This is a genomic window from Aurantimonas sp. A2-1-M11 (assembly GCF_036549475.1).
In the GTDB taxonomy this organism is placed as follows: domain Bacteria; phylum Pseudomonadota; class Alphaproteobacteria; order Rhizobiales; family Rhizobiaceae; genus Aurantimonas.
In genome coordinates this window covers 1-43,438 of the sequence record NZ_JAZHLI010000038.1, presented here as the reverse complement: position 1 = coordinate 43,438, position 43,438 = coordinate 1, and the positions used below count along the sequence as shown (strand labels likewise).

The 43,438-nt window shown below is 68.5% G+C and carries 42 protein-coding genes and 1 pseudogene; 16 read left to right on the top strand and 27 right to left on the bottom strand.

From position 1 onward, the window contains the following. Positions 1-164: 164 nt before the first annotated feature. Both VQ042_RS16455 and VQ042_RS16450 read right to left on the bottom strand, forming a co-directional pair. A complete protein-coding gene (locus VQ042_RS16455) occupies positions 165-1,058 on the bottom strand; it encodes an alpha/beta fold hydrolase (protein WP_331821215.1) in 894 nt (297 codons plus the stop codon). Positions 1,059-1,143: 85 nt separating this feature from the next. Continuing rightward, positions 1,144-2,598 (bottom strand): L,D-transpeptidase family protein, encoded by a 1,455-nt coding sequence (locus VQ042_RS16450; protein WP_331821213.1) that lies wholly within the window; start codon positions 2,596-2,598, stop codon positions 1,144-1,146. A gap of 333 nt (positions 2,599-2,931) precedes the next feature. Between VQ042_RS16450 and VQ042_RS16445 the strand changes: the two genes are divergently transcribed. Beyond that, on the top strand, positions 2,932-3,174 hold the full coding sequence (locus VQ042_RS16445; RefSeq protein WP_331821211.1) for a DUF3297 family protein: 243 nt from the start codon (positions 2,932-2,934) through the stop codon (positions 3,172-3,174). Positions 3,175-3,222: 48 nt separating this feature from the next. On the opposite strand, the gene VQ042_RS16440 is transcribed toward VQ042_RS16445, so the two are convergent. The 3 genes from VQ042_RS16440 to VQ042_RS16430 form a co-directional block, all read right to left on the bottom strand. Further along, positions 3,223-3,663: a hypothetical protein gene (locus tag VQ042_RS16440; protein WP_331821209.1), complete on the bottom strand. Its 441-nt coding sequence runs from the start codon at positions 3,661-3,663 to the stop codon at positions 3,223-3,225. An 80-nt stretch (positions 3,664-3,743) separates the two neighbouring features. Then, a complete protein-coding gene (locus VQ042_RS16435) occupies positions 3,744-4,103 on the bottom strand; it encodes a hypothetical protein (protein ID WP_331821206.1) in 360 nt (119 codons plus the stop codon). A 23-nt stretch (positions 4,104-4,126) separates the two neighbouring features. Beyond that, entirely contained in the window at positions 4,127-4,465 is a 339-nt protein-coding gene (locus VQ042_RS16430) for a hypothetical protein (protein WP_331821205.1), read from the bottom strand. Positions 4,466-4,719: 254 nt separating this feature from the next. Between VQ042_RS16430 and VQ042_RS16425 the strand changes: the two genes are divergently transcribed. After that, entirely contained in the window at positions 4,720-5,091 is a 372-nt protein-coding gene (locus VQ042_RS16425; protein WP_331821219.1) for a PRC-barrel domain-containing protein, read from the top strand. A 121-nt stretch (positions 5,092-5,212) separates the two neighbouring features. Here VQ042_RS16425 and clpB read toward each other — a convergent pair whose 3' ends face one another. From clpB to VQ042_RS16395, 6 genes are all read right to left on the bottom strand, one after another. Continuing rightward, on the bottom strand, positions 5,213-7,837 hold the full coding sequence (clpB, locus tag VQ042_RS16420; protein ID WP_331821204.1) for an ATP-dependent chaperone ClpB: 2,625 nt from the start codon (positions 7,835-7,837) through the stop codon (positions 5,213-5,215). Between the two features lie 271 nt (positions 7,838-8,108). Then, positions 8,109-9,137: a DUF4167 domain-containing protein gene (locus tag VQ042_RS16415; protein WP_331821202.1), complete on the bottom strand. Its 1,029-nt coding sequence runs from the start codon at positions 9,135-9,137 to the stop codon at positions 8,109-8,111. A 356-nt stretch (positions 9,138-9,493) separates the two neighbouring features. Further along, positions 9,494-10,390 carry a peptide chain release factor N(5)-glutamine methyltransferase gene (gene prmC, locus VQ042_RS16410; protein WP_331821201.1) on the bottom strand — a complete coding sequence of 299 codons (897 nt, stop codon included), beginning with the start codon at positions 10,388-10,390 and terminating at the stop codon, positions 9,494-9,496. Next, positions 10,383-11,462: a peptide chain release factor 1 gene (gene prfA, locus VQ042_RS16405; protein ID WP_331821199.1), complete on the bottom strand. Its 1,080-nt coding sequence runs from the start codon at positions 11,460-11,462 to the stop codon at positions 10,383-10,385. Before prfA ends, prmC begins: the two co-directional genes overlap by 8 nt. A gap of 97 nt (positions 11,463-11,559) precedes the next feature. Continuing rightward, positions 11,560-13,761, bottom strand: a complete 2,202-nt coding sequence (gene ptsP / locus VQ042_RS16400; protein WP_331821197.1) for a phosphoenolpyruvate--protein phosphotransferase — start codon at positions 13,759-13,761, stop codon at positions 11,560-11,562. A 251-nt stretch (positions 13,762-14,012) separates the two neighbouring features. After that, a complete protein-coding gene (locus tag VQ042_RS16395) occupies positions 14,013-15,266 on the bottom strand; it encodes an aspartate kinase (protein ID WP_331821195.1) in 1,254 nt (417 codons plus the stop codon). 257 nt (positions 15,267-15,523) lie between these two features. Here VQ042_RS16395 and ubiG point away from each other — a divergent pair, with 257 nt between their 5' ends. Then, positions 15,524-16,273, top strand: a complete 750-nt coding sequence (ubiG, locus tag VQ042_RS16390; RefSeq protein ID WP_331821194.1) for a bifunctional 2-polyprenyl-6-hydroxyphenol methylase/3-demethylubiquinol 3-O-methyltransferase UbiG — start codon at positions 15,524-15,526, stop codon at positions 16,271-16,273. Between the two features lie 135 nt (positions 16,274-16,408). Further along, positions 16,409-16,753, top strand: coding sequence for a hypothetical protein (locus tag VQ042_RS16385; protein WP_331821192.1), 345 nt, complete (start codon positions 16,409-16,411; stop codon positions 16,751-16,753). A 121-nt stretch (positions 16,754-16,874) separates the two neighbouring features. On the opposite strand, the gene VQ042_RS16380 is transcribed toward VQ042_RS16385, so the two are convergent. From VQ042_RS16380 to VQ042_RS16365, 4 genes are read right to left on the bottom strand one after another with little or no spacing between them, the layout of a single operon-like run. Next, on the bottom strand, positions 16,875-17,345 hold the full coding sequence (locus tag VQ042_RS16380; RefSeq protein WP_331821190.1) for a DUF1178 family protein: 471 nt from the start codon (positions 17,343-17,345) through the stop codon (positions 16,875-16,877). Then, the gene (locus tag VQ042_RS16375) at positions 17,342-18,220 is read right to left on the bottom strand and encodes a carbon-nitrogen hydrolase family protein (protein ID WP_331821188.1); all 879 of its coding nucleotides are present in this window, start codon (positions 18,218-18,220) and stop codon (positions 17,342-17,344) included. The genes VQ042_RS16380 and VQ042_RS16375 overlap by 4 nt, the downstream gene beginning before the upstream one ends. Before the next feature lie 55 nt (positions 18,221-18,275). After that, positions 18,276-18,533 (bottom strand): glutaredoxin 3, encoded by a 258-nt coding sequence (grxC, locus tag VQ042_RS16370; protein ID WP_331821186.1) that lies wholly within the window; start codon positions 18,531-18,533, stop codon positions 18,276-18,278. A gap of 40 nt (positions 18,534-18,573) precedes the next feature. Continuing rightward, positions 18,574-19,350 (bottom strand): ComF family protein, encoded by a 777-nt coding sequence (locus VQ042_RS16365; protein WP_442880103.1) that lies wholly within the window; start codon positions 19,348-19,350, stop codon positions 18,574-18,576. A 135-nt stretch (positions 19,351-19,485) separates the two neighbouring features. On the opposite strand from VQ042_RS16365, the gene VQ042_RS16360 reads away from it, so the two are divergent. Further along, positions 19,486-20,382: a class I SAM-dependent methyltransferase gene (locus tag VQ042_RS16360; protein ID WP_331821181.1), complete on the top strand. Its 897-nt coding sequence runs from the start codon at positions 19,486-19,488 to the stop codon at positions 20,380-20,382. 86 nt (positions 20,383-20,468) lie between these two features. Continuing rightward, positions 20,469-20,633 (top strand): hypothetical protein, encoded by a 165-nt coding sequence (locus tag VQ042_RS16355; protein WP_331821179.1) that lies wholly within the window; start codon positions 20,469-20,471, stop codon positions 20,631-20,633. Positions 20,634-20,705: 72 nt separating this feature from the next. Here the strand turns inward: VQ042_RS16355 and VQ042_RS16350 are convergent, their stop codons facing one another. The 5 genes from VQ042_RS16350 to VQ042_RS16330 all read right to left on the bottom strand — a co-directional run bounded on the left by VQ042_RS16350 (position 20,706) and on the right by VQ042_RS16330 (position 24,437). Then, entirely contained in the window at positions 20,706-21,005 is a 300-nt protein-coding gene (locus VQ042_RS16350; RefSeq protein WP_331821177.1) for a hypothetical protein, read from the bottom strand. A gap of 117 nt (positions 21,006-21,122) precedes the next feature. After that, positions 21,123-21,536 (bottom strand): (deoxy)nucleoside triphosphate pyrophosphohydrolase, encoded by a 414-nt coding sequence (locus tag VQ042_RS16345; protein WP_331821175.1) that lies wholly within the window; start codon positions 21,534-21,536, stop codon positions 21,123-21,125. Beyond that, complete coding sequence (locus VQ042_RS16340; RefSeq protein WP_331821174.1) at positions 21,533-22,321, bottom strand: GNAT family N-acetyltransferase; 789 nt, start codon at positions 22,319-22,321, stop codon at positions 21,533-21,535. The genes VQ042_RS16345 and VQ042_RS16340 overlap by 4 nt, the downstream gene beginning before the upstream one ends. After that, entirely contained in the window at positions 22,302-23,543 is a 1,242-nt protein-coding gene (gene argJ, locus VQ042_RS16335; RefSeq protein ID WP_331821172.1) for a bifunctional glutamate N-acetyltransferase/amino-acid acetyltransferase ArgJ, read from the bottom strand. Before argJ ends, VQ042_RS16340 begins: the two co-directional genes overlap by 20 nt. A gap of 15 nt (positions 23,544-23,558) precedes the next feature. Beyond that, complete coding sequence (locus VQ042_RS16330) at positions 23,559-24,437, bottom strand: peptidylprolyl isomerase (protein ID WP_331821170.1); 879 nt, start codon at positions 24,435-24,437, stop codon at positions 23,559-23,561. A gap of 298 nt (positions 24,438-24,735) precedes the next feature. On the opposite strand from VQ042_RS16330, the gene secA reads away from it, so the two are divergent. Next, on the top strand, positions 24,736-27,462 hold the full coding sequence (secA, locus tag VQ042_RS16325; RefSeq protein ID WP_331821168.1) for a preprotein translocase subunit SecA: 2,727 nt from the start codon (positions 24,736-24,738) through the stop codon (positions 27,460-27,462). Between the two features lie 373 nt (positions 27,463-27,835). Here secA and VQ042_RS16320 read toward each other — a convergent pair whose 3' ends face one another. The 4 genes from VQ042_RS16320 to VQ042_RS16305 form a co-directional block, all read right to left on the bottom strand. Next, positions 27,836-28,831 (bottom strand): murein L,D-transpeptidase family protein, encoded by a 996-nt coding sequence (locus VQ042_RS16320; RefSeq protein WP_331821166.1) that lies wholly within the window; start codon positions 28,829-28,831, stop codon positions 27,836-27,838. Positions 28,832-29,133: 302 nt separating this feature from the next. Continuing rightward, positions 29,134-30,084: an acetyl-CoA carboxylase carboxyltransferase subunit alpha gene (locus VQ042_RS16315; protein ID WP_331821164.1), complete on the bottom strand. Its 951-nt coding sequence runs from the start codon at positions 30,082-30,084 to the stop codon at positions 29,134-29,136. A gap of 180 nt (positions 30,085-30,264) precedes the next feature. Next, complete coding sequence (locus tag VQ042_RS16310; RefSeq protein ID WP_331821162.1) at positions 30,265-31,251, bottom strand: site-specific tyrosine recombinase XerD; 987 nt, start codon at positions 31,249-31,251, stop codon at positions 30,265-30,267. After that, complete coding sequence (locus VQ042_RS16305) at positions 31,248-31,418, bottom strand: hypothetical protein (protein WP_331821160.1); 171 nt, start codon at positions 31,416-31,418, stop codon at positions 31,248-31,250. Before VQ042_RS16305 ends, VQ042_RS16310 begins: the two co-directional genes overlap by 4 nt. 171 nt (positions 31,419-31,589) lie before the next feature. On the opposite strand from VQ042_RS16305, the gene VQ042_RS16300 reads away from it, so the two are divergent. From VQ042_RS16300 to VQ042_RS16290, 3 genes and pseudogenes are all read left to right on the top strand, one after another. Further along, on the top strand, positions 31,590-32,171 hold the full coding sequence (locus VQ042_RS16300) for a shikimate kinase (RefSeq protein ID WP_331821158.1): 582 nt from the start codon (positions 31,590-31,592) through the stop codon (positions 32,169-32,171). Continuing rightward, entirely contained in the window at positions 32,168-33,325 is a 1,158-nt protein-coding gene (gene aroB / locus VQ042_RS16295; RefSeq protein ID WP_331821156.1) for a 3-dehydroquinate synthase, read from the top strand. The genes VQ042_RS16300 and aroB overlap by 4 nt, the downstream gene beginning before the upstream one ends. After that, positions 33,322-34,581 (top strand): annotated as a pseudogene (locus VQ042_RS16290) (HlyC/CorC family transporter); the annotation flags it as partial. The gene aroB and the pseudogene VQ042_RS16290, both read left to right, overlap by 4 nt. Before the next feature lie 318 nt (positions 34,582-34,899). Here VQ042_RS16290 and VQ042_RS16285 read toward each other — a convergent pair. Beyond that, the gene (locus VQ042_RS16285) at positions 34,900-35,202 is read right to left on the bottom strand and encodes a BolA family protein (RefSeq protein WP_331821154.1); all 303 of its coding nucleotides are present in this window, start codon (positions 35,200-35,202) and stop codon (positions 34,900-34,902) included. Between the two features lie 142 nt (positions 35,203-35,344). Here VQ042_RS16285 and VQ042_RS16280 point away from each other — a divergent pair, with 142 nt between their 5' ends. The 4 genes from VQ042_RS16280 to VQ042_RS16265 all read left to right on the top strand — a co-directional run bounded on the left by VQ042_RS16280 (position 35,345) and on the right by VQ042_RS16265 (position 40,056). Then, the gene (locus VQ042_RS16280; RefSeq protein WP_331821152.1) at positions 35,345-35,974 is read left to right on the top strand and encodes a J domain-containing protein; all 630 of its coding nucleotides are present in this window, start codon (positions 35,345-35,347) and stop codon (positions 35,972-35,974) included. Between the two features lie 144 nt (positions 35,975-36,118). Further along, a complete protein-coding gene (cobS, locus tag VQ042_RS16275; RefSeq protein ID WP_331821150.1) occupies positions 36,119-37,105 on the top strand; it encodes a cobaltochelatase subunit CobS in 987 nt (328 codons plus the stop codon). 6 nt (positions 37,106-37,111) lie between these two features. Further along, positions 37,112-39,022 carry a cobaltochelatase subunit CobT gene (gene cobT / locus VQ042_RS16270; RefSeq protein ID WP_331821148.1) on the top strand — a complete coding sequence of 637 codons (1,911 nt, stop codon included), beginning with the start codon at positions 37,112-37,114 and terminating at the stop codon, positions 39,020-39,022. Further along, positions 39,022-40,056: an esterase-like activity of phytase family protein gene (locus tag VQ042_RS16265; RefSeq protein WP_331821217.1), complete on the top strand. Its 1,035-nt coding sequence runs from the start codon at positions 39,022-39,024 to the stop codon at positions 40,054-40,056. Before cobT ends, VQ042_RS16265 begins: the two co-directional genes overlap by 1 nt. A 109-nt stretch (positions 40,057-40,165) precedes the next feature. Here VQ042_RS16265 and VQ042_RS16260 read toward each other — a convergent pair whose 3' ends face one another. Beyond that, positions 40,166-40,858 (bottom strand): queuosine precursor transporter, encoded by a 693-nt coding sequence (locus VQ042_RS16260; protein WP_331821146.1) that lies wholly within the window; start codon positions 40,856-40,858, stop codon positions 40,166-40,168. Positions 40,859-40,961: 103 nt separating this feature from the next. After that, positions 40,962-41,258 (bottom strand): 50S ribosomal protein L28, encoded by a 297-nt coding sequence (rpmB, locus tag VQ042_RS16255; RefSeq protein WP_331821144.1) that lies wholly within the window; start codon positions 41,256-41,258, stop codon positions 40,962-40,964. Between the two features lie 231 nt (positions 41,259-41,489). Here rpmB and VQ042_RS16250 point away from each other — a divergent pair, with 231 nt between their 5' ends. Next, the gene (locus VQ042_RS16250) at positions 41,490-42,278 is read left to right on the top strand and encodes a DUF3108 domain-containing protein (protein WP_331821142.1); all 789 of its coding nucleotides are present in this window, start codon (positions 41,490-41,492) and stop codon (positions 42,276-42,278) included. Between the two features lie 128 nt (positions 42,279-42,406). Beyond that, complete coding sequence (yddG, locus tag VQ042_RS16245) at positions 42,407-43,291, top strand: aromatic amino acid exporter YddG (protein WP_331821140.1); 885 nt, start codon at positions 42,407-42,409, stop codon at positions 43,289-43,291. Positions 43,292-43,438: the final 147 nt, after the last annotated feature.

The window sequence follows — 43,438 nt, the reverse complement described above, 5'->3', positions numbered from 1 at the left end:
GAAGGAGCCAGGATCGTCCGCCCGCACCGGGCAACGCTCAATCAGCGCAAGGCGCTCGCGTCAGTCCGCCAACAACGAAGCCGCCGCCCATCCCGCGGAAGCGGGTTCGTTCTTCGGCGCCCTGTCAGCGGGGGCGTATCCCCGTCGTGGGCATCATGTCGGCGTTACTTCCAGCGCCCCGGCGCCTCGATAAAGTCGGCCAGCACCCGGTTGAAGACGGCCGGATTGTCGAGATTGGCGACATGCCCCCCCTCCAGGACGACGCTTCGGGCGTTCGGGGCTTCGGCGACGATATCGGCGGCCTGCTCGCGGATCGTCGTCGCGTCGTGCAGCGTGTCGACGACGAGACAGGGGCAGCCGATCCGGTCGAGATCCAGCGGCCGGCTCTCGACGAGGGCCCGATAGGTCGCCACGATCGCCTCGGGCGACATCGTGGCGAAGCCGGCGATGAAGTGCCGGCGCGCGGCGCGCCCCACCCAGAACGGCCCGACGAGGGTTGCTGCGAGCGCCAGGCCGATCCGCGCGGTCCGGGCCTGGCCGAGGATGCGGAAGGCGGGGTGCAACAGCCGTTGCGGATCGAGGCGGTCGATGAGCCGGCGAACCCGGCGGCTACCCGACAGGGACCGCGGCGTGTTCGACAGGACGAGGGCGGTGACCGTCTCGGGGGCGCGGGCCGCCATCTCCAGCGCCACCATGCCGCCCAGCGACACGCCGCAGACCGCCACCCGATCGATGCCGAGGCGGTCCAGCAGAACCAGGCAATCCTGCGCCATGCGCTCGATGGTCAGCCGTTCGTGCCCCAGGGGCGTGGCGCCGTGGCCGCGCAGGTCCGGCACGATGACGCGATGTCTTGCGGCCAGCGCCGCCATCTGCCCGGCCCAGACGGCGCGCGTCTGGACGGCGCCGTGCAGGAGCAGCAGCGGCACCCCGCCGCCCGGCCCGGTCGGCGGCTGGTCGTCATGGGCCATGACGATGTCGCCGATATCGGTGGCCGTGTGGGGGACGCCGTCGGTCCGCGAAGGCCCTGCCTCCGCCGCACACACGGACCGCGCCGTCACGTGCCGCTGCGGCCGGCGGACGGCCGGAGCGGCGGCGCGGATGACGCAGCCACCGCCGGTGGCCCCGGTGTCATCGCGGCCATCCCTATTCGGCGAACTCCACCGTGACGCCGGCCTTGACCATCTTGGCAAGTTCGGTCGCGTCCCAGTTGGTCAGGCGGACGCAGCCATGGCTGTTGGTCTTGCCGATCTTGGAGGGCTCGGGCGTGCCGTGGATACCGTAGGTGGGCTTGGACAGCGCGATCCAGACCGTGCCGACCGGGCCGTTCGGGCCCGGCGGAATGGTCAGGACCTTGTCGTTGGAGCCCTGCTTGAAATTGACCTTCGGATTGTAGGTGTAGTTCGGGTCGAAGGCGATGCGGTTGACCTGCACGACGCCCGACGGGGACGGCGTGTCGGACGAGCCGATGGTCGAGGGATAGGCGGCGATCAGGCTGCCGTCGGCGGCGTAGGCCCGCACCTGCTCGCGACCCTTGTCGGCGACGATCCTGGCGACCTCGCCCGTCACGTTCTCGCCGACTGCGGCGACCTTGATGCGGGTGCCCTGGCGATCGAAGTCGACGCCCGGATTGATCTTGCGCAGATAGTCCTCGTCCATGTGGAATTTTTCCGCCAGACGCTCGGAGACCCGCTCGAAGCTCATCGCCGGAAGCTGTGCCTTCTCGCCATAGTCGGACGGAATGGACGCCACATAGGGACCCGCCACGTCCTCCGCGGTGATCTCGTAGGTGGTGATCGCCGGGCCGCCGGTGGCGTCGAGTTCCTCGGCCAGCGCCTGGGCATCGCCGGTCGGCAGGCTGCGTCCAAACTTCTCCTCATAGGCGGCGACGCCCTTGTTGACGTTGGAGCCCATGCGCCCGTCGATGACGCCCGGCGACATGCCGGCGCGGTCGAGCAGGATCTGCAGCGCAGCGATCTCCGCCTCGGCGTTCTTGCCCTGCGGCGCCTCGACCGGCGGAGCGGGATCGGTTTCCGTGATGGTGCGCCCTTCCTCCGGCCCGCCCGTGCCGACAGCACCCGGATCGCTCAGCAGTTCGTCGACGCTGGTCGGGTTTCCGGACGTCGTCGGGTAGTCCGGCAACTCGGCCTCGCGGCGGTCCGGTGCCGCGCCGGCGTCCGGCAGCGGCGCGGCCTGCACCGGATCGTCGTAGCGGGGCTCTTCGGGATACAGCGGCCCGGGGCCAAAGCCGTCGTCATAGGAGCCGTCGGAATAGGGATCGGCGGAACGCGGGCCGAAATCGACGCGGCCCTCCAGCGTGACGCCGGGCGGCGGCGGCGCGTCGATGATCGCGCCCCCACCTTCGCGGAAGCGCTCGCGGCGCTCGCGGAAGCGTTCGCGGCGCGGCTCCTCAATGGCGATGATCCGGCCGGTGGAATCGATCACGACGCGGCGGCCGCTCTCGTCGATATAGACCTCGGCCACATCGCCATACTGGTCGTAAAACTGCGCCAGCCGGACGCCGTCCGACTGGGCGTGCGCCGCCGTGCCCGCGGCGGTCAGCGCCAGCGTCGACAGGCAGAGTGCCACGATAGGCTTCATCTTGTTCTCTCCAGCGCGGCCTGGTTCCGCCGGCACCCCATGTACCGCCGCAACGCCCCGACACCCTCGTCGCCGCACATCCATACGAATCCGGACGCGGTTTCCGCTATCAGGCCTGTGTCACCGCACTATCCGACATGGCCGATGAACCGGACATGAAAATGGCAGAACGTCACCCAAAGCAAAGAATGGCTGACGAAAGATCCCGGTTTCCGCGATGATCGCGCCGGTATCGGCCGGCGATTTGGCGGTTCCCTCTTGGCATGGAGCGCCAAGCGTTTATGTCCGGGCAACGAACAGAGTGCCAGTGACCGGCAACATCAGGATACGGACATGAGCGAAACCACCCTCCCCGACCGACTGTCTTCCGATCCGTCCAGCGAGTTCCACGACGCGGATCTGCTCACCAGGGGCGTCGGCGTGCGGTTCAAGGGCGAGGAACGCACCAATGTCGAGGAATACTGCATCAGCGAAGGCTGGATCCGCGTCCAGGCCGGCAAGGCCAAGGACCGCCGCGGCCAGCCGCTGACCATCAAGCTGAAGGGCCCGGTGGAAGTCTACCTCAAGGAAGACTGACCGCCGGATCGCCCGGGGCCGGCTCCTCGCCGGCCCGTCGGATCGCCGTCAGTTGTTGATCGCGATGATCCCCCAATGGGTGCCGCTGCAGGCATCGTCGTCGCAGATCGACGCCATCCACAGGGCGCCGTCGGCGAACATCACGCCTTGCGCATTGACGAAGAGTTCGTCGAATTCCTGGTCCGCCACCATCTGCTGCGTGTCGGCCATGACCAGCCGGTCATAATTGTCGACCAGGTCCTGGGCCTCGAGGAGCTCGTATTCCTCGCCATTCGCCCGGACCGTCAGCGGGTAGTCCGCCAGTTGCGAGACGGTGACGGGATCGCCGTATCGCATCGCCTCGGTCAACAGGTCGAAAGCCTCCGCAAAACCCTGCGGATCGCCCTGCAGGGCTTCGATCCGCTCGTTGACCTCCTCGCGCGATTGCGCGGCGAGCGGCGTGGCAAGCAGCACGCCGGCCATCAACAGCGGCAGGAACAGCTTCGTCATGGTCGGTTCCTTCACGTCATCCCGGCGTGCCGTGACGCTCACACCCTGCCGGGCGAGACGTCACGGCGAACCATGGGCCGCTATTGCGGCTTCCATTCCTCGGTGCCGAGGGTCTTCGACCCGATATAGCTCCAGACACCGAGCCATTTCTGGTTTTCGCGATACATCAGCGCGACGCCGCTCTCGCCATCCTGCAGATAGCCGATGGCCAGCACGTCGTCGTCTCCGATCCCCGTGCCCTGCAGCTTGGTGCCGTCTGCCAGCGTGTAGGTCAGGGTGAAGGTGTCACCCACCTTTGCCACCAGCACGCTGGCATCATAGGTCGTCCCGTCGGGATTGGTCCCGGCGATGCTGTAAGTGCCGGACGGGTCGGCAAGCGCCGGGACGGCGCTTCCGATCAGGGCGGCGGCGACGGCGAGGATGCGAACGGATTTCCACATGGTGTTTCCCTCCCTGACAGTGATCAATCGGTGAAGTCGAACTCCGAGACCTCGCACACATTGACGTCCGTCTTGGTCGCCGATGCGCCATCGCTGAACGTCGCCCGGAAATCGAACATGCAGTAGCCCGTGCCGTCATCGACGGTGACGAGGACCGATTCACCGATCTCCAGAACGTCCTCGCCGAGGATATCTTCTTCCCAGTCGTTCGTCCCGGTGTTGGATGCGTAGAACTCGATCATCGCCGTGCTGGTGGCATTGGTGACGGTCACGTCACGGTTCTGGGCCAGGGCGGGCGCGGCGACGAGGCAGAGAGCGCCGATGGCGGCAGGCAGGATGCGGCGGAAGACGACATGCGACACGGCAATATCCTCACAGGATGATGCGCATGCGCCGTTCTGGCGCACACGGGCGCACGCAGCGCCGCAACGCCTATACGCCTGCCCAGATCCCGCCACAATCTCCCCTCGCGCCGATTTCTCGGCCGCCGATCCTGTCGCCGCGCGCCCCCGCAGGACGGCGCATGCCGGCCGGAACCGCCCGCATGGCGAAGTCGTTGGGTAACCAAATGTTTTCGCAGGAGGCGATCATGTCATCGACTGAGGGCAGCCATCTCATGGCCAGCGACGAGGCCGGCAAAGACGTCGGCATCAACAACATCGAGGCGAGCCGCGTCTCGGGCACGGCGGTCTACAACACCGACGGCGACCATCTCGGCCACATCCACGACCTCGTCATCGGCAAGCAGGACGGCCAGGTGAAATACGCCATCATGTCGTTCGGCGGGTTCCTCGGCATCGGCGAGGAATATCACCCGCTGCCGTGGCACGTGCTGAAATACGACGAGCGCCAGGGCGGCTACGTGGTCGGCATCACGCTGGATCAGCTCCAGGGCGCGCCGCGCTACGCGGCTGGCGCGGAGCCGGGCTGGAACGACCCCGATTACGGGCGCCGCATCGACGATTACTACCGTCCCGCCTACATCTGACGGGGCCTGGAGCGCCATGCGACCGGCAGGACGGCAAGTTACGCTCGCCGAAGCGACCGCATGAACGAATGAAGGGGCGGCTTGCGGGCCGCCCCTTCATCATGCGCCATGGCTGCCTGCGTCAGGCCGCGACCCGGTCGCCCGCGGCGCCGGCCTTGGAGCCGACGACGTGGAAGACCAGATGGTCGCCGCCGCCTGAGATCTTCACGACGCTTTCGTCGCGGACCTCGCCGAGCAGGATCTTCTCGGCCAGCGTGTCCTGCACCTCGCGCTGGATCACCCGCTTCAGCGGCCGCGCGCCGTAGGCCGGATCGTAGCCGCGCTCGGCCAGCCATTCGCGCCCGGTCGCGTCCAGCTCGATGCGGATCTTGCGATCCGCCAGCAGCTGGTCCAGCCGCTTCATCTGGATGTCGACGATCGCGCCCATCTCCGAGCGATGCAGCCGGTGGAACAGGATGGTGTCGTCCACCCGGTTGAGGAATTCCGGCCGGAAGGCGCGGCGGACCACCTCCATCACCTCGTCCCGGGCGGCTTCCGCGTCCTCGTCGTCGCGCAGGGCCGTCAGGAATTCGGCCCCCAGGTTGGAGGTCATGATGATGATGGTGTTGCGGAAGTCGACCGTGCGTCCCTGCCCGTCCGTCAGCCGCCCGTCGTCGAGCACCTGCAGGAGGACGTTGAAGACGTCCGGATGGGCCTTCTCGATCTCGTCGAACAGCACCACCTGGTAGGGCCGCCGCCGCACCGCCTCGGTCAGGCTGCCGCCCTCCTCGTAGCCGACATAGCCCGGAGGCGCGCCGATCAGCCGCGAGACCGAGTGCTTCTCCATGAACTCCGACATGTCGAGGCGCACCATCGCCGTCTCGTCGTCGAACAGGAAGGCCGCCAGCGACTTGGTCAGCTCGGTCTTGCCGACGCCCGTGGGGCCGAGGAAGATGAACGAGCCGATCGGCCGGTTCGGGTCCTGCAGGCCGGCGCGCGCCCGGCGCACGGCCTTGGAGACCGCCTGCACCGCCTCGCCCTGGCCGACGACACGCTTCTGCAGCGCGTCTTCCATGCGCAGCAGCTTGTCGCGCTCGCCCTCGAGCATCCGGTCCACCGGAATGCCGGACCAGCGCGAGACCACCTGGGCGATATGGTCCGCCGTCACCGTCTCCTCGACCATGGAACCGGCCGCGCCGGTGCCGTCCTGGGCCTCGGCCTCCTTCAGCTCGGCCTCGAGCCGCGGGATCTCGCCATAGGCCAGTTCGCCGGCGCGCTGGAACTCGCCCTTGCGCTGGGCGATCGCCAGTTCGTTGCGCACCTCGTCCAGCCGCTTCTTCAGGTCGGCGGCCAGGCCCAGCTTGGACTTCTCGGCCTGCCAGGTCGCGGTGATCTGGTCGGATTCCTCCTCCAGGTTCGCCAGTTCGCCTTCCAGCCGCTCGAGCCGGTCACGCGACGCGTCGTCGTCTTCGCGGCGCAGCGCCTCGCGCTCGATCTTCAGCTGCATGATGCGGCGGTCGATCTCGTCCAGCGCCTCGGGCTTGGAATCCACCTGCATGCGCAGACGCGCCGCGCCCTCGTCGACGAGGTCGATGGCCTTGTCGGGCAGGAAGCGGTCGGTGATGTAGCGGTTGGACAGCTGCGCCGCCGCCACCAGCGCGGAATCGGAGATCCGCACCTGGTGGTGCTGCTCGTACTTTTCCTTCAGGCCGCGCAGGATCGAGATCGTGTCCTCGACCGTGGGCTCGGACACGAAGACCGGCTGGAACCGGCGGGCGAGCGCGGCGTCCTTCTCGACATGCTTGCGGTATTCGTCGAGGGTCGTCGCGCCGACGCAGTGCAGTTCGCCGCGGGCCAAAGCCGGCTTCAAAAGGTTCGACGCGTCCATCGCGCCGTCCGCCTTGCCGGCCCCGACCAGCGTGTGCATCTCGTCGATGAACAGGACAATGCCACCGGCGGCCGAAGTGACCTCCGACAGGACGGCCTTCAGCCGCTCCTCGAACTCGCCGCGATATTTCGCGCCGGCGATGAGCGAGCCCATGTCGAGCGCCATCAGCTGCTTGTCGCGCAGGGATTCCGGTACGTCGCCATTGACGATGCGCAGCGCCAGCCCTTCGGCGATGGCGGTCTTGCCGACGCCCGGCTCGCCGATCAGCACCGGGTTGTTCTTGGTGCGCCGGGACAGGACCTGGATCGTGCGGCGGATCTCGTCGTCGCGGCCGATCACCGGGTCGAGCTTGCCCTCGCGCGCCGCCGCGGTCAGGTCGCGGGCGTATTTCTTCAGGGCGTCGTAGCCGCTCTCGGCAGAGGCGGTGTCGGCGGTGCGGCCCTTGCGCAGGTTCTCGATCGCCGTGTTGAGCCCGTTCGGCGTGACGCCGGCATTGGCCAGGATCGCCGCCGTCTTGGCCGCCTTCTCGATGGTCATGGCCAGGAGCAGGCGCTCGACGCTGACATAGCTGTCGCCGGCCTTCTTGGCGATCTCCTCGGCGGTGGCGAAGATCTTCGCCAGCGGCTGGGCGAGATACATCTGCGAGCCGCCGCCGGATACCTTCGGCATGGCGTCGAGGGCCGCCTCGACGGCGAGCCGTACCTCCTGGGGCCGCCCGCCGGCCTTCTCGATCAGGCCAGCCGCCATGCCTTCCTCGTCGTCGATCAGGACCTTGAGCAGGTGCTCGGGCGTGAATTGCTGATGGTCGCGCGAGACCGCCAGGGTCTGTGCGGACTGGATGAAGCCGCGGACGCGCTCGGTGTATTTCTCGATGTTCATGGATCGCTTCTCCTATCGGCGAACCACCCCGCAGGCATCGTTCGCGCGTTCCTGGAGTCCGGCCCCCGTCTTGGCAGGCCGCCCGCTGAACATATGGGTGAGGCGCAACTCACCCGGAAGGGCCAGACGCACGACTGTTGCAAAAATGTTTCGCTGCCCGCCATGCGCCAGATCAAGGCGCGACGCGTTCCTGCCGGAATCCGCCACGAAAAAGGGCGCCGCGATGGCCGCGGCGCCCTGATCCCGTCTCGTCTCGTTGGCTCGCCGGCCGTCAGCCGTTGGAGGCCAGCAGGAAGTCCGGCAGACCGTCATTGTCGACGTCGGCCTTCGGCTCGTCCTGCGCGCCGTCTTCCGGCTTCTTCTTGCGCGGCCGTCCGGGACGACGCTTCGCCGGTGCGGCATCCGCCTCGGGTGCGTCGGCCGCGGGGGCCTTTGCAGCGACGTCCGGCTGCTCGCCGGCATCGGCCGTCTGGCCGGCCGGTGCCGTCTCGCCCGTCACCGCATCCTCGTCGCGCGGGCGACGGGCGCGGGCACGCCGGCGCGGCCGCTCGGTCTGCTCGTCGGCAGTGGCGGTTTCGGTCCGCCGATCCTCGCCGTCGTTGCCATTGGCCTCGTGACGTGCGGTGCGTTCGCGCCGATCGTCGCCGCGGGGCGACTGATTGTCCGAATCGTCCGCCATGACCGGCTGCGGGCCGGTGCCGTTCGGCTCGACGCGATCGCGCCGGTCGCGGTTGTCGCGATTGCCGTCCTGGTTGCGGTTGCCGCGGTCGTCACGATTGCCGCGATTGTCGTCGCGGTTGCCGCGATTGTTGTCGTCACGGTTGCGGTTGCCGCGATTGTCGTCGCGGTTGCTGCGATTGCCGTCACCACGATTGCCATCGCGCGCCCGATTGCCATCGCGGTTGCCGTCGCGATTGCCGTCCCGGTTGTCCCGAGTGTCACGATTGCCGCGGTTGCGCTCGCCGTCGCTGTCGCGATCGTCCCGGTCATCGCGATCGTCGCGATAGCTGGCATTGTCCTGCTGATCGTCGTCGTCGTCGTCGTTGGCGTCGTCGCGCTGGTCGCGGTCGTCACGCGGCTGGAACTGCGCCTGGGCGGCGGCCACGATGCGGTTGTAATGCTCCGCGTGCTGCAGATAGTTCTCGGCCATCACGCGGTCGCCGGCGCCCGAGGCGTCGCGTGCCAGGGTCGAGTATTTCTCGGCGATATGCTGGGCGGTGCCCCTGATCTTCACGTCCGGGCCGTTCGACTCGTAGCCGCGCGAAAGCGGGTTCGGGCCCTTGCGTCCGCGTCCGCGCATACGGTTTTTCTGCTGCTGTCCTGGCCTCATGAAATTCCTGTCTTTTTGATGCACCGGTCGCGCCGGTATGGCTGTTGCCGGAAGACGCGGGTCACGCGCCTGCTCGAGGTGCAGCCTGCCGCAGCAATGCCGCCAACTAGAGGTGTTTTTCGGTTATGGCTGGCGATACCCTCGCGCCGGCTATTACGGACGACCGACCGGTCACCTCGAGCATTCCTCGGGTCGCCTGGTGGCGCTGCCTGAGGGATGTCCCCCTCGGATGTTCCGTATTCGTTAGACCCTAGAGGGGAAACCGCACTGCCACAAGTGTTTTTTGTCAGCGTCCCCTGCGATTGCCGCGCCGTCACACGGCCTTGTCACCCCGGATGCGCGCCGGAATCGCCCCGCCGGAAGCTGAGGACACGGATCCTGTCGCCAAGGTCGCGCGTCGCCGCAATCCGGGAAAAGCCTTCCGCGGCGAAGATCGCCGTGACGTCGTCGGCCTGCCCTTCGCCGATCTCGACGATGGCCGGCGCTCCGGGCGTCAGGATGCCCCGGGCGCCCGCCGACAGGGCACGATAGGCGTCCAGGCCATCCGGGCCGCCGTCCAGGGCCGGCCAGGGATCGTGGTCGCGCACCTCGCGCGCCAGCGCGGCGATGTCGCGATGCGAAATATAGGGCGGGTTGGAGACGACCAGGTCCAGCGGCCCGCCGATCCCGTCGAGATAGTTTGCGCGCAGGGCCAGCATGCGGTCGGCAACGCCTGCCGCCTCGGCGTTGCGTCGGGCGGTCTCCAGCGCCCCTTCGGAAATGTCGATGGCGAAGGCGGTCGCCGTGTCGAAGAGCGCCAGCAGCGAGACCGCGATGGCGCCGGTCCCCGTCCCCACATCGGCCAGGCGGCAGGCACCGGTGCGGGCGACGATCTCCGCCATCGCCTTGCGGGCCTCCTCGACCAGGATCTCGGTGTCGGGGCGCGGCTCCAGCGTGTCCGGCGACAACAGGAATTCGTGCTCGTAGAAGGCCCGCCGGCCGATGATGCGGTGGACCGGCTCGCCGGCCGCGCGGCGCGCCAGCAGCGCCGCGAAGCGTTCGGCGTCGGCGGCCGGGACGATGGCGCCGGAGGCCGAATGGATCTCGCCGGGCCGCAGGCCGCAGATCTCGGCGAGCAGCAGGCGCGAATCGAGATCGGGCGTGTCGCAGCCGGCGGCGCGCAGCTGCCGCGCCCCGGCCCGCAGGGTGTCGCCGCGCGTCAGCCCCGCCGGAACGTCAGGCATCGACGCCGACGGCCGCGAGCAAATGGGCCTGGTGGTCGGCAACCAGCGCATCGACCAGCTCGTCCATCTCGCCCTCGATCACCCGGTCGAGCTTGTAGAGCGTCAGGTTGATGCGGTGGTCGGTCACGCGCCCCTGGGGGAAATTGTAGGTGCGGATGCGCTCCGAGCGGTCACCGGACCCGACCTGGCTCTTGCGCGCCGCCGAGCGTTCGTCGTCGGCCCGCTGGCGCTCCATGTCGTACAGCTTGGCCTTCAGCACCTGCATGGCGCGGGCGCGGTTCTGGTGCTGCGACTTTTCCGACGAGGTCACGACGATGCCGCTCGGGATGTGGGTGATGCGCACCGCCGAATCGGTGGTGTTGACGTGCTGGCCGCCGGCGCCGGAGGCGCGCATCGTGTCGATGCGGATGTCGTCGGCCTTCACCTCGACGTCGATGTCCTCGGCTTCCGGCAGGACGGCGACGGTCGCCGCCGAGGTGTGGATGCGGCCGCCCGATTCGGTCTCGGGCACGCGCTGGACCCGGTGGACGCCGGATTCGAATTTCAGCCGGGAGAACACCCCGACGCCGCGGATCGCGGCGATCACTTCGCGGAAGCCGCCGACCTCGCCCTCGCTGGCCGAGATGATCTCGACCTTCCAGCGGTTCATCTCGGCATAGCGCTGGTACATGCGGAAGAGGTCGCCGGCGAACAGGCCGGCCTCCGAGCCTCCCGTGCCGGCGCGAATCTCCAGGATCGCGCCCTTCTCATCGGCCGAATCCTTGGGCAGCAGCAGGATGCGGATCTGGGCGGTCAGCGACTCCATCTGCTCCTTCAGCTCGTCGATCTCGATCTCTGCCAGTTCGCGCATGTCGCGCCCGGCCGCCGGTTCCTCGAGGATCGCCCGCGCCTCGGCCAGTTCCTGCTCGGTCTTGCGGTAGGTCCGGATGGCCGCCACCACGTCCTCGAGCCCGGAATATTCGGCGGCCAGCTTGGTGTAGACCTCGTGCTCGGGCCCCTTCGACATCTCGCGTTCGAGAAGCGCGAAGCGGTTGAGGATCTCGTCGAGGCTGGAATTCGGCAGGGTCGCCATGTCGTCCTGAACAGATGCGGGGAAAAGAAGCGGCCCTCGCTGGAAAGGCCGCGACGAGAGGTCCGGTTCGGCAGGCCGGACCGGCTAGTACGGCCGGCTAATACGGGATTCCGTTCGCCTTGGCGAAGTCGGCGAGCGCGCGCCGCGGTGCGTCGGACGGATGACTGCCGTCGAGATAGACCTTCACCAGCTGCGTCACCTTGCCCACGTCCATCTCCACGATCGCGGCCTTCACCGGGCCGATGGAGGGCGGTGCCATGGATATGGAGCGGAAGCCCAAGCCGATCAACGCCATCGCCGACAGGGGGCGCCCGGCCATCTCGCCGCACAGGGTCACCGGCACGGAATGGCGCAGGCCCGCATCCACGATCATCTTCAGCGCCCGCAGGAAGGCGGGCGACAGGTCGTCGAAGCGGTCGGCGACGCGGGCATTGCCGCGATCGACGGCATTGAAGAACTGGAACAGGTCGTTGGAGCCGACGGAGACGAAATCCAGCAGCTGCATGACCTCGTCGAGCTGGAACAGGATGCCCGGCACCTCGATCATCGCGCCGATCTTCAGCCGCTCGGGCATGACGTGGCCGAAGCGGGTCAGGTGCTTGTATTCGCGGCTGATCAGGTCGCGGGCCCGATGCAGCTCCGACACGTCGGTCACCATCGGGAACATGACGCGCAGCTCCCGGCCGGCCGCCGCCTTCAGCAGCGCCCGCAACTGGGTGCGCATCAGCCCCGGCCGGTCCAGCGCCAGGCGCAGGGCCCGGTAGCCCAGCGCCGGATTGTCCTCGGGGAACTGGTTCAGATAGGGCAGCACCTTGTCGCCGCCGACATCGAGGGTCCGGAAGGTCACCGGCCGGCCTTCGGCCGCGTCCAGCACCGCCGAATAGAGCCGCTCCTGGTCGCTGGCGCGCGGCATGGTGGAGGCGACCATGAACTGCAGCTCGGTGCGGAACAGGCCGATCCCCTCGGCCTTCGCCTCGTTGAGCTGCGGCAGGTCGACCAGCAGCCCGGCATTCATCTGCAGGTCGATCCGGACGCCGTCGCGGGACACGGACGCCACGTCGCGCAGCGAGCGGTAGCGTTCCTGGCGCTTCTCGCGGAACTTGACCTTGTCGGAGAACAGCGCCTCCACCTCGGGCGGCGGGCGCAGATGCACGCCGCCATCCTCGCCGTCGACGATGATCGAGTCGCGGCTCTCCGACATGGAGACCGCGCCCTTGACCTGGCCGACGACGGGAATGCCGAGGGCGCGCGCCACGATGACGACGTGGCTGGTCGCCGCCCCCTCCTCCAGGACGAGGCCGCGGATCTGCTCGCGGCGATAGTCCAGCAGTTCCGCCGCGCCCATGGAGCGGGCGACGATGACCGCGTCGTCGGGCGTCGCCTGGCCGTCATGGCCGATCAGCTGGCGCAGCAGGCGGTTGGCCAGGTCGTCGAAATCATGCAGCCGCTCGCGGATATAGGCATCGGTCATGTGCATCATGCGCGCGCGCATGTCGCTCTGGACCTTTTCCACCGCCGCTTCCGCGGTCAGGCCGTTGCGCACCGCCTCTTCCAGCCGGCGCACCCAGCCGCGGTCGTGGGCGAACATGCGATAGGCCTCGAGCACCGCCCGGTGCTCGCCCTCGCCGGCGACCTCGCGGCGCGACAGCATGTCCTCGATCGACAGGCGCAGGACGGCGAGCGCCTTTGTCAGCCGGTCGACCTCGATCTCCATGTCCTCGTTGAAGAGGTTGGTCACGACGACGCGTGGCTCGTGCAGGATCACCCGGCCGAGCCCGATCCCGTCCGACAGCGGCACGCCGGTGAAGCTCACCGACCGCGACAGGTCGAGCGCGACGCCGGGCCGCGAGAGGCCTTCCAGGCTGCCCGCGGCGATCATCTCGGCCACGACCATGGCGACGGTCTCGAGCGCCTCCGATTCCTCCTCGCGATACACCCGCGCCGCCTTGTTCTGGACGACGAGGACGCCGAGCGTGCGGCCGGCGCGAAGGATCGGCACGCCCAGGAAGGAGTGGTAGATCTCCTCGCCGGTCTCCGGCAGGTAGGTGAAGGCAGGGTGCTTCTGCGCCTCGGGCAGGTTCAGCGGGCGCGCCGTCGCGGCGATCGTTCCGACGAGCCCCTCGCCGAGCTTCAGCTGGGCCAGGTGGACGGAGCCCGGGTTCAGGCCCTCGGTGGCGTAGAGTTCGAGCACGCCGTCGGCCCGCAGCACGTAGAGCGAGCAGACCTCGGCCACCATGTTCTGGGCGATCAGGCGGGAAATCTGGTCGAGACGCGCCTGCGGGTCGAGAGGCTCGACCATGAGCTCCCGGATACGGCGCATGAGAACGCGCGGCCCTGACATGTCGCTTCTGTTCAACGCGGTGTCCCGTTCCAGGTGGCCGACGCCCGACCGATGATTCCGGCCGGGCGAACGATCCCCCCTACCCGTATCAGATCACATAAAGGTGCGCCGACAGAACCCGATGGGAAGGCAGCAACAGGTTTTCCCTCGCGGACCGGTTGCAGGCCTGTCCCGGCGACCCGGCGCCGGCGGCTTTCGCCGCCTCGCCGTCAGGCCTTGTCCAGGCCGTAGACCGAGTGCAGCGCCCGCACGGCCAGCTCGGTGTAGTCGCCGTCGATCAGGATCGAGATCTTGATCTCCGACGTGGTGATGGCGCGGATGTTGACGCCGCGGTCGGCGAGCGCCTTGAAGGCGGTGGCCGCGACGCCGGTATGGCTGCGCATGCCGACGCCGATCACCGAGACCTTGGTCAGGCCCTGCTCGCTCTGGATCGCGTCGTAGCGCATCTCCGTCTTGGCCTTCTCCAGGACGGCGGTCGCCTTGGCCAGGTCGCCGGCCGGGACCGTGAAGGTCATGTCGGTCGAGGTGCCGGCCTCGGAGATGTTCTGGACGATCATGTCGACATTGACGCCGGCGGCGGCGAGCGGCCCGAAGATCGCCGCGGCGACGCCCGGCTGGTCCTCGACCCGCCGCAGCGAGATCTGCGCCTCGTCCTTGGCGTAGGCGATGCCTGTGACGACCTGCTGTTCCACGATTTCATCCTCGTCGCAAATGAGCGTTCCCGGCGGGTTGTCGAAGTCGCCCATGCCGGGCGCGTCCGGGTCCTCGAAAGAAGAACGCACGAAGGTCCGCACCTTGTGGACCATGGCCAGTTCCACCGAACGCACCTGCAGCACCTTGGCCCCGAGCGAGGCCATCTCCAGCATTTCCTCGAAGGAGATGCGGGCTAGGCGCCGGGCCTTGGGCTCGACGCGCGGGTCCGTGGTGTAGACGCCGTCGACGTCGGTATAGATGTCGCAGCGATCGGCCTTGATGGCCGCAGCCACCGCCACCGCCGAGGTGTCCGACCCGCCGCGCCCCAGCGTCGCGATGCGGTTGTCGGGGGCGATGCCCTGGAAGCCGGCGAGCACGGCGACCTGTCCCTCGCCGAAGCGCCTGACGATCTCGGACGAATCGATTTCCTGGATGCGGGCCGCGCCATGGGCGCCGTCCGTGCGGATCGGCACCTGCCAGCCCTGCCAGGACCGCGCATTGATGCCCATGGACTGCAGCGTGATCGCCAGGACACCGGCGGTCACCTGCTCGCCGGACGCGACCACCGCGTCGTATTCGCGCGCGTCGTGGATCGGCGAGGCCTCGCGGCACCAGCCGACGAGCTCGTTCGTCTTGCCGGCCATGGCGGATACGACGACGGCGACGTCGTGGCCGGCATCGACCTCGCGCTTCACATGCCGCGCGACGTTGCGGATGCGGTTGAGGTCGGCGACGGAGGTGCCGCCGAATTTGAGGACGAGTCGGGCCATGGGATGGGCATTCGGTGGTGCGACGGGACGTCGGGTGGACTGACCCCGAACCAGAGCCGGTCGCGCGCGACGGCCAGACCTGTCCGGAGGGGCCCGCACTCTGCGGGCGGGGGTTCCCTAGCCGATGCGACCTCAAACCGCAATGTCGCGACGCCGTGCGGACCGTCGCCTGCCTCGCCTTCGCCGGGCCGCCATGCTTGACTTTGGCCGGCCGGAGCGAACATGCCCGAACCACCATGACAGGCAACGAGGACGAGATGAGCGCATCCGACGGAACGACGATCGACGCGGCCGAGGTCGAGCGGTTCTCGCGCCTGGCACAAGAATGGTGGAATCCGGTCGGCAAGTTCAAGCCGCTGCACAAGTTCAACCCGGTGCGGCTGGAATACATCCGCGAGCAGCTGGCGATGATCTTCGCCCTCGACCTGTCCACCGACAAGCCCTTCGCCGGCCTCTCGGTGCTCGACATCGGTTGCGGCGGCGGGCTGATCTGCGAGCCGATGGCCCGGCTCGGGGCGCAGGTCGTCGGCGCCGACGCGTCGCAGACCAACATCGAGGTGGCCCGGCTGCACGCGGCCGAGAGCGGCCTCGACATCGACTACCGCGCCACCACGGCCGAGGCGATCGCCGAGGGCGGCGAGACCTTCGACGTTGTGCTGGCGCTGGAGGTCGTCGAGCACGTCTCCGACGTCGACCTGTTCCTCACCTCCTGCGCGTCCATGGTGAAGCCCGGGGGGCTGCTGTTCGTCGCCACGATCAACCGCACCTTCAAGGCGCTGACCTTCGCCATCATCGGCGCGGAATACGTGCTGGGCTGGCTGCCCAAGGGCACGCATCAGTACGAGCGGCTGGTCCGTCCGAAGGAGATCGCCGATCCGGTCGAGGCCGCGGGGCTGTCGATGATCGACGAGGTCGGCGTGGTCTATCACCCGCTGGCCGACGCCTGGAAACGCTCGCGCGACACCGACGTCAACTACATGGTCCTGGCGCGTCGTCCGACAGCCTGACGGCAGCCTCGCGGATCCGTGTGCAAGCTGCGGGCAAGCCTGCGATGCGAGGCTCGTGCTGCGGGCGCCGTGGGCGTACCCGGACATGCATCATGGAGCTGAGAACCAGCACGTGTAAACATCCAAGAGGACGTCATGGTATCGCCGCGATCAGACAGCATCCCCAATGAGGCCAACTGTCCTGTCCATCTGGAGATCCTCGCGCTTCTCCTGCGATCCGACGACGCCACGAAGCAGGCGCTGATCCGCGAGATCCCGGGCCCGACCCGGGCCCGCCTCGCCTTCTTCTGCTACAACCGGGTGCATCTGCGCGGCCTGGCCTTCCAGATCGCCACCCTGTGCGACCTCTCCGACCTCAGGGTCATCGCCGGTGCCAAGGGCGATCTCCTTTATACCCAGGCGACCGAGCAGGGATTGTTCGAAGACGGCGCCTCGCGGCGGCACAAGGGCGTGACCCTGGCGCGGACCGCCCGCGGCTGAAATCCCTGCGTCCCCCCGGGACGCAAAACGACCCCAGCAGGACGCTCTGCCGGATTGAACCCACGCGGCGTGCGACCCGACCAGCGCGTAAAACGTTCCAACTGACCCGATCGGCTTTCCGTCAGTTCTTGTCCTCGGGCAGCGGCGGCAGCGGCAAGGCCGCGATCCCTTCCTCGCCGAGGCTCTTGACCTCCTGGGGCGAGGCTTCCCCGTAGATCTGGCGCTGCTCGCTCTCGCCGTAATGGATGCGGCGCGCCTCCTCGGCGAATTTCGGCCCGACATAATCGGACTTGGCGCGCAGCTCGCGGGCGATCGCCTGCAGCTTGGCATAGGCCGCCGCCGCCTCGCCCCCGGCATAGCGCGCCGCGCCATCCGGAGCCGCGGACGGTGCGTTGTCGCCAGCCTGCGCCGGCGCCCGGCGCCCGGCCTTCGCCAGGGCCGGCTTCATCAGGGCCTTGGAAACGTCCGTCGTGCCGCAGACCGGACAGGTCACGAGACCGCCGGCGACCTGGCGCTCGAAATCGTCGCCCGATCGGAACCAGCCGTCGAATGCGTGGGAGGCGGGCTGGCAGCGCAGCGCAAAACTGATCACTCGGCCGCCTCGCGCGCGCCGGTCACGGCGACAGTGGCGTCTCCAACGGTGAAGCGGCGCGCATTCCTCAGATTGGGCACCTTGCCGCGGGCGGCGGCGGCGACGGCCGTGTCGATCTCGGCCACGGCGACACCCGGCTCGTTGCCGTCGACTTCGGCGATCACCCGGCCCCACGGATCGACGATCAGCGAATGGCCATAGGTCTCGCGCCCGTCCTCGTGCACCCCGCCCTGGGCGGCGGCGATCATGAAGGCGCCGTTCTCGATCGCCCGCGCCCGCAACAGCACGTGCCAATGGGCCTCGCCGGTCTGGCGGGTGAAGGCGGCCGGCGCGGTCAGGATCTCGGCACCGTTCAGCGCCTCCTCGCGGAACAGATGCGGGAAGCGCATGTCGTAGCAGATCGCGAAGCCGAGCCGGGCGGTCCCGCCGGCCAGCGCCAGATCGGCCAGCACCGCCTCGCCGCCCGGGCGATAGGTGCGCGATTCCCGCCAGCTCTCGCCATTGTCGAGATCGACGTCGAACATGTGGATCTTGTCGTAGCGGGCAGTCCGCGTGCCATCCGGCGCAAACAGCAGCGCCCGGTTGGCGACGCGCCCGTCGGCCAGCGCCACCGCGATCGACCCCAGATGCAGATGGATCCCGTGGCGGCTGGCCAGGCGTGCCGCGGTCGCAACCAGGAGGTCGTCGTCCTCGGCGCGCAGCCGCTCCATCAGGGCGGCCCGGTCGCGCTGCAGCATGCCGGTCATCTCCGGCGACTGGACGTAGTTCGCCCCGCGCGCGACGGCCTCGTCCACGAGAGCTTCGAGCGCTTCGGCATTCGCTTCGGGCTCGCGGCCGGACCGCATCTGCAGGACGGCGGCGCGAAAGATCGTCATGGCGTTTCCTTCAGGAGGTTGCCCGTCAGGAGGCTAGCGCCGGATGGCCGGCGCGTCACCCGGCCAGCAGCGGATCGAGCTTGCCGGCGCGCTCCAGCGCATAGAGCTCGTCGCAGCCGCCCACATGGGTCTCGCCGATGAAGATCTGCGGGAAGGTCGCGGCGCCCTTGCCGCGCTCGCGCATTTCCTGACGCAGCTGGGGCGAGGACGATGCGTCCTTCTCTTCATACGCCACGTTCTTCTGGTCGAGAAGCTGCTTGGCGCGCGCGCAGAATCCGCAGAGCTGGCGCGTGTAGATCGTCACATTCGGCATGAAACATCGGTCCCGGCTTGTTGTGGAGCCGCATATGGCTTCACTCGGTACCGGTCGCAACCCTTGCGAAGGTGAGGACGTCGACGTCGATGGCCCCGGCCCGCCGCAGCGCCCGCGTGGCGCTCGCGACGGTGGCGCCGGTCGTATAGACGTCGTCGACCAGCAGCACCCGGCGCCCCTCCAGCTCGGCGCGGCGCGCAGCCGCGACCTGGAAGGCGCCCCGCACGTTCTCCCGGCGCTGGGCCGCCCCGAGCCCGACCTGCGTGCGCGTCGTCTTCACGCGCTTCAGCGACAGGGGCGAGTAGGACAGCCGGGCGCCGCGCGCCACCAGCCGGGCGATCTCCGCCGACTGGTTGAACCGCCGGCGCCAGAGCCGGCCGGGATGCAGCGGCACCGGCACCACGACGTCCGCGTCGGCGATCAGGTCGGCCCCGGCCCGCGCCATCCATCCGGCCATCAGCGGCACCAGATCGGTGCGGTCGGCATATTTCAGCGAGGTGACGAGCTGGGCAGCGAGATCCTCGTAGAGCACGGCCGCGCGCAGCCGCGCGAAGGGCGGCGGCTCGGCGATGGCCTCGGCGGACAGGAAGCCCTTGCCCAGATCGTAGGCGAAGGGTAGCCCTAGCACTTCGCAATAGGGACGCTCGATGAAGCGCAGTTTCGGCCAGCATTCGCAGCACACCGTGCCCGCGCCGGTTACCGCCGCGCGGCACCCCGGGCACACGGGCGGGAACAGGAGCCGGCCGATGGAGCCGGTGATCGCCGCCGAACCGCGCCTGAATAAGCTCATCCTTCCAGCCCGTCCCTGGTGCGCAATGCCCGCAGGGCCGATCGGCTTCCTCCCCGAACCGCGAAGCCGGTCGCGCCTCCTCGCCTTGACGATACTCCACCTGCGACAAGCTACAAGCGCCAGTCGCCGCGCCCGACCAGATTGACCGAAACCGAGACCATCATGCCCGACGCTCCCGACCATATCGTCTTCGACCGGGCGCTCCTCGACCGCCGGCGCCGGCGCTGGCACCGGGCCGCGACCTCCGACAGCCCGCACTTCCTGCTGCGCGCGATCGCCGCCGAGCTCGCCGACCGGCTGTCGCTGGTCGACCGGCATTTCGACGTCGCGGTCGATCTGGGCGGCCACACCGGCGAGATGGCGGACCTTCTGTCGAAGAGCGGCCAGGCGGGCCGCGTCCTGCGCATCGAACGCCTGCCCGACCTCATCGGCGACGACACCATGGCCTGCGTCGGCGACGAGGAGATGCTGCCGCTGGCCGCCGAGAGCGTCGACCTGATCGTCTCGACCCTGTCGCTGCACCTGACCAACGACACGCCGGGCGCGCTGGTGCAGATCCGGCGTGCGCTGCGGCCCGACGGGCTGTTCCTCTGCGCGCTCCTGGGCGGCGCCACCCTCAACGAACTGCGCGCGTCGCTGTTTGCCGCCGAGGCCGAGCTTCTGGGCGGCGTCTCGCCGCGCGTCGCTCCCTTCGCCGATGTCCGCGATGCCGGCAGCCTCTTGCAGCGCGCCGGCTTCGCCTTGCCGGTGACCGACCAGGACCGCCTGACCGTGCGCTACGATTCTCTGTTCGAGCTGATGGGCGACCTGCGCGCCATGGGCATGGCCAACATGCTGGTCGAGCGCTCCCGCCGTCCCGCCTCGCGCCGGCTGTTCCTGCGCGCCGCGGAAATCTACGCCGAACGCTTCTGCGACCCCGACGGCCGCATCCGCGCGACCTTCGACGTCATCTACCTGTCGGGCTGGCGGCCCCACGAGAGCCAGCAGAAACCCCTCAAGCCCGGCAGCGCGCGCGCCAGCCTCGCCGACGCCCTGAAGGACCGCTCGGGGGAGCTGTGAGGTGGGGGCGCCTGTGCGCCTGTGCGCCTGTTCACCCGACGCTGCCATCGGCAGGCGAACGATGTTTTGAGAAGGGACAAGACCCAATGGCGTCAGAGAACGATACGCAGAATGAGCGCCACGGCAGGCCGTGGCCACGCTTCATGGACTACGTGTTCGACGCCAACATGATCGACGGCACGGTGCGCATGGTCGGGTTGATCCTGGTGTTCGCAATCGTCTTCGGCACGCTCTTCTGGTTGCTGCAGTGACGGCGTAGGTTACCCGTTCCCCATCGAGCCAGCCGCCGGAACCCGCGCCTGCGCGGTGCCGCGTCACCGCCCTCAGCAGCCGCCATGGCGCCGGCCGTCGGCGTAGATCACGCAAGGGGCGGCATTGGCGGGCTGCAGCACGCTGCGGCGCAGGGTGTATTCGCTCGGCCGGGCGATCGAGCCGGTGGCCATCATGTCGAGTTGCGGGCCGTCGACGCCGGCGACATAGCGCACGCCGCGCTCGGCGATCGGCGGCACCAGCAGCGACAGGACCAGTGCCAGCGCGCCGAAGGCGAGCGTGGCGCGGAACAGGCCCGTGCCGGTGGCCGGAATGTCCGCGATCCGATCCTCGTCCAGGTAGATATTGCGCATGATCCCCTCGCAAGGCAGATGGCCTGAGGTGGAATCATGCCTGCGGATGGTGAAGGAGCCCTTAAGACGGGGCGGCCTGCCCCATGGCAAGCCTTCCCGGCGCACGCGGAGCGCGGCCTACAGAAGCTCGATCAGATGCGGGATCAGCGGCTCGTCGGCCGGCGGCATCGGATAGTCGCGCAATTGCGTCGGCCGGACCCATTTCAGCCGCTGGCCCTCGCGGGGCATGGCGATCCCCTCGTAGCGCCGGCACACATAGAGCGGCATCAGCAGGTGAAACTCGTCGTAGGAATGGCTGGCGAAGGTCAGCGGCGCCAGGCAGGCCGCCCGGGTCTCGATGCCCAGTTCCTCGCGCAATTCGCGGATCAGCGTCGCTTCGGGCGTCTCCCCGGCCTCGACCTTGCCGCCGGGAAACTCCCACAGGCCGGCGAGCGCCTTGCCGGCGGGTCGCTCGGCGATGAGGATGCGCCCGTCGGCATCGACGAGTGCGCAGGCCACGACCAGCAGCAGGCGCTGCCCCGGCCCGCTCACGCGCCGCCGTCCGGCGGGGCGCGATAGACGTAGCGATAGGCTTCCGTGAAGCCGAGCGAACGGTAGAGCGACAGGCCGGCGACGTTGTCGGCCTCCACCTGCACCCAGGCGGTCTTGGCGCCCTTGTGGGCGGTGTAGCGCAGCGCCGTGCGGACCAGATCGCGGCCGACGCCGCGCTGGCGCTCGCTCCGACGCACGGCGACGTCGAGCAGGCCGGCGAGGTCGTTGTCGTGGATCGCCAGGGCGACGGCGAAGGGCGCGCCGTCGGCGCTCTCGCGCACGAACAGCCCCGTCGGCGGGCGGATCGATTCCAGGACGCCGGTCAGGCCGGAGCGCAGGGACCGAGCCCGCTCGTGGACCGTCAGGCTCGCCTCCACATAGCGTTCCATGTCGCGGATGGGGATGCGCTCGACCTCGACGGACAGGTCGAGACTGGCGAGATCGGCCGTCATCACCAGGGATTCGTCGAAGCGGGACCAGCCCTCCGCGTCGAGATGGGAGACGAGGTCCGGCGGCGCCAGAGGCGACTGGCGCACGATGATCGAGCGGCCATGCTCGGCAAAGGTCTTGGCCGCCCGCTGCAGGCGGGCAGGAATGTCGGAATTGTCGGAGGGATCGAGCGGGTTGACGGAGTTCAGCCGCTTGGCCGGAAAGGACGCGGTGGCCCGCACCGCCCAGGTCCCGTCGAACCCGGTCGCCGTTGCCGGCCAGGCGCGGAAGCCCGCCGCCTCGAGGCGGCGCACCACGGCCAGCTGCCGCATCTTCTCAGCTTCGGTAATCGCCATTGATCGCGACATATTCCTTGGTCAGATCGCAGGTGTAGACGGTCCAGCGGCCCCGCCCCAGGCCGAGATCGACCCGGATGGGGATTTCCGCCCGCCGCATGACCTCCGCGGCCGCGTCCTCGGAATAGTCGGGGTCGCGCTCGCCGTCCACCGCTACGCGGATGTCGCCGAAATGGATCGCCAGCCGGTCCCTGTCGGCTTCCTCGCCGGCCTTGCCGACGGCCATGACCACGCGGCCCCAATTGGCGTCCTCGCCGGCGACGGCCGTCTTCACCAGCGGCGAATTGGCGATCGACAGCGCGATGCGCTTGGCCGCCGCGTCGCTCGTCGCGCCCTCGACGGTGACCTGGATCTCCTTGCGGGCCCCTTCCCCGTCCCGGGCGACCTGCCGGGCGAGATCGAGCAGCAATTCGCCCAGCGCCGTGCGAAATGCGTCCAGCCGCGGATCGCCCGCATCGGCAATCTCGGCGCCGCCACGCTCGCGCGCCGCGCCGGTGGCAAACAGCAGCAGCGTGTCGGAGGTGGACGTATCGCTGTCGACCGTCACCGAGTTGAAGCTCGGCGCCACCGCCTCGGCCAGCATGGCCTGCAGGGCCGGCGCGGCGATGGCCGCGTCGGTCGCCACGAAGGACAGCATGGTCGCCATGTCCGGGGCAATCATGCCGGCGCCCTTGGCGATGCCGTTGATCGTCACCGTCACCCCGTCGATCGCCACCGATCGGGTGGCCACCTTGGGATAGGTGTCGGTGGTCATGATCGCCTCGGCCGCGGCGCGCCAGCCATCGGCCTGCGCCTCCTGGGCAAGGCCTGCCAGCAGGCCGGTGAACTTGTCGGCGTCCAGCGGCTCGCCGATCACGCCGGTGGAGGCCAGGAAGACCTCGTGGGGCGCGGCGCCGACCGCGTCGGCCGCCGCCTCGGCGGTGGCTTCCGTCGCCTGCCGGCCGCGCCGCCCGGTAAAGGCGTTGGCGTTGCCGGAATTGACGACGACGGCCCGCGCCGTGCCGCCGGACAGGCTCGCCCGGCAATGGTCGACCGGGGCCGACGGGCAGCGCGAGGTGGTAAAGACGCCGGCAACCGTCGCCGGCGCGTCGAACACCATCATCAGGACGTCGGTGCGGCCCTTGTACTTGATCCCCGCCGCGGCGGTCGCGATGCGCATGCCCTCGATCGGGGGCAGCGCGGCGATATCCGCGGGTGCCAGGGGAGAAACCGGTGTGGTCATGGTTGCCGGGAACGCCTACTGCGCCTCGGGCGCGGCCGCCCCGGGCTCCATCGCCTGTTCGAGCGCCTCGACCTGGCTCTTCATCTCCGGGTCGACATATTCGACCGTCAGCTCGCTGCGGGCCTTCTGGACGAGCTCCATGTATTTCTCGCGCAGCACGACCTGGCGCACCTGGTCCTTCACCGTGTCGAATTCGGGCTTGGGCGCCTCGCGCTTCTCCTCGACCTTGATGACGTGCCAGCCGAACTGGGTCTCGACGGGCTCCTTGGTGTAGCTGCCCGGCTCCATGGCGAAGGCCGCCTTCTCGAACTCCGGCACCATCTGGCCGGCGCTGAAGAAGCCGAGGTCACCCCCTTCGGGACCCGACGGACCGGTCGAGCTCTCCTTGGCGAGTGCGACGAAATCGGCGCCACCGTCGAGCTTGGCGATGACAGCCTCGGCCTCTTCCCTGGTCTTCAGCAGGATGTGGCGGGCGTGCACCTCTTCGGTCGCCGGCATGGCCGAGACTTCCTTGTCGAAGCGGGCCTTCAGCTCCTCGTCGGTGATCGTGTCGACGCCGTTGCGGGCGAAATAGGCATTGTGGAGCGTACGGTCGCGCAGGAAGTCGAGCTGTGCGGCCACGTCCGCATCGTCCTGCAGGTTGCCGGCCTCGGCCTGGTGGGCGAGAACCTTGATGTCGATCAGGGCGGACAGGACCGCAAGCTTGCGCTGCTCGGGCGGCATCCGGGCGAACTGCTCGCCGACCTCGGTCGCGGCGGCCTTCAGGTCACGCTCGGTGAGTTCTTCCGATCCAACCTTGGCGACGACGTCGTCGTCGGCGGCATGGACGGGGGAGCCAAAGGCGGCGATGGCCAGCGCGCCAGCCAGGAGGGTCGAACGAAAAGCGGTATTCATGGCAAAGAACGTCCTTGCGATTGCTGTGGATGGGCAGTCCGAGGGAATGGGAGAGAGGGCCGAAGCTGGCCACGGCAAGAGGCGTGGCCGCGTCCGCTGGTCCCGGCCCGACGGCGCGGTTGCCTCCCGGGCACGCCGTTGACATCGGTTTGGCCCCCTCTTATCTCTCGCGCCAACCGAAAGTCCAGCCGACTTCCGCAAAGTTTGAAGCCTTCCGAAATTCTGCACTCTGGCAGGATCGGTGGCCTGCAAGCCGGCCACGGCATTGACAGCTCGATATATTCTGGAAGGACCGGTTATGGTCAGTTTTGGCGGGCTCGCCCGTAAGTTGCTGGGTTCGTCGAATGACAGGCTCGTTCGACGTTACGACGCCCGGGTCAAGGCAGTCGCGGCTCTGGAAGACGAGTTCGCCGCCCTCACCGACGACGAGCTGCGCGCTCGCACGGAAGCGTTCCGCGCCGAGATCGCAGACGGCAAGACCGTCGACGATCTGATGATCCCGGCCTTCGCCATCGTGCGCGAGGGTGCCAAGCGCGCCCTCGGCATGCGGCACTTCGACGTGCAGATGATCGGCGGCCTGGTGCTCAATTCGGGCGCCATCGCCGAGATGAAGACCGGCGAGGGCAAGACCCTGGTCGCCACCCTCGCCGTCTATCTGAACGCGCTGGAGGGCAAGGGCGTCCACGTCGTCACGGTCAACGACTATCTCGCCCGGCGCGACGCCGAGTGGATGGGCCGGCTGTACCGCTTCCTCGGCCTGACCGTCGGCATCATCGTCCACGGCATGTCCGACGAGGAGCGCCGCGAGGCCTATGCCTGCGACGTCACCTACGCGACCAACAACGAGCTCGGCTTCGACTATCTGCGCGACAACATGAAGTACGAGCGCAGCCAGATGGTCCAGCGCGGCCATCGCTACGCCATCGTCGACGAGGTGGATTCGATCCTCATCGACGAGGCGCGCACGCCGCTGATCATCTCCGGCCCGCTGGACGACCGGTCCGAGCTGTACATGACCATCAACGGCTTCATCCCGCAGCTCGACAGAAGCGACTACGACATCGACGAGAAGCAGCGGAGCGTCACCTTCACGGAGGACGGCACCGAGAAGCTGGAGCGGCTCCTGGAGGCCGCCGGCCATCTCGTCGGCGATTCGCTCTACGACATCGAGAACGTCGCCATCGTCCACCACGTCAACAACGCCCTGAAGGCCCACGCGCTGTTCCAGCGCGACAAGGACTACATCGTGCGCGACGACGAGGTGGTGATCATCGACGAGTTCACCGGCCGCATGATGCCGGGCCGCCGCTTCTCGGAAGGCCTGCACCAGGCGCTGGAAGCCAAGGAAGGCGTCACCGTCCAGCCGGAAAACCAGACGCTGGCCTCGATCACCTTCCAGAATTATTTCCGCATGTACGACAAGCTGGCCGGCATGACCGGTACGGCCCAGACGGAAGCCGCCGAATTCGGCGACATCTACGGCCTGGACGTCATCGAGATCCCGACCAACCTTCCGATCCAGCGCCTCGACGAGGACGACGAGGTCTACCGCACCGTCGAGGAGAAGTTCCGGGCGATCAGCCACGAGATCCAGGATTGCGCCAGGCGTGGCCAGCCGATCCTCGTCGGCACCACCTCGATCGAGAAGTCCGAGCTGCTGGCCGAACGCCTGCGCCGCGACGGGCTCAAGGACTTCCAGGTCCTCAACGCGCGCTATCACGAGCAGGAGGCCTACATCGTCTCGCAGGCGGGCGTGCCCGGCGCGGTGACGATCGCCACCAACATGGCGGGCCGCGGCACCGACATCCAGCTCGGCGGCAATGCCGAGATGCGGATCGACCGCGAACTCGCCGACATGGCCGAGGGGCCGGAGCGCACTGCCAGGGAAGAGGCCATCAAGGCCGACATCCAGCGCCTGAAGGACATCGCGATCGAGGCCGGCGGCCTCTACGTGCTCGCCACCGAGCGCCATGAGAGCCGGCGCATCGACAACCAGCTGCGCGGCCGCTCCGGCCGCCAGGGCGATCCAGGCCGCTCCAAGTTCTACCTGTCCCTGCAGGACGACCTGATGCGCATCTTCGGGTCCGACCGCATGGATTCGATGCTGACCAAGCTCGGCCTCAAGGAGGACGAGGCGATCGTCCATCCCTGGATCAACAAGGCGCTGGAGAAGGCCCAGAAGAAGGTTGAGGCGCGCAATTTCGACATCCGCAAGAACCTCCTGAAATACGATGACGTGATGAACGACCAGCGTCGCGTCATCTTCGAGCAGCGCATCGAGCTGATGGATTCCGAAGAGCTCGACGAGGCGGTGGCGGACATGCGCCATGCCACGATCGACGGCATCGTCTCGCGGCACATCCCCGAAAAGGCCTATCCCGAGCAGTGGGAGACCGAGGCGCTCAAGGCGGATGCGCTGGAATACCTCAATCTCGATCTGCCGATCACCGAATGGGCCAACGAGGAGGGCATCGCCGAGGACGACATCCGCGAGCGCATCCGCGAGCATTCCGACCGCGCCGCGGCCGCCAAGGCCGAGCGCTTCGGCCCGCAGGTGATGAACTACGTCCAGCGCAACATCGTCCTGCAGACCCTGGACGCCCTGTGGCGCGAGCATCTGGTCAATCTCGACCATCTGCGCTCGGTCGTCGGCTTCCGCGGCTACGCCCAGCGGGACCCGCTGAACGAGTACAAGTCCGAGGCCTTCGAGCTGTTCGAGGCGATGCTCGGCAATCTGCGCGAGCGCACCACCTCGCAGCTCACCCGCGTCGAGCTGGTCCAGCCCGAGCGCCAGCAGGCACCAAAGGTGCCGCCGATGGAGGCCCACCATGTGGACGCCACGACCGGCATCGACGAGATGGGCGACGGGGCCGCGCGGCTGACCGCCAACTTCACCCCGACCGCCGCCGACGGGCTGCTCCGCGATCCGGAGAACCCCGACAGCTGGGGCCAGGTTGGGCGCAACGAGCCCTGCCCCTGCGGCTCGGGCAAGAAGTTCAAGCACTGCCATGGCGCCTTCGTCTGAGGCAGCCACGCGGCATGGCGTGAACAGATCGAGGCCGCCGGAACGCCAGTTCCGGCGGCCTTTTCGTTTGCTATGGACCGAGTGCCCGCGAGCGGGGCCGTCCAGCTGAGCCGAGTGCCGGGTGTCGAGGCGCATCTCGATCGAGACGCCGCAAACGGCGGTCACCCACCCGCCACGCCGGCTGCATCGGGACTTCAGGGCACGAGCGCTGCGTGCGCCCCGCCCTACCCCGGACGAGCGGCCGTGAGCCCCGACGGCGCCCACCCTGGCTGATACGCCATCCCTCAAACGCACGAGGCCCGCGGCGGATGCCACGGGCCTCGTCGTGCAATATGGGAACCGGCGATCCGGGACGCAGGCGCCCCGGCCGGTGCTATTTCAGGAAGCTGGAGAAGATCGAGCTGCCGCCGCTTCCGCTGATCCGGTTGCCGTCCCGGTCATAGCCCTCGCGGCGATGCTGCTCCTGGGCATAGGCCTCGGGCGAGATCGGCTGGCCGGTGCGGTAGCTGAAGGTGGACGACTCGGCGAAGTCGCTCGGCGCGAAGGACGAGGCGATCTTCTCTTCCTCGGCATGGTCGGCCTGGACCTTGGCGATGACCTGCGCCGGCAGCGAGAAGTCCGGGCAGGCGCCCGTCGGCGACAGGCCGGCCACCGTCTCGGCGCTCTGGTCGAAGACGTAGCGGCGGTCGCAGACGCCGACATTCGGCGCCTGGCGGGTCATCTCGAAATAGTCCGAGCCCTTCTTCAGCATCTTCCAGAAATCGTAATGCTCGGAATTGCGGTGCCGGGCCATGTTCTTCGGCGTCATGCGGAAGGGATAGGCCTGGATCTGGAAGGCGCGCTGGCCGCCCTCGAAGGAATGGCGGGCCAGCGAGTAGATCTCCTGCACCTGCTCGTCGTCCATCGCGTAGCAGCCGGACGAGTTGCACGAGCCGTGGATCATCAGATGCGAGCCGGTCCGGTTGTTGGCCCGGTCATAGGTGTTCGGATAGCCCATGTTCAGTGCGAGATGGAAATTGGAGTTCGGGTTCAGCTGCGCCGGGGTGACAGTGTAGAAGCCCTCGGGCGCCTGGCGGTCGCCTTCCTGCTTCTTCGGGCCCAGCTTGCCGGACCAGGCGCAGATCTCATAGGTCTTCAGCAGCGCGTAGGTGCCGTCGGTCTTCTGCTTCCAGACCTCGAGATCCGACTCCTCCTTGTAGAGCCGCACCAGGATCGGCGACTTCACGCCCATCCCGTTGGCCTTGATCGACTGCACCAGAGCGGCCGGCAACGGCGCCTCGGCGGGCAGCAGATCCTCGTACTGGCAGGCGGATATGGTGAACATGGCAGTCGCCAGCGCGGCGGCCGTCACGAGGCGTCGAAAGAACATCCCCTCATCCCCATCGCATATGACGGCACCTGGCCGTCCCGATTCGAACCGAAGCCTGCGAAGCGCTTCGCCTCATCGCGACGGCGATATCCCGGCAGGATAGTCCGTCGCATGCCTTCCCCGTTCTGCCGCACCCGTCGTTAAGCAATCGTTAATGTTCAAAATTAGATCGATTGCCGGCGACGGGTCGGACGACGAAAGGCTGCAATCCGTATCGCCCCTAACCCTACGTCGTCCCGAAGCATCCTTGCAGAGGATCGGACCGAAGGGAACGGGCCCGCGTTGCCCCGGCGCAACAGGGCCTAGAGATTCCGCCCGATGGCGAGGAACTTCTCCCGCCGCTGGCGGCGCAGGCCGTCGCCGTCGAGCTCGGCCAGCTCGGCAAAGGCGTCCCGCACGCTCTCGGCAGCGGCCGCGATGCCCTCGGCGGGCGCCCGGTGGATGCCGCCCAGCGGCTCCTCGACGATCCCGTCGATAATGCCGAAGCCGGCCAGGTCCTGGGCCGTGATCTTCATCGCCTGCGCCACGTCCCGGGCCCGCGTCGCGTCGCGCCACAGGATAGACGCACCGGCCTCGGGCGAGATCACCGAGTAGATCGCGTGCTCCAGCATCAGCACCTTGTTGGCGGTGGCGATGGCGATGGCGCCGCCGGATCCGCCCTCGCCGATGACCAGCGAGACCATCGGGACGCGCAGGTTCAGGCAGGCCTCGGTGGAGCGGGCGATGGCCTCGGCCTGGCCGCGCTCCTCGGCGCCGATGCCCGGATAGGCGCCGGCGGTGTCCACGAAGGTCAGCACCGGGATCTGGAAGCGCTCGGCAAGCTCCATCACCCGCACGGCCTTGCGGTAGCCCTCGGGCCGGGCCATGCCGAAATTGTGCTTCAGGCGGGTCTGGGTGTCGGAGCCCTTCTCCTGGCCGATGACCGCGACGGAGCGGCCGTCAAACCGGCCGAAGCCGCTGATGATGGCGTGGTCCTCGGCGTAGAAGCGGTCGCCGGCCAGCGGCACGAAGTCCGTGATCAGGCTGGCGATGTAGTCCAGGCAGTGCGGCCGGTCGGGGTGGCGGGCGACCTGGGTCTTCTGCCAGGGCGTCAGCTTGCGATACAGGTCGGCCAGCGCGTCGCGGGAGCGCTTCTCCAGGCGCTGGACCTCGTCGGTGACGTCGACGGAGTCCTTGCCCTCGATCTTCTTGAGTTCCAGGATCTGGCCTTCGAGATCGGCGACCGGTTTTTCGAAATCGAGATAATTATGCATGGGTGCGCGGCGTCGAGCCGTCCTTCGAGATTTTGGCGACCGGAAGCGATGGCCGACTGGCCGCAAGGCTCGAGACGCGAGGGGCGGCAGCCCGCACGCGTCTCGCCCTCGGCTCAACGTCTGTGTTGCGGCGGAAACTGGCCGTGTGCCGCATCCTTGTCAAGAAACGCGTGCAGCGCGTCACTCGCGGCTCTGCTCCGACAGGGGGTGATGGTCGGTGACCAGCCGGATCAGCCGCTCCTCCAGGACATGGGTGTAGATCTGCGTGGTCGAGATGTCGGCATGGCCCAGCAGTTCCTGCACCGCCCGCAGATCGGCGCCGTTCTGCAGGAGATGGCTGGCAAAGGCATGGCGCAGCACATGCGGCGAGATCCGCTCGGCGGGAATACCCTCGCGGGCCGCCAGCGCCTTCAGGTCCCGGGCGAAGGCCTGGCGGGTCAGGTGGCCGCTTTCCGACAGGGCCGGAAACAGCCAGCGCCCCTCTTCGGCGATCGTCGCCTCGCGCATGGCCTCCGACAGCCGCGTCAGCGCATCGCGGGCCGCCTCGCCGATCGGCACCATGCGTTCCTTGTCGCCCTTGCCGCGCACCACGATCATGCGCTGGCGGCCCCGCAGCACCGCGCGCGGCAGGCTGACCAGCTCGGAGACGCGCATGCCGGTGGCATAGAGCAGTTCGACCAGCGCATGCATGCGGGCGGCGCGCACCCGGCGGGCCGGCGACTGTTCGGGATCGACCGCCTCGGCGGCCGCCCGGTCGAGCAGCCGGTCGACCTCGTCCTCGCTCATGATCTTGGGCAGCGGCTGCTTGCGGCGGGCACCCTCGATCGGCCCGGTCGGATCGTCGCCGCGCCGGCCCTCCACATACAGGAAGCGGTAGTACTGGCGCAGCGCCGAGAGCCGGCGCGAGCGGCTGGTCTCGGCAAAGCCGCGGGCGGCGAGCCGGCCGACATAGGCGCGGATGTCCTCGGTGGTCGCCGTCATCAGCGATCCGCCCTGCCCCGCCATGAAGCCGGCGGCGTCCTCCAGGTCGCGGCGATAGGCGACGACGGTGTTGTCGGCGGCGCCGCGCTCGACCGCCATCATCTCCAGGAAGGTCTCGATGTCGGCACCTTCGCGGGCCGACAGGCCGGCGCCCGCAGCTGCGCCGGTGTCCGGCGCCGCGCTCATGGGCGCAGGCCGCCGCCCGTGCCGACCGGTTCGGCCTGGGGCAGCGGGATCTCGACGGTCGTTTCCCGGCGGGTCGGATCGACGAAGTAGACGAGCGCGGCCATGATGCCGTAGATGATGGCCGCAAGGATCAGGAGGGTCGTCAGGAGGCGGACGAGGGTCGGCATCGCGGTTTGGCGAACTCAGCTTAGGTGTGGACATCCCTGGCAATCGCTCGCTGATGGCGCGAACGGGACGGGTCGCAAGCGAGACGGTCGGCCCCTGTCGGGGTAACCTGCGAACTTTAAGATTTCCTCATGCTTGCATACGGCAAGAGTGGGGCGGCTGCGAAAGGCGCAATGAGAAGCGAATTGTCATCGGGCGGAACCGACACCCTCCAGGACCGCCTGGGCAAACGCTCCATCACCCTCGTCGGTCTGATGGGCGCCGGCAAGACCACGGTTGGGCGTCGCCTCGCCTCGCTGCTCGGCCTGCCCTTCCGCGACACCGATCACGAGATCGAGCTGGTCTCGCGCATGTCGATCGCGGATTTGTTCGAGGCCTATGGCGAACCGGAGTTCCGGGCCCTGGAGGCCCGCGTCGTCGCGCGGCTGGTCGCCGACGGCCCGCAGGTCGTCGCCACGGGCGGCGGGGCCTATATGCATGACGAGACCCGCGCGCTGCTCAAGCGCTCGGCCGTCACCGTATGGCTCAAGGCCGATCTCGACACGCTGATGGACCGCGTGCGGCGTCGGGGCAATCGCCCGCTGCTGCAACAGGACGATCCGCGTGAAGTGATGCGCGGCCTGATCGAGCGGCGCTATCCCCTCTATGGCGAGGCCGACATCATCATCTCGACCCGCAACGTCAAGCGGGACGTGATCGCCCAGGAAATCATCGAGGCGCTGGATCGCCACCTCGCCACGGAGACAGATCGATGACCAGCCTCCAAGCGGCTCCCTCGCGCGCCGAAGCACCGGCGGCGCCGCGCAGCCAGGTTCGCGTCGCCCTCGGCGAGCGGTCCTACGACATCGTCATCGGGCCGGGCCTCATCGACGCGGCCGGCGAGGAGATCGCCCGGCGGCTGCCCGGCGTGCGCGCCGCCGTGGTCACCGACGCGACGGTGGCCGGCCTGCATTACCAGCGCCTGTCGATCGCCCTGCGGGCGGCCGGCATCGACCATGTGCAGATCGTCGTGCCGGCCGGCGAGACGAGCAAGTCCTTCGCGCAGCTGACCGAGGTGGTCGACCAGATCATCGCCGCCCGGCTGGAGCGCGGCGACGTGGTGATCGCCCTCGGCGGCGGCGTCGTCGGCGATCTGGCCGGCTTTGCCAGCGCGATCGTGCGGCGGGGCATGGGCTTCGTCCAGATGCCGACGACGCTGTTGGCGCAGGTCGATTCGTCCGTCGGCGGCAAGACGGGCATCAATTCGCCGCGCGGCAAGAACCTGATCGGGGCCTTCCACCAGCCGGCCCTGGTCCTGTCCGATACCGCCCTCCTCGACACGCTGAGCCCGCGCGAATTCGCCGCCGGCTATGCCGAGATCGCCAAGATGGCGCTGATCGACCGGCCGGACTTCTTCGACTGGCTCGACGACAATCGCGAGGCGATCTTCACCGGCGGGCCGGAGCGGGTGGAATCGGTGCGCCAGAGCTGCCTTGCGAAGGCGGCGGTCGTGGCCGCCGACGAGCGCGAGGACGGCAGCCGCGCCCTGCTCAATCTCGGCCACACCTTCGGCCATGCGCTGGAGGCGGCGGTCGGCTACGACGCGCAGCGGCTGGTGCATGGCGAGGGCGTGGCCATCGGCACCGTGCTGGCGCATCGCTACTCGGCCCGTCTCGGGCTTTGCCCGCCCGGCGATGCGGATCGCTGCGCGGCGCATCTTGCCGCCGTAGGCCTGCCCACCCGGATCGCCGAGATCCCCGGAACGCCCCTCGGCGTCGCGGAACTGATGGCCGGCATCGGCCAGGACAAGAAGGTCCGGCGCGGCAGCCTGACCTTCATTCTCACCCGCGGCATCGGCCGGGCCTTCATCGCCCATGACGTCGATCCCGGCAGCGTCGAAACCTTTCTGACCGAAGAGCTTGCCCGATGAGCGTGACCCTCTGGATCCTCCTGACCATCGTCGTCGTGCTCATTGCCGTCTCGTCCTTCTTCTCGGGCTCGGAAACGGCGCTGACGGCGGTCTCGCGGGCGCGGCTGATGAGCTACGAGAAGAACGGCGATACCCGCGCGACCCTCGTCCAGAATCTGATCGAGAAGAAGGACCGGCTGATCGGCGCGCTCCTGATCGGCAACAATCTGGTGAACATCCTGGCCTCGTCGCTGGCAACGACGGCCTTTCTCGGCCTGTTCGGACAGGCCGGCGTCGTCTACGCCACGATCGGCATGACCGTCCTCGTCGTCATCTTCGGCGAGGTGCTGCCGAAATCGGCGGCGATCGCCCGGCCCGACGCGTTCTCGCTGGCCGTCTCGCGGCCGGTCAGCATCGTGGTGGCGCTGCTCGGGCCGCTCACCGGCGTCGTCAACTGGATCGTGCGCCGCATTCTCGCGCTGTTCGGCGTCAGCCTCGAATCCGGCGCCTCGCTGCTCACCGCCCACGAGGAACTGCGCGGCGCCGTCGAGGTGCTGCATCGCGAGGGCTCGCTGGTCAACGCCGACCGCAACCGGCTCGGTGGCCTTCTCGACCTGCACGAGCTGGAAGTCTCCGACGTGATGGTCCACCGCACCGGGATGCGCCAGGTCAATGTCGACGACGGCCCGATCGAGGTGGTGCGGCAGATCCTGGAAAGCCCCTATACCCGCATGCCGGTCTGGCAGACCCATTACGACAACATCGTCGGCGTGGTGCACGCCAAGGACATCCTGCGGGCCTTGCACGAGGTCGACAACGACCCGGCCAGGGTCGACATCCTGACGATCTGCGCCAAGCCGTGGTTCGTGCCGGAAACCACGACCCTGCAGGACCAGCTCAACGCCTTCCTGCGCCGCAAGGGCCATTTCGCCATCGTCGTCGACGAATATGGCGAGGTCGAAGGCCTGATCACGCTGGAGGACATTCTGGAGGAGATCGTCGGCAACATCGCCGACGAGCACGATCTCGACATACAGGGCGTCACCACCGAGGCCGACGGCTCGGTCGTGGTCGACGGCCAGGTGCCGATCCGCGACCTGAACCGCGCGCTGGACTGGAACCTGCCGGACGACGAGGCGGTCACCATCGCGGGCCTCGTGATCCACGAGACCCAGACGATCCCCGAAGAGCGGCAGGCCTTCACCTTCTTCCAGAAGCGCTTCACCGTGCTCAAGCGCGAGAAGAACCGCATCGCCAAGCTGCGCATCCGGCCGGCCACCGTGCTGGTCCCGCCCAAGAAGGGCGGCCACCACGCGCTGGCCGGCGGCCATGTCGTGGCCGCGCCGGAACCGGAGATCGACGATTACGACTACGGCATCGACGTGGTCGAGGAGGCCGACCCGGACCTGGCATCGGCGGAGGACGCCGCGGCGAGGGCCGCAGCGGACGAATGGTCGCCCCGGCGGCGGCCCGTCGAGACCGACGGCGCCGATGGCGACCCGTCGCCTGCGATGGACGACCCCGGCCTCGCTGCCGACACCGACCGCAAAGCCACCGACGCCGACGCGGTCAGCCGCCGAAACTGAGCGGCCGCCTCAGCGGCGCCGCGCCTCGCCGGGGGCCGCCGCCTCGATGGCCAGGGCATGAACGCCGGTTTCCAGTTCCTCGCGCAACAGCCGGTTGATCGCCCGGTGACGCTCGACGCGGCTCTGGCCGGCAAAGGCCGCGCTCACGAGCCGCACCCGGAAATGTGTCTCGCCGGACCCGTCGAAGGTGGCGTGGTGGTCGCTGTCGGCGTGATGGTGGCCGGCATGCAGGTGGCTCTCGTCGATGACGTCGAGCTGGTCCGGCGCAAACGCCTCGGCCAGCTTGGTCTCGATCTTCGCCCTGGTGTTCATGGCGGTCACTCTCCTGTAGTAGCAGTCGCCTGGCGGCGCGAAGCGAAGCTTGCGCGAAGCAGGCGGACCCTCTGCATTTTCGGGCTTTTTCCCGGATGTCAATTCTTGTCCGCACCAGCCTCGGGCACCATTATTGGACGCGATGAAACTCGACTCCGAATATTTCGACGCGATCCGCGTCAAGAGCAAGCGCAAGGGCAAGCGCTCTGCGGAACCGCGCCGTGCGCCGACCTGCGCCTGGGAAGGGTGCAGCGAGGCCGGCTCGTACAAGGCGCCGATGGGCCGCGACCATGAGGGGCAGTACCTGCATTTCTGCGTCGACCACGTGCGCCAGTACAACAAGTCCTACAATTATTTCTCCGGCCTGAACGACAAGGACATCCAGCGTCATCTCAAGGAATCCCTGACCGGCCACCGGCCGACCTGGACCATGGGACACAATGGCACATCCGCCGGCAATGGCGCCAAGGCGGCCAGCGCCGCGCGCGCCAAGCGGTGGAACAGCCGCATGCGCGACCCGTTCGACCTGTTCCCCGGCGAGGACGCGCCGCGTCCGCAACCGCGCCGCCCCAAGGTCCGGTCGCTGGAGCACAAGGCGTTCGAGACGCTGGACCTCACCGACGAGGCGAGCGGCGAGGTGATCCGCACCCGCTACAAGAGCCTGGTCAAGCAGCTCCATCCCGACGCCAATGGCGGCGACCGCGGCACCGAGGACAAGCTGCGGGAGGTCATCCAGGCCTACAAGCTTTTGAAACAGTCAGGTTTTTGCTAAGCGCGAGGGGAAGGCGCCGGACATCCCGACAATCAGCGTGCGCAGACGCATCGTGGCGAGCGTCGAGGATTGCGAGGTCGCGCGCGCGAACCGACAGTGTTGACAGGGTCCGGCCGGCCGAGCCGGCGGACCGTTGGAGGTAGTATGAGTGCAGCGGAACATGTCGTGGCCCCCCTGCCGGACACCACGGTCTCCGTGCGGGACGCCTTCGGGTTCGAGAGCGACCTGACGGTCCCGGCCTTTTCCATGTCCGACCCGCACGTGCCCGAGCTCGACCCCGACTATCTGTTCGACAAGCCGACGACGCTGGCGATCCTGGCCGGCTTCGCCAAGAACCGGCGCGTCATGGTCTCGGGCTATCACGGCACCGGCAAGTCGACCCATATCGAGCAGGTCGCCGCGCGCCTCAACTGGCCCTGCGTGCGCGTCAATCTCGACAGCCATGTCAGCCGCATCGATCTCGTCGGCAAGGACGCGATCGTCGTGCGCGACGGCATGCAGGTCACCGAGTTCAAGGACGGCATCCTGCCCTGGGCCTACCAGAACAACGTCGCGCTGGTGTTCGACGAATACGACGCCGGGCGCCCCGACGTGATGTTCGTCATCCAGCGCGTGCTGGAATCCTCGGGCCGGCTGACCCTGCTCGACCAGAGCCGCGTCATTCGCCCGCACCCGGCCTTCCGCCTGTTCGCCACGGCCAACACCGTGGGCCTGGGCGACACGACCGGCCTCTATCACGGCACCCAGCAGATCAACCAGGCGCAGATGGACCGCTGGTCCATCGTCACCACGCTCAACTACCTGCCCCACGACCACGAGGTCGGCATCGTCGTCTCCAAGGCCAAGACCTACGACAGCAAGGAAGGCCGCGAGATCGTCTCGCAGATGGTGCGCGTCGCCGACCTGACGCGCTCGGCCTTCGTCAATGGCGACCTGTCGACGGTGATGAGCCCGCGCACGGTGATCACCTGGGCCGAGAACGCCGAGATCTTCGGGGACCTGGGCTTCGCCTTCCGGCTGACCTTCCTCAACAAGTGCGACGACCTGGAACGCCCGCTCGTCGCCGAGTTCTACCAGCGCGCCTTTGGCGAGGAACTGCCGGAGAGCGCCGCCAACCTCGTTCTGGACTAGGCGGCCATGGCCAAGATCGGCGACAACAAGCGTCCCGCGGACCGCAAGCCGGTCGACGCCGAGCCGTTCCGGCGCGCCGTCGCCGGCTGCCTGCGGGCGATCGCCGGCGACGCGGAGCTGGAAGTCACCTACGCCTCCGAGCGCCCCGGCCTGTCGGGCAACCGCGCCAAGCTGCCCGACCTGCCCAAGCGCGTCTCCAAAACCGATCTCGGCGTCACCCGCGGCCTGTCCGACGCCATGGCCCTGCGCAAGGCGCGCCACGACACCCGCCTGCATTCCAGCCTGTCGCCGGAAGGGCGCAGCGCCCGCGCGGTCTACGACGCGGTCGAGCAGGCCCGCTGCGAGGCGATCGGCGCCAACGCCATGCGGGGCGTCGGCGACAACCTCGCCACGATGCTCGAGGACAAGTATTTCCGCTCCAACCTCTCCGACGTGACCGACCGCGCCGAGGCGCCGATCGAGGACGCCGTCGCGCTGATGGTGCGCGAGAAGCTGACCGGCCGCGCCATCCCGCCCAGCGCCCAGGCGCTGGTCGATGTCTGGCGCGACTTCATCGACGAGAAGGCCGGCACCAAGTTCGACCGGCTGAGCGAGACCGTCGGCGACCAGCAGGCCTTCGCCCGGGCCATGCGCGACATGCTGGTCTCGCTGGAGATGGCCGAAAGCCTCGGCGACGAGGACGAGGGCGACGACAGCGACAGCGAGGACGAGCAGGGCGACAACCAGACCCGCGACTCCGAGGAAGGCGGCTCCGAGAAGGAGAGCGGCACCGACGAGGCCGAAGCGCAGGAGAGCGAGAGCGAAGGCGAGAACCAGGAGGCGGCCGAGGCCGAATCCTCCGAGGCCACCGCCGACGATCCCTCCGACGACGACAGCCAGGACACCGAGACGCCCGGCGAGTCCCGCCGCCCCAGCCAGTCGCAGAGCAGCTTCAATCTCGACAGCGACTACAAGGTCTTCACCCAGGCCTTCGACGAGACGATCGGCGCCGAGGAATTGTGCGACGAAGCCGAGCTCGACCGGCTGCGGGCGTTCCTCGACAAGCAGCTCTCGCAGCTCCAGGGCGTCGTCGGCCGTCTGGCCAACCGGCTGCAGCGCCGGCTCATGGCCCAGCAGAACCGCTCCTGGGACTTCGATCTCGAGGAAGGCTATCTCGATCCGGCCCGGCTCAGCCGGATGGTCATCGACCCGATGCAGCCGCTGTCCTTCAAGATGGAGCGCGACACCGATTTCCGCGACACGATCGTGACGCTGGTGATCGACAATTCCGGCTCCATGCGCGGCCGGCCGATCACCGTCGCCGCCACCTGCGCCGACATCCTGGCGCGCACGCTGGAGCGCTGCGGCGTCAAGGTCGAGGTGCTGGGCTTCACCACCCGCGCCTGGAAGGGCGGACAGGCACGCGAGGCCTGGCTCAAGGCCGGCAAGCCCCAGAAGCCCGGCCGCCTCAACGACCTGCGCCACATCATCTACAAATCCGCCGATTCGCCCTGGCGGCGCTCCCGGCGCAATCTCGGCCTGATGATGCGCGAGGGACTTCTCAAGGAGAACATCGACGGCGAGGCGCTGATCTGGGCGCACAACCGGCTCCTGGCCCGGCCCGAGCAGCGCCGCATCCTGATGATGATCTCCGACGGCGCGCCGGTGGACGATTCGACCCTGTCGGTGAATCCCGGCAACTACCTCGAACGGCATCTACGCGCGGTCATCGAGCAGATCGAGACCCGCTCGCCGGTCGAGCTCCTGGCCATCGGCATCGGCCACGACGTCACGCGCTATTATCGCCGCGCGGTGACCATCGTCGACGCCGAGGAACTGGCCGGCGCGATGACCGAGCAGCTGGCCGATCTCTTCGAGGACGAGAAATCCGGTGGCCGGCGGTCGCAGCGCCGCCGCATGGGCGGCTCTGCGCGTTGATGGGGGCTCCGGGAAGACATGGCCGCCTCGCCGCGGCGACGGCCCTGTGCTGCCTGCTCCTGGCCGGTGGCGGCGCCCTTGCCCGCGCCGACAGCCGCCTCGACGTGACCGCAGAGCCCGTCGTGCAGTTCGACAAGGCGGCGCCGCGCGAGCGCTTCGGGGCGCTCGACTTCATCGGCGGCTTTTCCTTCTGGTCGGACGACAGCCGGATGATGGGGATCTCCGCCTTCCGTTTCCTGGACGGGGGTAGCCGGTTCCTGGCCGCCACCGATACCGGCTTCTGGATGGGCGGGCGCGTCGCGCGCGATGGCGCGGGCCGTCCGGTGGGCATTGCGGACGCCACCCTCGATCCCATCCTCGGCCCGGACGGCCGGCCCTATGGCCGCAAGGGCGAGGCCGACGCCGAGGGCATGGCGATCGCGGGAGACCGGGCCGTGGTGTCCTTCGAGAGCCGTCACCGGATCGCCGCCTACGACCTGTCTCCCGACGTGGCAACAAGCCGCCCCGCGCCGCTCCCCTTGCCGATCCCGCGGCGCGAATTGCGCAGCAACAAGGGGCTGGAGACGATGGCCGCAGCGCCGGCCTCCTCGCCCCTGGCCGGTGCCCTCGTGACGGTGGCCGAACACTCGATCGACGAGAACGGCAATCTCTTTGCCGCCATCCTCGACGGCCGGGCACCCGGCATCTTCAAGGTGCGCAAGGACGCGGACTGGGAGGTCTCCGACGGCACGTTCCTGCCCGGCGGCGACCTGCTGCTCCTGGAGCGGCGCTATGACGGCTGGCTGGGCGGGCTCGGCATCCGGATCCGGCGCGTGGCGGGGGACGGCATCCGTCCGGGCGCCCTCGTCGACGGCCCGGTCATCGCCGCCTTCGATCTCGACCAGGAGATCGACAACATGGAGGCGATCGATGCCTGGATCGACGACAGCGGCGCCACGCGGCTGACGCTCGTCTCGGACGACAACGGCTCGTTCTTCCAGCGCAACATGCTGCTGGAATTCCGCCTCGCCGAGGACGCGGCCCGCACCAACTGACGGCCACTGGGCCGCGCGTCCGAGGACGCGACGCCGACCGCGCTGGCTCGGCGAATCGCCGCATCGCGCCAGTCTGAAGACGTGCTTCGGTCCTGCCGATGCGGCGTCGTCAGATGCCGGTGGCCGCCACCGGGCGGGCCGGCATGAAGCGCTGCATGATGATGCGGTAGGGCACCAGCGCGACGATCGCGATGAACAGCTTCACCGTGAAGTCGCCGATCGCCCAGGACACCCACCGGGGCGCGTCGGTGGCCATCAGGCCGAGCAGCGGCGCGGTCTCCAGGGCGAACCCGTCATTGGGTCCCAGGAACAGGAACATTGGCGCAAAGGCCACGGCGAAGAAGGTGATGGTGTCGACCACCGAGCCCGACAGCGACGACGCGGCCGGGGCGCGCCACCAGCTTTCCTGGCGCAGGCGGTTGAACACGGCGATGTCGAGAAGCTGTGCGGCCAGGAACGCCCCGCCCGAGGCGATGGCGATGCGCAGCAGCCGCTCGGCGGCCGTCGCATATTCCAGGAAGCCGAGGTCGTGGAGAATCGGCGGCACCACGATCGAACAGGCGACCGCGGCGGCAAAGCCGATATAGACCACGCGCCGGGCGATGGCGGGGCCGTAGCGGCGATTGGTCAGGTCGGTGACCAGAAACGCGAACGGATAGGTGAAGGCGCCGAAGGTCAGGATGTCGGCCAGCTGCAGCGAGCCGATCCGGGCAAAGACCGGAAACTGCACCGCGACATTGGACGCGAGCACGATTCCCGTCATCGCGATGACGGGGAGCAGGTAGAGACGCAGGGAATGCATTTTTTTAACCTGGGTGATGGAACCAGTGTGCCGGACGCCCGGAGGCGACCGGCCCGAAATGCCGACGCTCAGGGGCGCTCGCGCGACCCCTTAAGCCGCCTGATCAGGCGGCCGTCGTCTCGGCGATCTTCTTGGCAATCTGGCGCTTCAGCAGGCGGGCGCGCTGCGACAGCTCGGCTGCATCGGCCTTGGCCAGGAACGCGTCGAGACCGCCGCGATGCTCGACCGAACGCAGGGCATGCGCCGAGATGCGAAGCCGGTAGCGCTGGCCCATCGCGTCGGAGATCAGCGTGACCTGGCACAGATTCGGCAGAAACTTGCGACGCGTCCTGTTGTTCGCGTGGCTGACATTGTTGCCGGACTGGACAGCCTTGCCAGTGAGTTCGCAGGCGCGTGACATCGGATCACCTTTCAGATTAACCTAACGCCCGATCGAGACGCGCCACCACAAAGGCGCGATCATCGCTATCGGGTATGACCGGAAATTCGAACGGGTCTATAGTCCGGGCCAGGCGATGCGTCAAGCCGCGTGACGGGCGCATGCGCCGCGTTTGTCGCCACAAATCCGCGCCGTTTGTTCCGTCTGACCGATCGGACCGCCAGACACACGCTCGCCGAAGGGCCACCGCCAATGACGTTCAGACCGATTCTCGCCGTCGCCGCCGCCCTGCTCGCGGCTTGGACAGTCGGTGGTGCGACCGCCCACGCGGCGGACCAGAAGGTGACCACGCGCTACGGCATGTCGATCATCGGCCTGCCGGTGGGCCAGGCAATCTTCGACACCGTCATCGACGAGGGCAGCTTCTCGGTCAGCGGCACGCTCTCCTCCGCCGGCATCGGCAGCCTCGTCTCCGACACGCGGGGCACCAGCCGGGTCGCCGGCAAGGTGACCAGGCGCGGATTTTCGGCCGAGAGCTACGGTCTCGAATATACCAGCGATCGCAAGCGCTGGTCGAGCGACGTCGCCTTCAACGGCGGACGGGTCGTTTCGTCGAAGGTCGGGCCCAAGCGCGCCAGCGACAAGCCCGGCTTCATTCCGGTGCAGCGCTCGCAATTGCGCTCGGTGGTCGACCCGCTGAGCGGGCTGATGATCAAGACCGGCGATCCCGCCTCGGTCTGCCGGCGCACGCTGCCGCTTTACGATGGCTGGTCGCGCCTCGACCTCAAGCTGTCGCCGGCCGGCACGCGGCGCTACGACATGCGGGGCTTCTCGGGCGAGGCGGTGGTCTGCAAGCTGCGGATCGCCCCGGTCAGCGGCTTCGATGCGTCCTCCAAGGGGCTGAAGTTCCTCAAGGACCAGACGGTGGAACTGTGGTTCGCACCAATCGCCCGCAAGGACGTCTATGTCCCGGTCTATGCCCGCATCCCCACCAAGGTGGGACCGCTGACCCTGTCGGCGATGTCGGTCTCCGTCGACTGACGTCTCCGCAGCGCGGCAGGCGGGTACGGGAATGCGCCGACACCGCGCCATGACAGCCCCGCCCTGCCCCATTGACCCGCGGCCGGCCGGGCGAGCATAGAGCGTCCCGGCGAGCGGAGAAGCGGGACATGGGAACGATACTGGGCTTTTCGGCGGTCCTGATGTGGGCGGTCCTTGCCCTTCTGACCGCGCGCAGCGGCGCGGTGCCGCCCTTCCAGCTCGCCGCCATGACCTTTCCCGTCGCCGCGCTCATCGGCATCGTCGCGCTCAAGGCTCGGGGCGGCAGCATCGCCGTGTTCCGCCAGCGGCGGGCGGTATGGATCCTCGGCGTCGGCGGGCTGTTCGGCTACCACGCGCTCTACTTCGCCGCCCTGCGCAATGCGCCGCCGGCCCAGGCCGGCCTGATCGCCTATCTCTGGCCGCTGCTGATCGTCCTCGGATCGGCCGCCCTGCCCGGCGAGCGGCTGCGCTGGTTCCACGTCGTGGGCGCCTGCCTCGGCCTGGCCGGTGCCGCGCTGATCGTCACCGGCGGCGGTACGCTGGCCTTCTCGCAGGACCACGCGCTCGGCTACGGCCTGGCCGGCCTCTGCGCCCTGACATGGTCCAGCTACTCGCTGCTGTCGCGGCGCTTCGGCGACGTGCCCAGCGACGTGGTCACCGGCTTCTGCGCGGTGACGGCGGTGCTGTCGCTTCTGGCCCATCTCGCCTTCGAGACCACCATCTGGCCGCAGACCGCCGGCGAATGGACCGCCGTCCTGCTGCTCGGCCTGCTGCCGGTCGGCGGGGCCTTCTATGTCTGGGACTACGGGGTCAAGCACGGCGACATCCAGGTGATCGGCGCGGCGAGCTATGCCGCGCCGCTGCTGTCGACGCTGGTGCTGATCGCGGCCGGAGAAGCGGCCCTGACCGGGACGATCGTCACTGCCGCCGTCCTGATCACGCTGGGCGCGGGCCTTGCCGCGCTGCCGCTGTTCCGGCGGCTGGCCCGCCGCGGCGACGCGGCCATACGCTAGCTGGCAGGATCGACGCGCTAGTGTTCCGAGTCCAACACTTGCTACCTGTTGCCTCGGACTTCATCGAGTTTGTCCCGCGCACGTCGTTCCCGTTCGAGAATATCGTCGGCGGTTTTTGTCCACTGGAAGGGCTTTGGCCTGGAGTTG

What these genes read in the sequence shown, in the direction of transcription:
- clpB (WP_331821204.1), bottom strand. Translation starts at nt 7,837, where the DNA reads ATGAACATCGAGAAATACACCGAGCGCGTCCGCGGCTTCATCCAGTCC.
- VQ042_RS16435 (WP_331821206.1), bottom strand. Translation starts at nt 4,103, where the DNA reads ATGTGGAAATCCGTTCGCATCCTCGCCGTCGCCGCCGCCCTGATCGGA.
- VQ042_RS16310 (WP_331821162.1), bottom strand. Translation starts at nt 31,251, where the DNA reads ATGAGCGCGGCGCCGGACACCGGCGCAGCTGCGGGCGCCGGCCTGTCG.
- VQ042_RS16340 (WP_331821174.1), bottom strand. Translation starts at nt 22,321, where the DNA reads ATGGCGATTACCGAAGCTGAGAAGATGCGGCAGCTGGCCGTGGTGCGC.
- VQ042_RS16250 (WP_331821142.1), top strand. Translation starts at nt 41,490, where the DNA reads ATGACGTTCAGACCGATTCTCGCCGTCGCCGCCGCCCTGCTCGCGGCT.
- VQ042_RS16425 (WP_331821219.1), top strand. Translation starts at nt 4,720, where the DNA reads ATGGCCAGCGACGAGGCCGGCAAAGACGTCGGCATCAACAACATCGAG.
- aroB (WP_331821156.1), top strand. Translation starts at nt 32,168, where the DNA reads ATGACCAGCCTCCAAGCGGCTCCCTCGCGCGCCGAAGCACCGGCGGCG.
- secA (WP_331821168.1), top strand. Translation starts at nt 24,736, where the DNA reads ATGGTCAGTTTTGGCGGGCTCGCCCGTAAGTTGCTGGGTTCGTCGAAT.
- ptsP (WP_331821197.1), bottom strand. Translation starts at nt 13,761, where the DNA reads ATGGTCGAGCCTCTCGACCCGCAGGCGCGTCTCGACCAGATTTCCCGC.
- argJ (WP_331821172.1), bottom strand. Translation starts at nt 23,543, where the DNA reads ATGACCACACCGGTTTCTCCCCTGGCACCCGCGGATATCGCCGCGCTG.
- VQ042_RS16360 (WP_331821181.1), top strand. Translation starts at nt 19,486, where the DNA reads ATGCCCGACGCTCCCGACCATATCGTCTTCGACCGGGCGCTCCTCGAC.
- yddG (WP_331821140.1), top strand. Translation starts at nt 42,407, where the DNA reads ATGGGAACGATACTGGGCTTTTCGGCGGTCCTGATGTGGGCGGTCCTT.
- grxC (WP_331821186.1), bottom strand. Translation starts at nt 18,533, where the DNA reads ATGCCGAATGTGACGATCTACACGCGCCAGCTCTGCGGATTCTGCGCG.
- VQ042_RS16450 (WP_331821213.1), bottom strand. Translation starts at nt 2,598, where the DNA reads ATGAAGCCTATCGTGGCACTCTGCCTGTCGACGCTGGCGCTGACCGCC.
- VQ042_RS16280 (WP_331821152.1), top strand. Translation starts at nt 35,345, where the DNA reads ATGAAACTCGACTCCGAATATTTCGACGCGATCCGCGTCAAGAGCAAG.
- VQ042_RS16285 (WP_331821154.1), bottom strand. Translation starts at nt 35,202, where the DNA reads ATGAACACCAGGGCGAAGATCGAGACCAAGCTGGCCGAGGCGTTTGCG.
- VQ042_RS16265 (WP_331821217.1), top strand. Translation starts at nt 39,022, where the DNA reads ATGGGGGCTCCGGGAAGACATGGCCGCCTCGCCGCGGCGACGGCCCTG.
- rpmB (WP_331821144.1), bottom strand. Translation starts at nt 41,258, where the DNA reads ATGTCACGCGCCTGCGAACTCACTGGCAAGGCTGTCCAGTCCGGCAAC.
- VQ042_RS16320 (WP_331821166.1), bottom strand. Translation starts at nt 28,831, where the DNA reads ATGTTCTTTCGACGCCTCGTGACGGCCGCCGCGCTGGCGACTGCCATG.
- VQ042_RS16415 (WP_331821202.1), bottom strand. Translation starts at nt 9,137, where the DNA reads ATGCGCGGACGCGGACGCAAGGGCCCGAACCCGCTTTCGCGCGGCTAC.
- cobS (WP_331821150.1), top strand. Translation starts at nt 36,119, where the DNA reads ATGAGTGCAGCGGAACATGTCGTGGCCCCCCTGCCGGACACCACGGTC.
- VQ042_RS16350 (WP_331821177.1), bottom strand. Translation starts at nt 21,005, where the DNA reads ATGCGCAATATCTACCTGGACGAGGATCGGATCGCGGACATTCCGGCC.
- VQ042_RS16395 (WP_331821195.1), bottom strand. Translation starts at nt 15,266, where the DNA reads ATGGCCCGACTCGTCCTCAAATTCGGCGGCACCTCCGTCGCCGACCTC.
- VQ042_RS16330 (WP_331821170.1), bottom strand. Translation starts at nt 24,437, where the DNA reads ATGAATACCGCTTTTCGTTCGACCCTCCTGGCTGGCGCGCTGGCCATC.
- VQ042_RS16385 (WP_331821192.1), top strand. Translation starts at nt 16,409, where the DNA reads ATGGTATCGCCGCGATCAGACAGCATCCCCAATGAGGCCAACTGTCCT.
- VQ042_RS16355 (WP_331821179.1), top strand. Translation starts at nt 20,469, where the DNA reads ATGGCGTCAGAGAACGATACGCAGAATGAGCGCCACGGCAGGCCGTGG.
- cobT (WP_331821148.1), top strand. Translation starts at nt 37,112, where the DNA reads ATGGCCAAGATCGGCGACAACAAGCGTCCCGCGGACCGCAAGCCGGTC.
- VQ042_RS16440 (WP_331821209.1), bottom strand. Translation starts at nt 3,663, where the DNA reads ATGACGAAGCTGTTCCTGCCGCTGTTGATGGCCGGCGTGCTGCTTGCC.
- VQ042_RS16375 (WP_331821188.1), bottom strand. Translation starts at nt 18,220, where the DNA reads ATGACGATCTTTCGCGCCGCCGTCCTGCAGATGCGGTCCGGCCGCGAG.
- VQ042_RS16300 (WP_331821158.1), top strand. Translation starts at nt 31,590, where the DNA reads ATGAGAAGCGAATTGTCATCGGGCGGAACCGACACCCTCCAGGACCGC.
- prfA (WP_331821199.1), bottom strand. Translation starts at nt 11,462, where the DNA reads ATGGCGACCCTGCCGAATTCCAGCCTCGACGAGATCCTCAACCGCTTC.
- prmC (WP_331821201.1), bottom strand. Translation starts at nt 10,390, where the DNA reads ATGCCTGACGTTCCGGCGGGGCTGACGCGCGGCGACACCCTGCGGGCC.
- VQ042_RS16305 (WP_331821160.1), bottom strand. Translation starts at nt 31,418, where the DNA reads ATGCCGACCCTCGTCCGCCTCCTGACGACCCTCCTGATCCTTGCGGCC.
- VQ042_RS16445 (WP_331821211.1), top strand. Translation starts at nt 2,932, where the DNA reads ATGAGCGAAACCACCCTCCCCGACCGACTGTCTTCCGATCCGTCCAGC.
- VQ042_RS16315 (WP_331821164.1), bottom strand. Translation starts at nt 30,084, where the DNA reads ATGCATAATTATCTCGATTTCGAAAAACCGGTCGCCGATCTCGAAGGC.
- ubiG (WP_331821194.1), top strand. Translation starts at nt 15,524, where the DNA reads ATGAGCGCATCCGACGGAACGACGATCGACGCGGCCGAGGTCGAGCGG.
- VQ042_RS16260 (WP_331821146.1), bottom strand. Translation starts at nt 40,858, where the DNA reads ATGCATTCCCTGCGTCTCTACCTGCTCCCCGTCATCGCGATGACGGGA.